The organism is Actinoplanes cyaneus (assembly GCF_016862095.1).
GTDB lineage: Bacteria > Actinomycetota > Actinomycetes > Mycobacteriales > Micromonosporaceae > Actinoplanes > Actinoplanes cyaneus.
The window spans coordinates 346029-403699 of the sequence record NZ_BOMH01000007.1 but is presented as its reverse complement, the minus strand read 5'-3'; the positions used below and the strand labels follow the sequence as shown (position 1 = coordinate 403699).

Here is a 57671-nt window from a genome sequence, read left to right as displayed (position 1 = left end):
CTCGATGGTGTCGTCGGGCAGGCCGTTGCCGCCGTACCGCCGGGAGACCTCGCCGCCCAGCATCGCGCCGACGCTGCGCTGGTCGTTGCGGGTGACCACCTCGGCGCGCACCTTCGCGCCCTTGATCAGGGCCGGCTGGGCGAGCGCGATCAGCTCGTTGTCCAGAGCCTTCTCCAGGCCGTGGTCCTGAGCGACCACGCCGCGGCGGGCCGCGCCCTCGGGCAGCTCGGGCACGTAGAGGATCGGCGCCAGGTCCAGCTTGTTGGCCTTCCAGTGGTCGATCGCGTCCGCCACGTCCAGGATCTCGGCGTGACCGATCGCCTCCTCGATGCTCCGGAAGCCCAGCTCGGCCAGGATCTCCCGGACCTCCTCGGCGAGGAACATGAAGAAGTTCTCCACGAACTCCGGCTTGCCGGTGAAGCGCTCGCGCAGCACCGGGTTCTGCGTGGCGATGCCGACCGGGCAGGTGTCCAGGTGGCAGACGCGCATCATGACGCAGCCGGAGACGATCAGTGGCGCTGTCGCGAAGCCGAACTCCTCGGCGCCGAGCAGGGCCGCGACGACCACGTCACGCCCGGTCTTGAGCTGGCCGTCGACCTGCACGGTGACCCGGTCCCGCAGCTTGTTCAGCAGCAGCGTCTGCTGCGCCTCGGCCAGGCCCAGCTCCCACGGGGTGCCGGCGTGCTTGAGCGAGTTCAGCGGGGACGCGCCGGTGCCGCCGTCGTGGCCGGAGATCAGGATGACGTCGGCCTTCAGCTTGGCGACACCCGCCGCCACCGTGCCCACGCCGATCTCGGAGACCAGTTTGACGTGCACCCGGGAGGCCGGGTTGACCATCTTCAGGTCGTGGACCAGCTGCGCCAGGTCCTCGATCGAGTAGATGTCGTGGTGCGGCGGCGGGGAGATCAGGCCGACGCCCGGGGTGGCGTGCCGGGTCTTGGCGACCCACGGCCACACCTTGTTGCCGGGCAGCTGGCCACCCTCGCCGGGCTTCGCGCCCTGCGCCATCTTGATCTGCAGGTCGTCCGCGTTGACCAGGTACTCGCTGGTCACGCCGAACCGGCCGGAGGCGATCTGCTTGATCGCGGAACGGCGCTCCGGGTCGTAGAGGCGCTCGACGTCCTCGCCGCCCTCACCGGTGTTCGACTTGGCGCCGAGCCGGTTCATGGCGATCGCGAGGGTCTCGTGCGACTCCGCGGAGATCGAGCCGTAGCTCATCGCGCCGGTGGAGAAGCGCTTGACGATCTCGGCGGCCGGCTCGACCTCGCTGATGTCGATCGCGGGCCGGTCGGAGGCGAACCGGAACAGGCCACGCAGGTGCCCGGCCTGTGCCGACAGCTCGTTGACCTTGTCGGTGTACTTCTGGAAGACGTCGTACTGCTTGCTGCGGGTGGCGTGCTGCAGCAGGAAGACGGTCTCCGGGTTGAACAGGTGGATCTCGCCCTCGCGGCGCCACTGGTACTCGCCGCCGACCTCGAGCCGGCGGTGCGCCCGCTCGGCCTTGTTCGCCGGGTACCCCTTCTCGTGGCGCGCCTTGACCTCGGCGTGGATCTCGGCGAGACCGACGCCGCCGATCCGGCCCGAGGTGCCCGCGAAGTACCGCTGGAGCAGCTTGTTGTCCAGGCCGACGGCCTCGAACACCTGCGCGCCGCAGTACGAGGAGACCGTCGAGATGCCCATCTTCGACATGATCTTCAGGACGCCCTTGCCGAGCGCCTTGACGTAGTTGCGGATCGCCGTGCGCGGGTCGATGCCGGTCAGCGCGCCGGTGGCGATCAGGTCGTCGACGGACTCGAAGGCCAGGTACGGGTTGACCGCCGCGGCGCCGAAGCCGATCAGCACCGCCGCGTGGTGCACCTCACGGCAGTCACCGGACTCGACGACCAGCGCCACCTGGGTACGGGTCTGCTCGCGCACCAGGTGCTGGTGCACTGCGGCGGTGAGCAGCAGCGACGGGATGGGCGCCAGGTCCGCGTTGGAGTCGCGGTCGGAGAGCACGAGGATGCGCACGCCGTCCTCGATCGCCTCGGACACGTGCCGGCAGATCTGGGTCAGCCGGGCCTTGATGCCGGCCGCGCCGTCACGCAGCGGGTAGAGGCCGGAGACGCGGACCGCCTTGAAGCCGGGCAGGTCGCCGTCCTCGTCGATGGAGAGCAGCTTGGCCAGCTCGTCGTTGTCGATGATCGGGTACGGCATGGCGATCTGACGGCAGCTCGCCGGCCCCGGGTTCAGCAGGTTGCCCTCCGGCCCGATCGTCATCGAGAGGCTGGTGACCAGCTCCTCCCGGATGGCGTCCAGCGGCGGGTTGGTGACCTGCGCGAAGAGCTGGTGGAAGTAGTCGAAGAGCAGCCGCGGCCGGCTCGACAGCGGGGAGATCGGCGTGTCCGTGCCCATCGAGCCAAGCGGTTCTGCCCCGGTCCTGGCCATCGGGCCGACCAGGATCTTCAGCTCCTCCTCGGAGTAGCCGAAGACCTGCTGCCGGCGCAGCACCGAGTCGTGCGTGTAGATGACGTGCTCGCGCGGGGGCAGGTCGGCCAGCTCGATCAGGCCGGCGTGCAGCCACTCCGCGTACGGCTGGGCGGCGGCCAGCTCGGCCTTGATCTCCGCGTCGTGGGCGATCCGCCCGGCCGCGGTGTCGACCAGGAACATCTTGCCGGGCTGCAGGCGACCCTTGGCGACCACGTCGGCCGGGTCGAGGTCGATCACGCCGGCCTCGGAGCCGAGCACGACCAGCCCGTCCTTGGTGTGCCACCAACGGCCCGGGCGCAGGCCGTTGCGGTCGAGGACCGCGCCGATCTGCGTGCCGTCGGTGAACGCGACAGCGGCGGGACCGTCCCACGGCTCGATCAGGCTCGCGTGGAAGCGGTAGAAGGCACGACGCGCCGGGTCCATGCCCGGGTCGTTCTCCCACGCCTCCGGGATCATCATCAGCACGGCGTGCGGCAGGCTGCGGCCGGACAGGTGCAGCAGCTCCAGCACCTCGTCGAAGCTGGCCGAGTCGGACGCCTCCGGCGAGTTGATCGGGAACAGCCGCTTGATGTTGCCGGGCAGGTTCGGCGTGGAGAGCAGCGCCTCGCGGGCGGCCATCCAGTTCTTGTTGCCCCGGATGGTGTTGATCTCGCCGTTGTGGGCGATCAGCCGGTACGGGTGAGCCAGCGGCCACGACGGGAACGTGTTCGTCGAGAAGCGGGAGTGCACCAGCGCGATCGCACTGCTCATCCGCTCGTCGCTCAGCTCCGGGAAGAACTCCGGCAGCTGCTCGGGCGTGAGCATGCCCTTGTACGTGATGGTCCGCGCGGAGAGCGAGGGGAAGTACGCCGGGACGCCCCGCTGGGACGTCTCCCGCTCCGCCTGCTTGCGGATGCAGAACGCCACCCGGTCCAGCTCGATGCCGGAGAGCGGCTCACCGGCCTTGCCGGCGGGCGAGTCGACGAGCCGGTGCGCGGCGATGAACACCTGCCGGATCGCCGGGCGCGCGTCCTCGGCGGTCGCGCCCAGACCGGCCGGGTTCACCGGGACGTCGCGCCAGCCGAGCAGGTCGCCGCCCTCGACGAGCGCGTACTTCTCGAAGACCTTGATCGCGCGGGCGGCCTCGGCGGGGTCGGTCGGCAGGAACACCAGACCGGTCGCGTATCGGCCCGCCTCGGGCAGGTCGAAATCGGTCACCGCGCGGTAGTACTCGTCCGGGATCTGGATCATGATCCCGGCGCCGTCGCCGGTGTTCTGCTCGGCGCCACGCGCGCCCCGGTGGTCCAGGCGGATGAGCGCCGACAGGCCCTTGGCCACCACGTCGTGGCTTCGACGGCCATGAATGTCAGCAACAAAGGCCACGCCGCAGGCGTCACGCTCGAACGCCGGGTCGTACAACCCCTGGAGATGCGGATATGCCACCGGGCCTCCTGTCGTCTCTGGTGTTTCGGATCAAGGTCGGGACGACGTCGGCCCTGCAAAGTCTCTTGAGTCTACGTTAAGAGACACTGATCTCCGCCAGGTGCGGATTGATCACACCTGACGCCCGGATCACGGGTTGGTGTGGACGAACTGAATAGCACAGCCGCACCGGGGACCGGTAGTCTCGCGCGATGGCACGAGCGGATTCCGACCACTTCGACCGGCTCGAACAGTTCTACGACGCTTTGCCCCGGCCCTGGGCCCGGATCGAGGAGATCGGTTCCCTGGTGCTCTTCGTCCGCGAGGGCGAGGGCTGGCCCTACTATGCACGACCACGCATAGGCTCGCCCACCCCGTCCGCGGCCGACCTGATCACGTGCCGGGCCCGGCAGCGCGAGCTGGGGGTGCCGGAAGCGTTCGAGTGGGTGCACGAGACCACGCCCGACCTGCTCGCCGTGGCCCGCTCGGCCGGCCTGGAGGTGCTGCTCGCGCCACTGCTCAGCCTCGATCCGCAAGCCCTCGTGCCGGATCTTCCGGTGCCCGGCGCGACGCTCCGGCGGCTCGACCCGAACGCGCCCGGGTTCGCCGCGGACCTGGCCGCCTCGCGGGCCGTGGCGCGGCTCGCGTTCGCCGCGCCGGCCTACCGCACCCCCCTCGAGGTCGCCGAGAACACGCTGCTCATCGAGGGTGCCGGGCCGTCCGAGCGGGACGCCGCGGCGGAGTCCTCGATCACCGCCGAGGCGGTGCGGAGCATCGGCCGGATGCTGGCCGGCGGCGACTACGAGACCGTCGTCGTCGAGTCACCGGAGGAGGGCGTGCTGGCCACCGGTACCAGCCAGCGCGCCGGCGACGTGGCCGAGATCGCCGGGGTGGCCACGCTGCCGTCGGCGCGCGGGCGTGGTTACGCCTCGCAGCTCACCGCCTCGCTCGCCCGGGGACTGCTGACCCGCGGCGCCGACCTGATCTTCCTGACCGCCGGGGACGACGACGTGGCCCGCCTCTACACGAAGGTCGGGTTCCGCCGGATCGGCACGGCCTGCATCGCCGCGCCGGTCGCCCTCTCCCTGTGACACGCGAGGTCCCCGCGACTCGCTCACACTTCCCAGGATTTGGTACGCCGTAAGCACCGTGCTGGGCTCTGCCCGTTACCGATACCGTGCCTGGCCCGTCCCGCACGAGCTTCCGGCCGCACCCGGTCCACCTGTGTCCAGCGCGTGAACCACCCGTGAAGAACGCCACCCGTCCCAAGATCCGGACCAGCCCCGCAACTTGATCCCGCACCACCTGAACCCCACGCCAGATCCGAACCGTGCTGAGCCGGCAACGCGCGTCCTAGTCCCGGCTGGTCCTCATGGGCGTTATCCGGGACGGATAACGCCCATGAGGACCAGCCGGCACCACCAGCCGCGTCGCGAGTCCGACCCGCTGCGAACCTTGCGTACGCCGGCTGGCGCTCACGGTCGTTCCGAGCCCCGAGAACCAGCCCTGAGCACCAGCCGAGTCGGCACGCCGCGCTTACCGGCCCGGCCCCAGCGGACCTCGCGCGGGCACGCAGGGGGCTTGGTCGTGTCGCCTGCGGACGGGCGGTCCATCGTCGTACGGCAAAAGGGGTTAATCCGGCGGGGACCAGTCGGAGACCGGGTCGAGGGTGCGGCCGAGCAGGCGCGGGCGCATGTGGTTCAGCGCGGCGTCGCGGGCTCGGAGGGCGAGCCGGCCGCGGGCCTGGACCACCGCTGACATCCGGCGGTTCTGCCGGACGACCGTCGCCGTGCGCGGCTGACGCAACCGCGTGTAACCCTCGATCGCCCTGGTCAGCGCATCGCCGGGGGTGGCGTCGGCGAGCAGGGAGCGCAGCGTCGCGGCGTCCTCGAAGGCGAGGCACGCGCCCTGCCCCAGGTGGTGCGGCATGGCGTGCGCGGCGTCACCGACCAGGACGACGCCGCCGGGGCCGGAGGGGAAGGTGTACGTCCGGGGCAGTGGCCGCAGCTCGCGCACGCCCTGCGGGACGAGCTCCTCCGGGCGGGTCAGCGACAGCAGCTCGCCGACCGGCTCGTGCCAGCCGGAGAACCAGCGCTGGAGCAGGGCGAGCTGGGTGGCGGCGGGTTCCGGGCGGGCGGCGCCGGCGGCGGTCGCGACCCAGTAGATGCCGCCTTTGCCGGCCGCGTGCGCGCCGAGCGGGATGGCGATGAATCGGTAGCCCGCGCCGAGCGTCTCGCCGCCGAGCGCCTGGCCGTCGGAGAGCCTGGGCACGCGGTAGCCGGGGATGACGGCCTGCCACGCGGCGAAGCCGGAGCCGACCGCGACGGCCTCGGGGGCGAGCGCCGCCCGGACCCGGCTGTCGATGCCGTCCGCGGCGACCACCAGGTCCGCCTCGATCAGGGTCCGGCCGTCACCGACCGCGGGGCGTTCCCGGCGGCCGGTGCGGACGGTGGTCACCTCGAAGCCGGTCCGGATCTCGGTGTCGCCGAGGTCCGCGACCAGCGCGTCGTAGAGGTCCTCCAGGTGCGCGACGGCCGGGGCGGGCCCGGTCGCGCCGGCCCGGGAGCGCGGCGGGACGAGCCACTGCCCGTCCGGGCGGCGCACCCCGCCGTCCGGCAGCGGGGACGTGCTGGCCGACCAGGCGCCGTCCGGGTCGAGCGACTCCAGCGCGCGCCGGCCGTTGGGCCAGAGGACGACAGCGGTGGGCGGGGCGGCGATCCGCTCGGCGCGTTCCAGGAGCGTGACCCGCCATCCGGTGCGGGCCAGCGCGCCGGCCGTGGCCAGACCGGCCATGCCCGCACCCACCACCACGGCCGTACGCACGTGTTGCCCGCCTTCCGCCGGGCTCAGCGGTCGCCGGCGGAGTTGTCGGCGGACTCGCTGGTCACGGGCTCGGGGTCGGCCTCGCGCTCCTCGGCGGCCGGGATCGCCCCGGTCTTCCGGTACTCCAGGAACTCCTCCTCGGTGACCACCCGGTACGACGCCGGCGCCTTGGTGGCGGTCGTCTCGGCGGAGACATCCACCGCGGAGACGTCCGAGCCCTCGACGGCCGGCTCGGGCGCGTCGGTGGGAATCACGTACTCCCGGGGGCCACGCTTGACGACGAAGTAGATCGCCGCGCCCAGGAACACCACGATCGACACGAACACGTTGAGCCGGATGCCGAAGAAGTGGTTGGCCTCGTCGGTGCGCAGCATCTCGATCCAGCAGCGGCCCGCCGTGTACGCCATCACGTACAGCGCGAACGCCCGGCCCCTGCCGAACTTGAACCTCCGGTCCAGCAGCCAGACCAGGCCGCCGACGCCGACGTCCCAGATCGCCTCGTAGAGGAAGGTCGGGTGGTAGAGGTCGGGAAGGGTCAGCGGCTCGCCGTCGACGGTCGACGCGTGACCCGGGTTCGCGGTGTCCATGGTGTGCACCTGCAGGCCCCAGGGCAGCGTGGTGACCTTGCCGTAGAGCTCGTTGTTGAACCAATTGCCGAACCGGCCGATGGCCTGCGCGATCGGCAGCGCCGGGGCGAGCGAGTCGGCGAAGACGCTCAGCGGGATGCCCATCTGCCGGGCCGCGATCCACGCGCCGAGCGCGCCACCGGCGACGGCGCCCCAGATGCCGAGGCCGCCCTCCCAGATGTACAGCGCCCGGACCGGGTCACCGCCGGAGCCGAAGTAGTCCTGCGGGGAGGTGGCCAGGTGGTAGAGCCGGGCGCCGACGATGCCGAACGGCACCGCCCAGACCACCATGTCCAGCGACGCCCAGGGCGCCACCCCGCGGTGACGCAGCCGCTGCTCCATCAGCAGGGTGGCGACGACCATGCCGGCGATGATGCACAGCGCGTAGGCCCGGATCGGGAGTGGGCCCAGGTGCCACACCGACGTGGTGGGACTGGGGATGAGGGCGTAGTTCACGGGTGCACACGCTACCGTCGCCGGGCCACTGCGCAATGCCCAGGGAGGCAACGGTTCAGGGCCAGAGAGCTTCCTTGACCCAGGAATCGGCGGAGCGCCGGTAGCGCAGCCGCGGATGCCGCCGGGAAGCGGGCTCACCCTGCCAGAACTCGACGCTGACCGGCGCCAGCGCGTACATGACGTGGCTCTCCGGCACGAAGTCCGGGTCCTCGGCCAGCAGCCGCTCGGCCTCGTGCATCGCCAGGGTGACATCCGACAAGTCGGCCAGCACGTCGCTCTGCACACTGCTCAGCGACGCCGTCCTCGACGTCGGGGAGCGCGACAGGAAGTCCGCGGCCGCGGCCGCAAGACCGAGATCGAACACCTTCCCGCGTACGCGGATCTGCCGCCCCTGCTCGGGCCAGTAGAAACCGAGCGCCGCCTGCGGGCCCGCGGTGAGCTGACGGCCCTTGGCGCTGCGACGGTCGGTGGCGAAGTGCCAGCCGCGCTCGTCCACCTCGCGCAGCAGCAGGACCCGCACGTCGGGCAGCCCGCCCTCGTCGACCGTCGCCAGGTTCATGGCGTGCGGCTCGCGCACCCCGGCCGCGACCGCCTCGCCGAACCAGCGCAGGAACAGCTCACGCGGCTCGGCCGGGGTCCGGTCGAGGTCGAACCGGGCCAGCTCGCCGGTCATCGCCGGGAGGGTGCGTAACAACCAGCTGATGCTCATCAGCGGCGGCGCACACCGTCCGCCAGCTCCGAGCTGAGCGAGCGCAGGCGGGTCAGGCCGGTGGCCCGGTCGGGCGCCTCCAGCACGCAGCGGATCAGGGCGCTGCCCACGATCACGCCGTCGGCGAACGCGGCCACCTCGGCGGCCTGGTCACCGGTGCCGACGCCGAGCCCGACGCCGATCGGCATGACCGGGTCGGCGCGGCGGATCCGGGCGACCAGCTCGGGTGCCTGCGAGGAGACGGACGTGCGGGCGCCGGTGACGCCCATCAGCGCGGTGGCGTAGACGAAGCCCCGGCAGTTCTCCAGGGTCATCGCGAGGCGCTCGTCGGTCGAGCTCGGCGCGACCAGGAACGTGCGGTCGATCCCGTGCCGGTCCGACGCGGCGATCCACTCGCCGGCCTCGTCCGGGATCAGGTCGGGCGTGATCAGCCCGGTCGCCCCGGCCGCGGCGAGATCGCGGGCGAACGCGTCGACGCCGTACTTCTCGATCGGGTTCCAGTAGGTCATCAGCACGACCGTGGCGCCGGCCGACGCCACGGCCTCGATGATCTTCAGGGTGTCCCTGGTCCGGACGCCGCCGGCCAGGGCGATGTCGCTGGCCTTCTGGATCACAGGGCCGTCCATCACCGGGTCCGAGTACGGCAGCTCGACCTCGATCACGTCGCAGCCGGCCTCGTGCATCGCGATCATCGACTCGATGCTGTGGTCCACCGTCGGGAAGCCGGCCGGCATGCAGCCGATCAGCACCGCGCGGTTGTCCGACTTGGCCTTCGCGAAGGTCTCCGCGATGCTCACGCGACTCACGTGTTCTCCCCGGGGACTACCGCCTCGACCGGGTCGAGGATGCCGAAGTACGCACCCGCCGTGTGCACGTCCTTGTCGCCACGGCCGGACAGGTTGATCACGATGACCGGGGTGCGGCCCAGCTCCTCGCGCAGCCGCGGGGCGATCTTCGCGGCGCCGGCCAGAGCGTGCGCGCTCTCGATCGCCGGGATGATCCCCTCGGTACGGCAGAGCAGCTGGAACGCCGCCATCGCCTCGTCGTCGGTGACCGGCTCGTAGGTGGCCCGCCCGGTGTCGTGCAGCCAGGCGTGCTCCGGGCCGACACCCGGGTAGTCCAGGCCGGCCGAGATCGAGTGCGACTCGATGGTCTGCCCGTCCTCGTCCTGCAGCAGGTACGTCCGGTTGCCGTGCAGCACGCCGATCGAACCGCCGGTGATCGACGCCGCGTGCCGGCCGGTCTCCACGCCGGCGCCACCGGCCTCGAAACCGTACAGCCGCACGCCCTCGTCGGGCACGAACGCGTGGAAGATGCCGATCGCGTTGGAGCCGCCACCGACACAGGCCGCGACCGCGTCCGGCAGCCGGCCGATCTGGTCCAGGGACTGCCGGCGGGCCTCGACGCCGATGCCGCCCACGAAGTCACGGACGATTTCCGGGAACGGGTGCGGGCCGGCCGCCGTACCGAGCAGGTAGTGGGTGGTCTCGACGGTGGAGACCCAGTCACGCAGCGCCTCGTTCAGCGCGTCCTTCAGGGTCCGCGAGCCGTTGGTGACCGGCACGACAGTGGCGCCGAGCATCCGCATCCGGGCCACGTTCAGCGCCTGGCGCTCGGTGTCGGTCTCGCCCATGTAGACCACGCACTCGAGGTCGAGCAGGGCGGCCGCGGTCGCGCTGGCCACCCCGTGCTGGCCGGCCCCGGTCTCGGCGATCACCCGGGGCTTGCCCATCCGCTTCGCGAGCAGAGCCTGGCCGAGCACGTTGCGCACCTTGTGCGCGCCGGTGTGGTTCAGGTCCTCACGCTTGAGCCAGATCTCGGCGCCGAGCTTCGCGGAGAGGCGCTTCGCCGGGTAGAGCAGCGACGGGGTGCCCGCGTAGTTCAGCAGCAGGTCCTCGAACTCGGCCTGGAACTCCGGGTCGACCTTCGCCGACCGGTACGCCGTCTCCAGCTCGTCCAGTGCCTTGATCAGTGCTTCCGGGACGAAGCGGCCACCGTAGCGACCGAAGTGCCCGGACAGGTCGGGAAGGGTCCCGGCACTCATCGCACGGGCCTCGGGGTCGCCGGGTGGTTGCCCGCGTTGACCAGCTCGGCCACCGCGTCCCGCGGCGACTTCTGGGTGACCAGGCCCTCGCCGACCAGCACCGCGTCGGCGCCCGCCGAGGCGTACCGGATCAGGTCGTGCGGGCCGCGGACGCCGGACTCGGCGATCTTCACGACGTTGTTCGGCAGGCCGGGCGCGATCCGCTCGAAGACGGACCGGTCCACCTCGAGGGTCCGCAGGTCACGGGCGTTCACCCCGATGACCTTCGCGTTCGCCTCGAGGGCGCGGTCCGCCTCCTCCTCGTTGTGCACCTCGACGAGGGCGGTCATGCCCAGCGACTCGATCCGCTCCAGGAGACCGACCAGCGCGTTCTGCTCCAGCGCCGCGACGATCAGCAGGACCAGGTCCGCGCCGTGGGCCCGGGCCTCGTGCACCTGGTAGCTGGAGATCACGAAGTCCTTGCGCAGGACCGGCACCTTGACCGCGGCACGCACCGCGACCAGGTCGTCCAGCGAGCCGCCGAACCACCGGCCCTCGGTGAGCACGCTGATGCACCGGGCACCACCGGCCGCATACTCCCCGGCCAGCTCGGCCGGGTCCGGGATGTCGGCGAGCGCACCCTTGGACGGGGACGACCGCTTCACCTCGGCGATCACCGCCACGCCCGGCTTGCGCAGGGCCGCGTAGGCGTCGATCGCCGGGGGCGCGGCGGCGGCGAGCTCCCGCACCTGCTCCAACGGCGTCTGTGCCTGACGCGCCGCTACGTCCTCGCGCACACCGGCGAGGATCTCCTCGAGTACGTTCTGCGGCCGCGCGGGTCCGCCACGATCGGATGTCACGTAATGACTCCCCTCTCCGGGTGTCTTCGGCCCGATGCTAGGCGTCGTGGCCCGTCCCCGGGCTCCCGGGGTATGGCGCGCCTCACGAGTTGGACTGGGGCATAATGCCAGGCTGCCCGCCCCGCATGTCACTTCGCTCACATGTCGCATACATCGAGCAGGTGGGTCGCGAAGCCCTGTGCAGGGGCACCTCCCCCGAACGGCCGACACCACCATGCGGTGACACGGGCGTCACGGAGCGGAAATACGGCTCCGGCATCGTGTCCCTCGGGCAAACTTGTCTGCGGCGTCGACAGCGCCGCCACCGCCACCGCCGACGATCACGATGATGATGCGGAGTCGACCAATGGCCACTGACCAGACCCCTCAGACATCCGGTTTCGCCGAGGTCTCCCGGAGCCTCGTCGCCATCGCGGCGGAGGTCGTGACCGGGGTGCAGCGGGCGGTGGTGGGGCCCGCCAACGTGCGGACCGCGCGGGACAACGCGTGGTCGGCGATCGAGGCGGACCGGGCTCGTGCCGCGGCGCGCGCCGAGACCAGCCGGGCGGTGGCCGCGATCGTCGCCACCTCCTCCCGGCGGACCGTTGCGGCGGCCCGGCACCGGGCGCGTGCGGTCGCGTCCACTGTTCACTGACGCCGCTCGTTCACTGATACAGCTCGTTCACTGATACTGCGGAAAGTCCCTCAGTCCGTCGGGTCGTCGCCGCGGTCGAGTGCGTCCCACGCGGCACGGTTGTCCGCCGGTTCCCGATCAGAGCCTTCCCGGCGTACGGCGGCGGGGGCGGGCCTGCGTTCGTACCGCGAGGACATCGCCGCCCAGAGGTGACCGTGCCGCGCGGCGAGCAAGCCGCCCATCGCGATCGCCAGGCCGCCGGCCACGCACGCGACCGGCCAGAGCGTGGCGGCCGCCCCGGCCTCACCGGCGTCCAGGGCTGCCCGCGCGAGCACCGCGCCCGCCGCGATCCCCGCGCCGGCCAGCAGCAGCACGCCGCCCAGGATCCGCCGGGCCAGGCCCTTGGTGGCGAGCAGCGCCCCGGCGCCGGCCAGCGCGACCACGGCCAGGCCGACGAGCCACGGCTGCTCGTCGGCGCCGGTGCGGATGGTGGTCAGATCCGAGAGGCCGGTGCGGTGCTCCACGGTCGACGACCACGTTCGGGTGACGGCGTAGAGGGTGAGGCCGGCCCCGGCGAGGCAGGCGAGGACCGCCGTCAGGTGCGACCGTCGCGTGCCCGGGGTGGCACCGGCCGCCGGCTCACCGCTCGACGTGGCCGCGGCCACCGGCTCGCCGCTCGGGGCGGGAGCGGTCATCGGGCCGCTCGCAGGGTCTCGGCGGCGGCGATCGCGGCCAGCACGGCCGCCGCCTTGTTCCGCGTCTCCTGCTCCTCCGCGGCCGGGTCGGAGTCGGCGACGATGCCGGCGCCCGCCCCGACGTAGGCCACCCCGTCCTTGAGCAGCGCCGTCCGGATCGCGATCGCCATGTCCATGTCACCGGCGAAGCCGAAGTAGCCGACCGTCCCGCCGTAGAGGCCGCGCCGCGTCGGTTCCAGCGACTCGATGATCTCCATGGCCCGGACCTTGGGCGCCCCGGAGAGCGTCCCGGCCGGGAACGTCGCGGCGAGCGCGTCGAACGCCGTCCGGTCCGCGCGGAGCTCGCCGACGACGGTGGACACGATGTGCATCACGTGGCTGTACCGCTCGATCCGGGCGAACTCCGGCACCTCGACGCTGCCCGGCTCGCAGACCCGGCCCAGGTCGTTGCGGCCCAGGTCGACCAGCATCACATGCTCGGAGCGCTCCTTCGGGTCGGCGAGCAGCTCGGCGGCGAGCGCGGCGTCCTGCTCCGGGGTCGCGCCGCGCCAGCGGGTGCCGGCGATCGGGTGCAGCAGCGCGGTCCGGTTAGCACTGACCTTGAGGTGCGCCTCCGGCGACGAGCCGACGATGTCGAAGTCGTCGAAGCGGAGCAGATACATGTACGGGCTCGGGTTCGTCGCCCGCAGCACCCGGTAGATGTCCAGCGCGTTCGCGTCGGTGGGCCGCTCGAACCGCTGCGCCACCACGATCTGGAAGCACTCGCCGGCCCGGATCGCCTCCTTCGCCTCCTCGACCGCCTTCTGGTAGTCGCCGGGGGCGGTGCGGCTGACCGGCTCGCCGGGCCCCGGCCGTTCCACGGTGGAGACCATCGGCGGGGTGGGCCGGGACAGCGCGGTGGTCATCGCGTCCAGCCGGCCGACCGCGTGGTGGTACGCCGCACGCCGGGCCGCGTCGTCGGCGTCCTGCGCCACCACGGCGTTCGCCACCAGCAGCGCCGAGCCGTCGTGGTGGTCGAGCACCACCAGGTCGGTGGCGAGCATCATGCCCAGCTCGGGCAGGTTCAGGTCGTCGTCGGCGGTGGACGGCAGCCGCTCGAAGCGCCGGACCAGGTCGTAGCTCAGGTAACCGACCATGCCACCGGTCAGCGGGGGCAGATCACCCTCCGACGGGCCGTCGGCCAGCGCCGCCACGGTCTGCCGCAGCGCCTCGACCGGGTCACCGCCGAGCGGCACCCCGGGCGGCGGGGTGCCCAGCCAGGCCGCCTCACCGTCACGCTCGATCAGGGTCGCCGCGCTGCGGACGCCGATGAACGAGTACCGCGACCACGCGATGCCCTGCTCGGCGGACTCCAGCAGGAATGTGCCCGGGCCGCCGGCAAGCTTCGTGTAGACGCCGACCGGGGTCTCACCGTCGGCCAGCAGCTTGCGGGTGACCGGGATGACCCGCCGACGCGTACTGACGAATTGGCTCTCGTCCGGAGAAGTCGCTCCACTGGTCACTGGGCCACCTTCAGGTCGTCGCTGAAACAGGTGTGCGTTCCGGTGTGGCAGGCCGCGCCGGTCTGCTCGACGGTCAGCAGCAGCGCGTCGCCGTCGCAGTCCAGCGCCACCTTCCGGACCCGCTGGTGGTGGCCGGACGTGGCGCCCTTCACCCAGTACTCCTGACGGCTGCGGGACCAGTAGGTGGCCTTGCCGGTCGTCAGCGTCCGATGCAGCGCCTCGGCGTCCATCCAGGCCAGCATCAGCACGTCGCCGGTGCCGTGCTCCTGCACGATCGCGGCGACCAGGCCGTCCGGAGTGCGCTTGAGCCGCGCGGCGATCGCCGCGTCCAGGGAAGTCTCTGCATCTGACACGACGACGATTCTCCCGCACGATCGCGGAATCCTTGCACCGGCTCGTGAGGGCCCACGATCCGGTCACAGGGGATGTGCCGGGCCCATCGGGGCGGTACCGTCGGCGGGGCGCCGTTACCTGCCTAGATGCCCCGGCGCTCGCCGCCGGTGTGTCTGCGCAGCTCCAAGCCCCGGTGGCGCGCCTCGCGACGGGAGTGGTTTACCGATGGAGCCGACCTCCAGCCCCGACAATCCGCGGCCCGCGCCCGGTCTTGCCCGCTTTTGGCAGGTTCGCCCGGATTCGGATGCCGAGTCGACCTACCTGCCGTCCGCCTATCTGCCCCCGGCGGAGGAGTCGTCGGTGCGGGAACCGGAGCCGGAGATGCTGTCCCTGGGCTCCCGGCGGGTGTCCGAGCCCGCCGACCGTGCACTCCCGCCGATCCCCGTGGACCTGCTGACCGGGTCGTCCGTGCCGTTCGGAGCTCACCCGGTGTCCCCGTTCGCACCGGTCGCGTCCGCCCGCGGCCCGCACGGCCCCGGCGACGCCAACGGTTTCCACGGCAATCCGGGCGACCTGCCGGGCAGCGATCCGTTCGGGCTGAACCGGGCAGCCGGTCGTGGCCCCGGCCCGGCCCGGGGTGACCGCGGCAACCCCCCACCGGCCCGTTCCCGGCACGGCGATTCTGATCACTCGATCCCTTCGGACCACGAGCCCGACCCTGGCCAGGACGTAGAGTCCCAGGGGCCCGAGGCCGATACACCGGGGCGGGAGACCTCTTTCGGGGGATTCCGGCTCGGCGGCACCGGGCGATTCCTCTTCGGCGGCCGAGGTCCCGACGACGCGCAACCGGGCGTCAACGGGCACGCCGCCGGGGCGGAGCCTTCGGCCGCGGAGGAGACCGGGGTCACCGGTCACGGCGACGTCCCGGTCACCGAGTCCGGCGACACTCAGGTCACCGAGCCCGGCGACGCTCACGTCGGCGAGCCCGGCGACGCTCACGTCGGTGAGTTCGGCGACAACCACGTCGCTGGGTTCAGCGACACCCACGTCGCTGAACCCGGCGACTCCCCCGTCGCCGAGCCGCCGGCCGACGAGAGGTCCACCGGGGTCACCCCCGCGGACGAGCCGGCCGACAAGGCGTCGCCGGAGGCCGGCCAGGACCCCGCCGAGCAGGCGGGACCACGCGACGAGAACGGACGTGACGACATGAACGGACGGGCAGGAGCCCCCGGGTACGCACAGGCCGGCGACGTGCCGGGCCACGAGGAGGCGCCCGCGGCGGACAGCCCGGCCGAGGAGACCGCTCCCGCCTCGGGCTGGGCGTCGGTCCCGGTGCAGCCGCCGACCTCGGGCGGCCCGGCCGGCCCGGTCTCCGGCGCGCCGGTGTCACCCGGTTACGCCCCGGCGCCGTACCTGGCGACCGACTTCACCCCGGACCACCCGGCCGTCTCGCTGGACCACGCCGGCGGCTCGCTGGACCACCCGGGTGCCACGCTGGACCTGCCCGAGCAGGGCGGTTCCGCGCCGGCCGACCCGGCCGCGTCCGCCGCGCCGGTCTCCCCCGCTCAGCCGCAGGCTCCGGCTCCGATCAGCGGCTCGGCCCCGGCTCCGGCCCCGATCAGCGGCTCGGCTTCGGCCCCGATCAGCGGTTCAGCGCCGGCCCCCGTCAGCGGCTCGGCTTCGGTGAGCGGCTCATCTCCGGTGAGCGGTTCGGCGCCGGCCCCGGTCAGCGGCTCGGCCTCGGTTCCCGCGCCGGATCTGGCGTACCCGATGCCGCCCATCCCGCAGATCCCGGCCACCCGGGCGCCGTCCGACCTGCCGGTCGCGCCGGACACCGGGTTCGCGTTCGGCTCGCCGGCCACCACCGGTTACAGCCTGGGCCGATCCGGCGAGGCCTTCGGCGTCGCCTCGGTCACTCCGGCCGGCCCGTCCGCGCCGCAGCCCGGCTCGGTCACGCCGCCGCCGCTGGAGTTCCAGCCGTACCCGGAGTCCGGCCTGGCCGGCGTCTCGATCAGCAACTTCCGGCGCCACCCGCTCGACGACGAGCCGCGCCCGGCCGCCCGTCGCTCGGCCAGCCTGGAGGACGCCGAGCCGGTCCGCCGCCCGAACCGCCGCGCCGCCGAGGACGACGACCTCTCCATCACCCCGGCCGCGGAGGGCTCGGTCATCCGTCCCACGGTCTGGGACGAGGACGCCGCCCGCCACTTCCGGGCCGCCTGGCACGAGGTGAAGGCGGAGTTCGTCGACGACCCGGTGAACGCGCTCACCCGCGCCCATGACCTGCTCACCGACGCCGTGAACGAGCTGACCGAGGTCCTGCTGGCCGAGCGCGACGAGCTCGACCCGCTGCGCGGCACCGGCACGACGGACACGGAGAGCATGCGCATGGCCATGCGCGGCTACCGCGAGTTCCTGGACCGCATCCTCTCCCTGTAACCGTATGGCGCAGGGGTGCTCCACCAACCGCGAAGCACCCCTGCGCCCAAGAAGCCACCGGTTCCGAGTGGCCGTCACGGGTGCTTCAACGCCGTCAAGCACCCCTGACCACCAGCCGCGACTCACGCAAGAAGGCGGGCAGCCCCCGGCACGGGGCTGCCCGCCTTTTCGCTGCCTCACTCCCCGCGGCACCGGTGAGTGAGGCTGACGGGATCCCACCACCGACGGCGGCAGAAGGTGAGTGGTGGGATCCCGGGCTATTCGAAGACTCGGGCCGGCGCTAGGCGGCGCACTTGCGGCAGAGGATGGGGTGGAGCAGGTGGGCGAGGTCGTGACGGTCGGTGACCGGCCGCGGGAAGGCGAGGCGCGCGCTGCGTGACCCCATCCGGACCAGGAAGCCGTAGCGGTCCAGCCGGACCACCCGGGGTTCGTCGCCGGGACGGGCGGCCGCGCCCAACTGCCGGCGCACGTAGTCGCTCATCTCGGCCACGTGGTGATCGGCCAGGTCCGCGATCAGGTCGAACTCGACGGCGCGCAGCGGGTCAGGCGACGCCTCGGCGTAGTCGTCCGGGTCGATCTCGACGAGCTTCTCGTGGCGTTCGAAGCGCACCTCGGCCACGTCCATCCGGTACAGCGCCTGGGACTCCCCGATGTCGAGCAGGTCCCCGCAGGCGTCGGTGTCGGCGTAGTCCAGCGCGGCGGCGCGCGCCTCGTCGCCGGTGAGCCGGGCGGCCCAGCCGGACACCCACACGCGGCCGATCGCGGGTGAGGAGGACATCGGCGGCACGTCCCGGACGTCGAGAACGAGCGCGGCGTCGTCGTTGCCCGGCTGCGGCCGCAGCGCCGTGGTGAGCGTGCTGCCGGAGGGCACGAGCAGCAGCGGACGGCCCTGCGCGTCGGTCACGTGCCGCACCGGGAGCGGCCCGGGGTGGCAGGCGATGTGGGCGACGGCGGGCAGGTGACCGGCGGCGAGAGTACGCGCGATCTCGGCGGGACTGGGTTGCATGACGAGCACCTCCGGGCACCGGTTAGGCTTACCTAAGTTAGGCAAGGCTAACCGTAACAGGAGATCCGGAGTGAACAACTCGCGACCCAAAGCCAAGCTCTCCCGGGCGCTCGGCATCCCACTGACCCGCAAGTGCGTGAAGTACTTCGAGCGGCGGCCGTTCCCGCCGGGTGTGCACGGCCGTGGCCGGCGCAAGAGCTCGGACTACCAGGTCCGTCTTCTGGAGAAGCAGCGTCTGCGGCACCAGTACAACATCAGCGAGGTCCAGATGCGGGCCGCGTACGAGGCCGCGCACCAGGCCGAGGGCAAGACCGGCGAGAACATGGTCACCCTGCTGGAGCGCCGTCTCGACGCGACCGTCTTCCGGGCCGGCTTCACGCGCACCATCTACCAGGCCCGCCAGCTCGTCGTGCACGGTCACTTCACGGTGGACGGCAAGAAGGTGGACCGGCCGGGCTACAAGCTCAAGCCGGGCCAGGTCGTCGAGGTCAGGGAGACGAGCCGGCAGAAGCCGCCGTTCCAGATCGCGGCGACCGGCGCCCACCTCGACGGGCCGACCGCGCCGTACCTGTCGACGGTCCTCGAGGAGCTGCGCACCACCGTGATCCGGGTGCCGCAGCGCACTGAGGTCCCGGTGCTCTGCGACGAGCAGCTCGTCGTCGAGTACTACGCCCGCTGACCCGCTGAACCCCGGGGGCTGCCACCCCCGGAGATCGCCGGTGAGATGGCAAGCGGCTTTTCGACGCCCGCGGGGTTTGCGGGAAGCCGCCTGCCATCTCACCGGTTACCAGGGCGACCTTCCGATGAGAAGCGGATCCGGCTAGCCCTGCGTCTGTTCCAACCAGCTGGCGTAGAGCTTGGCGTAGATGGAATCCAGCTCGGCGACGAGCTGGGCGTGCGGGCCGCGTTGCACGACGCGGCCCGCGTCCACCACGATCACCTCGTCCGCGGCCTGCGCGGTGGAGAGCCGGTGCGCGATCGCCACCGTCGTCCGGCCGCGAGTGACCAGGTCCAGCGCGTGCTGCAGGCGCACCTCGGTGGCCGGGTCGACCGCGCTGGTCGCCTCGTCGAGCACGAGCAGGTCGGGATCGGCCACATAGGCCCGGACCAGCGCCACGAGCTGGCGTTCCCCGACGCTGAGCGCCTCGCCGCGCTCGCCGACCGGGGTGTCCAGCCCCTCGGGCAGCCCGGCGAGCCAGTCCGCGAGGCCGAGCTCGGTGAACGCGGTCGTCAGCTGCTCGCCGGTGAGCGACGGCTCGGCGAAGCGGATGTTCTCCGCGACGGTGGCGTCGAACAGGAAGCCGTCCTGCGGGACCATCACCACCCGCGAGCGCAGCGACGAGAACCGCACCGACGTCAGCGGCGTCCCGGAGAGCAGCACCTCGCCCGCGGCCGGATCCATCAGCCGGGTGAGCAGCTTGGCGAACGTCGTCTTCCCGCTGCCGGTCTCTCCCACCACCGCATACTTGCGCCGGGCGGGCAGTTCGAGATCGACATCAGCCAGGACGACGGGTCCGCCCGGGTAGCGGAACGAGACGTCGGCGAAGCACACCGACAGCGGCCCCTCGGGCAGCGCCACACCCCGGTCGTCCGGGTCGGCGACATCCGGCTCGACGTCGAGCACGTCGAGGATCCGGCGCCAGCCGGCCACCGCGTTCTGCGCCTCGTTGAGCATGTCGGTGGCGATCTGCACGGGCTGGATGAAGAGCGTCACCAGGAACAGGAACGCGGTGAGCTGCCCGACGGTGAGGTCGCCGCCGGCCCCGAGCAGGACGCCGACCACGACCACACCGGCCATGGCCAGCCCGGCCCCGATCTCGCCGCTGGAGAAACTGGTCACGCTGGTGCGCAGGGCCTTCTGCTGGGCGACGCGCAGATCGTCGATGGACGTGTCGAGGCGCTGCTGGGTGCGGCCGGACACCCCGTACGCGCGAATGACCGTCGCACCGACGACACTCTCCGCGATGGCGCCGAGCATCACCCCGGTCCGTTCCCGGGAGGCCTGATAGACGGCGCGCAGCCGTTTCTGGAACAGCCGGATCACGCCGACCGCCGGGCCGAACGCGATGAGCACGACCAGCGCGAGCTGCCAGGAGTAGACGAACATCACCGCGGCCGAGACCAGCAGTTGCCCGGAGGCGAGCAGCAGCTGCACCCCGCCGAACTGCAGGAACTGCGAGATCTGGTCGACGTCGCTGGTCACCCGGGACACCATCGAGCCGCGCCGCTCGGACTGCTGGTGCAGCATCGACAGGTCGTGGATGTGCCGGAACGCCCGGGAGCGCAGCGCCGCCAGCGCGGTCTCGCTGACGGTGAAGAGCCGCCGGGTCATCAGGTATCCACAGAGTGTCGAGATCAGCAGCGCGCAGAGCGTGAACAGGACGATCTCGGTGACCACGCCCAGGTCGGGGCCGCCCGCCGCGCGGATGCCGTGGTCGATGCCCTGCTGCACGGCGATCGGCACGGCCACCCGCCCGGCCATCTGCAGCATGGCGAGCACGATCGTGCCGCCCAGCCCGGTCCGCAGTTCCGGCGACAGGGCCAGACCACGCTTGACGGTGGCCAGCGTTCCTTCGCTCATGGGAGCTCTTCCGCCTTCTCGTACGCCGTGACCAGCTCCTGATAGCCGCGATGGAACGTCATCAGCTCGGCATGCGTCCCGGTCGCCACGACCCGCCCGCGCTCCAGGTAGACCACCTGGTCGGCGAGGGCGATCGTGGCCCGCCGGTACGCCACGACCAGGATCGACGCGCCCGCGTCGCCCCCGCGCAGCGCACCGAGGATGGCCGCCTCCACCCGCGGGTCGACGGCGCTGGTCGCGTCGTCGAGCACGAGCAGTCGCGGCGTGCCGGCCAGCGCCCGGGCCAGGGTGAGCCGCTGCCGCTGACCGCCGGAGAGCGAGGTGCCGCGCTCGCCGACCGCGGTGCCCAGCCCCTCGGGCAGGTTGGCCACGAACCTCTCGGCCTGCGCCAGCGTGATCGCCGCGCGGACCGCGTCGTCGTCCACCCCGGGCCGGTCCAGCGCGATGTTGCCGCGGACGGTGTCGTCGAAGACGAACGGGATCTGCGGGACCAGTGCGGTCGCGCCGGCCAGGGCGGACAGCGACAGGTCGGGCAGTTTGACCCCGTCCAGCGCGACGCTGCCGGATTCCGGGTCGACCAGGCGCACGGCGAGCGAGGCGATCGTCGACTTGCCGGAGCCGGTCGCGCCGACGAGCGCCACCGTCTTGCCGGCCGGCACCGTGAAACTCACCTCGTGCAGGACCTCGGGGCCGTCGCCGTACCGGAAATCGACCTGCTCGAAGCGCAACTCGGCAGGGCCGGAACCGGTCAGCGAACCCTCGCCGTAGGCGAGATCGCCCTCGGCGCCGAGCACGGCCTGCACCCGATCCCAGCCGGCCACGCTGCGCGGGAGCTCGGCGACGACCCAGCCGATCGCCCGCACCGGGAACGCCAGCACGGTGAACAGGAACGAGACGCTGACCAGCTCGGTCACGCCGATCGCGCCAGTCTGCAGCCGCCAGGCGCCGAGCAGCAGGACGGCGAGCGTGCCGAGGCTGGGCAGGCTGTCCATCAGCGGGTCGAACAGGCCGCGCAGCCGGCCCACGGAGATCAGCGAGTCGCGCAGCTCGTCGACGAAGACGCCGAAGCGGCGGGACTCGTCGGCCTCCCGGCCCATCGTCTTGACGACCAGCGCGCCGTCGAAGCTCTCGTGCGCGACGGCGCTGACCTTCGCCCGGTTCTGCTGGACGAGGATCTGGCGCGGCGACATCCGGCGCGAGTAGACCAGGTTCAACCCGAACAGCGCGGGGAACAGCGTGGCGCCGACCAGGGCCAGGACCCAGTCGGTGGCGAAGAGCGAGACCAGCGCGCCGATCAGCATCACGACAGTGCCGACCGCGAACGGCAGCGGAGCGATCGGGCCCCAGGCCGCCTCGACGTCGGAGTTCGCGTTCGACAGCAGCGTGCCGGTGGCGTGCCGCTGGTGCCAGGCCGGCGGCAGCGACAGGTAACGCCGGGTCACCGCGCTGCGATAGCGCGCCTGCAGCCGGAACTGCATGTAACCGGCGCCGAGCCGGCGGCCGAAGATGCTGGCCACGCGCAGGGCGCTGATGCCCAGGAAGGCCGCGGCGACCAGGCCGAGCTCGGCGGTGCTCGCCCGGTGCGCGGCGAAGGCGGGCACGACGATGTCGCCGATCACCCAGCCCACCACGTACGAGTTGGCGATGATGAGCAGCCCGAACAGGCTGCTGCCGATGGTGCCGACGGTGAAGAGCCGTGGTTCCGTGCGGATCGCGTGGCCGAGCACCCGCAGACCCCGTCCCAGCACGTCGCGGCTGGCTCTGCTGCTCATTTCCTACCTGACTGGTAAGTGTTGACCGGCGAATCCGGCCTTACCGTTACCATCCTGCCGAACGAGCGGTCGCCCGCCACACTCTCACCACTGTGGCGACGATTACACCGTGGCATACCATCGGTCGATGAACGACTACGCCCGCCAGGAACGCCGGCTGCTCGCCGACCTGCTGCTGCGTGAGGGCCCGGACGCGCCGACGCTGTGCACCGGGTGGACCACCCGGGATCTGGCCGCTCATCTCGTCGTCCGGGAACGCCGGCCGGACGCCTCCGCCGGGATGATCATCCCGGCGCTCCACTCGTACGGTGAGCGGGTGCGCCTGGCCAAGGCCGCCATGCCGTACCCGGAACTGATCGCCGAGCTGCGGCAGCCGCCGGTGTGGAGCCCGATCAGCAGCCCGCTCACCGACGGCGTGATCAACACCATGGAGTTCTTCATCCACCACGAGGACGTGCGCCGCGTCACACCGGACTGGGAGCCGCGCCCGCTGCCGGCCGGCCACCAGGCCGCGCTCTGGCGCAGCGGCAAGCTCACCTCGCGGATGGCGCTGCGCCGGGCGGGCGTGGTCGCCGAGGTGGTCCCCGACGGCTTCCCGCCGGTGCGGACCGGCCCGGCGCCGGCCGTGCGGATCAGCGGCGACGTGGGTGAGCTGGCGATCTTCTTCTCCGGGCGGCAGCGCGCCGCCCGCGTCGAGATCGAGGGCGACCCGGCCACGGCCGAGCGGCTGCGCGGGGCCAAGCTCGGCTTCTGACGATTGGCCCCTTCACAAGACCGCAGATTGGCTCGGACGTACGGACCAATCGCCCTCTAGTTTCTTCCCATGACCGCTCGACTCTCGGTGGCTCAGGGCACGGCGCTCTCGATCGGCGCCGTGCTGGGCACCGGCCTCATCTCCATGCCGGCGCTGGCCGCCGCGGCCGCGGGACCCGCCGCACTGCTGGCGTGGCTCGCACTGATCGTTCTCTCCGCGCCCCTGGCCTGGACGTTCGCGGCGCTCGGCGCGCGGTACCCGGACGGCGGCGGGGTGTCGACGTACGCCGGAATGGCCTTCGGACGACGCGCGGCCGCCGCCGTGGGCTGGTGCTTCTACTTCGCGGTGCCGCTCGGCGCGCCGGTCGCCGCGGCGTTCACCGGCGGGTACGTCGCGGACGCGCTCGGCGGCGGCAAGGTCACCGAGTTCCTGACGTTCGTCGGGGTGGTGGCCACGGCGTACGCGATGAACTGGTTCGGTCTTCGCATCTCCGGCCGGGTCCAGCTGGTGCTGACCGGAACCCTGGCGCTGCTGCTGGTGCTGACCGTGCTGGCCGCGCTGCCGCACCTGGACACGTCGAACCTCACCCCGTTCATGCCGCACGGCTGGTCCGGGGTCGGCGCCGCCACCGCCATCCTGGTCTGGGGGTTCGCCGGGTGGGAGGCGCTGTCGTCACTGTCGGCGGAGTACCGCGACCCGCGCCGGGACGTGCCGCGGGCCACGATGCTCGCGGTCGCCGTGGTCGGCGTGCTCTACCTCGCGGTGGCCGCGGTCAGCGTGCTCGCGCTCGGGCCGGGCCTCGCGCGCAGCCGGGCGCCGCTCGCCGACCTGCTGGCGATCGGGCTGGGCGGGCCGGTCCGGGGAGTCACCGCGGTCGTCGCCGTGGTGCTGACGCTGGGCGCGGTGAACGCGTACTTCGCGGGCGCCAGCAGACTCGGAGTGGCGCTGGCCCGGGACGGCGCGCTGCCGGCCCGGGTGTTCGGGGGCCGGCGCCGCTCCCTCACCTTCATCCTGGTGACCAGCATCGGGTGCGCGTTGCTGCCGCTCTCCGTCTCGCAGTCGGCGCTGCTGGTGACGGGGTGTTTCACCCTGGTGTACGTGATCGGCACCGCCGCCGCGCTGCGACTGCTGCCACGCGGGTGGCCGCGGGTGGTGGCCGGGACCGCGTTCGCCGCCGTCTGCGGGCTGCTGTGGCTGAACGGCTGGCCGGCGCTGCTGAGTCTCGGTTTCGCGGCCGGCGCCCTGACCTATCAACTGGTGTCAGAGAAGATCGGACAGGATCGCCAGGCCCTCGTCGAGCCGCGCGGGATCGATCGCGCCGAAGCCGAGAACGAGGCCGTGCCGGTCGCCGCCGTAGTGGGAGAGATCGTCGAGGGTCAGCCCGAGCGCCGGTGACAGGTCGGGAATCGCCGACCCGGCCAGCGCGGTCACGTGCAGCCCGGCCGCCGACGGCACCACGGTGAGCCCCGGTATCGCGCTCAGCGCGGCGACGATCCGGGTGTGGCGGGCCGCGTACTCCCGGCGGGCCCGGCGCACGTGCCGGGCCAGCTCACCCTCGTCGATGAAGCGCGCGAGCGCCGCCTGGATCGCCACGTGCCCGTGCCCGTCGCCGAGCTGCCGGGCCGCCGCCAGGGCGGGACGCAGGCTCGGCGGGGTGAGGACGAAACCCGTACGGACGGTGGGCAGCATGCTCTTGGAGAACGTGCCCACGTAGAGCACCCGGTCGTACTCGTCGAGCGCCCGCAACGGCTCCAGGGGGCGGCTGCCGAAACGGAACTCGCTGTCGTAGTCGTCCTCCACGATCGCCACCTGCCGCCGTCGCGCCCAGTCGAGCAACTGCCGCCGCCGGTCGAGGCTGAGCACCGGCCCGAGCGGGAACTGGTGCGACGGCGTGACGTAGACGATCCGCGCGTGCGCCGGCAACGCGTCCACGACCAGCCCCTCGCCGTCGACCGGCACGCCGGTGACCTTCGCGCCCAGCGAGGCGAACAGGGCCCGGGCCGGTGGATATCCCGGCTCCTCCACGGCGACCGTGTCCCCGGGCCGCAGCAGCACCCGTCCGATCAGGTCGAACGCGTGCTGCGCCCCGTTGGTGACCAGCACGTCGGCGGCCGTGGCCCGGACCGACCGGGCATATCCCAGGTAGCGCGCGATCGCGGACCGCAGCGCCGGATGCCCGTACGGATCGGCGTACGTCCCCGGCCCGTTCGCCCGCAACCGCAGCTCGGCGCCGACCATCCGCCGCCACGTGTCGAACGGGAACAGCCCGGCGTCCGGGATGCCGACCCGGAAGTCGAACTTCGGTGCCGCGACGGTCCCGCTGGTCGGCTCGGGGGCGAAGGCCCAGCCGGCGCGCGGCCGCAGCGGATCCGGCGCCGGCGGTCGCTGCCGGCGCGGCACCCGGGGCTCGGCCACGAACGTCCCGGAGCCGACCCGCGCGGTCAGGTGGCCCTCGGCGACCAGACGCTCGTACGCCCCGGCCACGCTGCCCCGGGAGACGCCGAGGTCAGCGGCGAGCGTCCGGCTGGCCGGCAGCCGGTGCCCGGCCGGGAGGCGGCCGTCCGCGATGGCCGTGCGCAGCGCCCGGTACACCGCGGCGGTCGTCCCGCCGGCCCCGGGCCCGGTCTCGATCACCAGATCCACGCCTGAACGGTATAGACATTCCAGGATGCCCGGCGGATGTAACTCTGCGCATACGCTCAGGCACGAAGCATCGACTTCGATACTCAGGGGGATGACATGAGGATGCGACGTGGCGGGTTCCGGGCAGCGGTGGTGCTGCTCGTGGTGGCAGGTGCGATCGGCCTGGTGTCCGGTCCGGCGGCCGCGGCGACCGGGGGTGACGTGTCACTGCTCGGCAGCCCCGCGGTCTCCCTGCTCGTCTCCCTGCTCTGACTGGCGTTCCAGCTCGCCAGCGGTGACGAACGTGGCCGCACCGGCCGTCCGTCGATCAATCGCCGTCGCTCTTCCCCGCGGTCCACGCGACCGGGGAAGGCGGCGGCGAAGTCGTTCCCGGCCGTGTCGGCGAGCCGCGCCGGCGCGGCCGTGTCGACACCTGTCCCACCGACAACCAGGAAAACCACGTGGTCAACGTAGCGACTAGGATGGAATTCGATTTCAGGGGCGCTCTAGCCGTGTGACCGCCAATTCATTACCCTGCGGTAACAACGACGTTACGTCCCCCCGTTGCGGTTTTAAGGCGGCGCTTGATGGCTCTCGAGGTTCCCTACCGGTCGATCCCGGACATGCTGTTCCAGCGCGTGGCCAAGACACCGGACGCGCAGGCCCTCGCCGGGCCCAACGCGGACGACACCGGCATGAGCTGGCTGACCTGGCGCCAGGTCGGTGAGCGTGCCAGGGCGATCGGGGCCGGCCTGCGGGAGCTCGGCGTCGGCCTGGAGGACCGGGTCGCGATCCTGTCCAGCACCCGCCTCGAGTGGATCCTCGCGGACCTCGGCATCAACGTCGCCGGCGCGGCGGCCACCACCGTCTACCCCACCACCGAGCCGGAGGACACCGCGTTCATCATCGCGGACTCCGGCTCCAGGATCCTGATCGCGGAGAACCCGAAGCAGGCGCTGAAGATCGCCGGCACGGAGACCGCCCTGACCAAGGTCGTGCTGATCGACGGCGCGGCCGACGCCGGCGCCACCCCGCCGCAGATCACCCTGGCCGACCTGGAGGAGCTGGGCGCCGCCGCCCTCCGTCGTGAGCCGAGCCTGATCGACGACGTGGTCGCCCAGCTCGGGCCGGACAACGTGGCGACGCTGATCTACACCTCCGGCACCACCGGCCGCCCCAAGGGCGTCGAGCTGCTGCACCGCGGCTGGACGTGGGAGGGCGTCGCGCAGGACAACCTGGGCCTGTTCTCCCCCACCGACCTGCACTACCTGTGGCTGCCGATGTCGCACGCGTTCGGCAAGACGCTGCTCTGCGGCATCCTGCACGTCGGCGTGCCGACCTACGTCGACGGCCGGGTGGACAAGCTGATCGACCTGCTCGCGGTGATCCGGCCGACGCTGATGTGCGCCCCGCCGCGGATCTTCGAGAAGGTCTACAACAAGACCGTGACCAGCGGGCTCTCCGGCACCGGCCTGAAGCCGAAGATCTTCTCCTGGGCGGTCGCGACCGGTAAGCGGAAGGTCGCCTTCGAGCAGGCCGGCAAGCCGGTCCCGGCCGGCCTCAAGGCGCAGTACGCGATCGCCGAGCGGCTGGTCTTCAAGAAGCTGCAGGACAAACTCGGCGGCAACCTGCGCGTGCTGGTCAGCGGCTCGGCCGCGCTCAGCCGGGACATCGCCGAGTTCTTCGCCGCGGCCAACCTGCCGATCCTGGAGGGCTACGGCATGACCGAGGCCTCCGCCGCGAACTTCGTGAACCGCCACGGCCGCCTCAAGATCGGCACGGTCGGCGAGGCGATCGGCGACCTCGAGGTCCGCATCGACACCGACGGCGAGGTGCTGCTGCGCGGCGCGCCGGTCATGCGCGGCTACCACAACCTGCCGCAGGCGACCGCGGAAGCGTTCACCGAGGACGGGTTCCTGCGCACCGGCGACATCGGCGAGCTCGACGCGGACGGCTTCCTGAAGATCACCGACCGTAAGAAGGACCTGGTCAAGACGTCCGGTGGCAAGTTCATCGCGCCCAGCGCGATCGAGGGCGCGTTCAAGGCCGTCTGCCCGTACACGTCGCAGGCGATCGTCGTCGGCCAGTCGCGCAACTTCGTCACCATGCTCATCACGCTCGACGAGGACGCGATCTCGGGCTGGGCCGCCGCCGGGCCGCTCGCCGGCAAGAGCTACGCCGAGATCGTCGCCGCGCCGGAGACGCACGCGCTGGTCGAGGGCTACCTCGCCGAGCTGAACGGCAAGCTCAACCGCTGGGAGACGGTCAAGAAGTTCACGATCCTCCCCCGCGACCTGAGCATCGAGGCCGGCGAGATCACGCCGTCCATGAAGATCAAGCGCCGCAGCGTCGAGACGAACTTCGCCGACCAGATCGAGAAGATGTACGAGGGCTCGCTCGCCCAGATCTGACGCCTCCCGCAACGGCCGCCTTCCTGCCCCGGAGGCGGCCGTCCCGCTTCGCGGAGGATCTTCACATTCATCATTTCCTATGTCCGCTGTGGTCCTTGCCGTCGCTCCCGCGGGGACCCTCCCGTCCCGAGCAGGCCGCTGGCGCGGCCAGAACGCTCGGGCCGCGAGGGCGATCTCCGTGGATGGGCACGGTCACACCACAGATCAACAGCGGTTCTCCGGCGAGGCCGCCAACGGCGCGGGGCGCGAGCCGCACCGCGGGCCCGGGTGGCGGCGCGAGTCGCGCTGTCCGGCTGGTTCTCATGGACGTTATCCGGGCCGGATAACGCCCATGAGAGCCAGCCGGGGCCGGGAGCCGCGCCGCCTGCTCGGGCCGACCGACCTCGCGGAGGCGCCGCGCCAGACGCCAGGCGCAACGCATCCCCGCCCCACGGGGGTTGTGCCACGGCAGAGACGCCGGGAGCAACGCGTCCCGGCCGCACGGGTCTTCTGCTCTGACCGTGACCACCCGCGGAGGCCGCCCTTTCGGTGCGAGCGTTCTGGCCGCGCCAGCGGCCTGCTCGGATCGGAAGGGTCCCCGCGGGAGCGACGGTCTGGACCCCGGCGGACCGGGGCAATGAAGATCTTTATCGGTCAGGCAATGACGGCGGGCGTCCGCCACGAAGGCCGCGAGGCGCGATCGAGATCGTGCCGGACCGATGCGATCCGCCGGACCGCCTCGACGAGATCGTCGGCGGGCAGCGTGAACGGCAGGCGCAGGAAGCGCTCCAGGGTCCCGTCGAGCCCGAACCGGGGGCCCGGGGCGAGGCGCACCCCGACGTCCTCGGCGGCCCGGGACAGCGCGCTGGAGATCGGCCCGTCGAGTTCGGCCCAGAGCGTCACCCCGCCGCCGGGGATGAAGAACCGCCACTCCGGCAACTGCTCGCGCAACGCCGTGACCAGCGCATCTCGCCGGAACTGCAGCTGTGCCCGGCGCGCCGCGACGATCGACGGCGCCAGCCGCAGCAGCTGGACGGCGACGAGCTGCTCCAGCACCGGGCTGGCCATGTCGACGCCGACCCGGATCGCGGCGAGCCGCTGCACGAGCGGTGCCGAGGCACGGACCCAGCCGATCCGGAGGCCACCCCAGTAGGCCTTGCTCATCCCGCCGATCGACAGCACCCGTGAGTGCCGATCAAAGACGGCCACGGGCGGGGGCATGTCAGGGGCGTCGAGCGGCAGGTCCACGAAGGACTCGTCGACGACGAGCTCGGTGCCGCTGGCGTGCGCGGTGGCGACCATCCGCTCGCGCAGCTCGGCCGGCATCAGGTGGCCGGTCGGGTTCTGGAACTCGGTGATCATGTAGGCGAGCCGCGGCCGCGTCTGCCGCAACGCCCCGAGCAGCAGCTCCGCGTCCCAGCCGGTGGCGGTGTCCATGCCGTGCGTGCTGATCCGGGCGCGGCGGGCGGAGAGCGCGGCGAGCGCGTTGGGATAGGTCGGCGTCTCCACCAGCACCGGCGCCCCGACCGGCACGGTGAGGCGGAGCACCAGGTCGAGGGCCTGCTGGGTGCCGCTGGTCACGAGGATCTGCTCGGCGGAGGTCGGCACGCCGCGATTGGTGTAGATCTCGGCGACCGCGGCGCGCAGCTCGGGCAGGCCGGTCGGGTGGTAACCGGCGCTGCCCAGGTACCGCGGCAGCTCGTCGGCGGCGGCGCGCGCGGCCGGGACCAGCTCGACCGGCGCGGCGGACGCGGCACAGCCCAGGTCGATCATGTCGAGGTCGTCGTCCGGCGTCCACAGCCCGGAGGTGGCTACGCGGTGCCCGTTCGGCAGCGTGGTCCAGCTGCCGGCGCCACGACGGCTGGTCAGGTGACCACTCTCGCGCAGCGCACGGTACGCCGCCGACACCGTCGTCCGGCTCACGCCGAGCGACTCGGCGAGCTCCCGTTCCGCCGGCAGGCGCACGCCCAGGGCGAGCCGCCCGTCGGCGAGCAGCCCGCGCACCGCGGCGCCCAGCGCGGCGTAGTCAGGGCTGCGATGCCGCCCCGGCAGCGAATGCCACCGACCGAGCAGCCGAGCCAATTGGTCCCCTCGAACCGACGTCGTCATAGCCACCTCCCGAGAATTGGCACTTTAACACCGCTGAATTGGCATCGAGAGTGGCAGTATGAACCTGGTTCGCCGCCTCACCCAACTCCTCGCCGGTCTGGTCCTCTACGGCGCCAGCATGGGTCTGATGATCGAGTCCGGGCTCGGCCTGAACCCGTGGGACGTCTTCCACCAGGGGCTCGCTGACGTGACCGGGGTCAGCTTCGGCTGGATCGTGCTGCTGGTCGGCATCCCGGTGCTGCTGCTCTGGATCCCGCTGCGACAGAAACCGGGCGTCGGCACGGTGGCCAATCTGCTGATCGTCGGCTTCTCCGCGGACGCCGCCCTGGCCGTGCTGCCGGCCGGTCACGGGATCGCGGCTCGGGTCGGCTACCTGGTCGGCGGGATCCTGCTGAACGGCGTCGCGACCGGCCTCTACATCGGCAGCCGGATGGGCCCGGGCCCGCGCGACGGCCTGATGACCGGGATTCACGCGCGCTTCCCGCGGCTGTCGATCCGGCTGACCCGGACCGCCATCGAGCTGCTCGTTCTCGGCGCGGGGATCGCGCTGGGCGGCACGGCCGGAGTGGGCACGATCGCGTACGCGCTGGCCATCGGCCCCCTGGTGCACCTGTTCCTGCCGAAGCTGACGGTCCCCGAGCGTGGGCGGGTGACGAACACCGGTGCGGTGCCCGCACACTGAGACAGACGGACCCCGATGTGCGGCCTATGCACTTATCAAGTGTGAACATCCTGTTTTGGTCCCGGCCATGAGCCGGTGATCATCCGGACACATTCGCTTCCCGACATGACAACCACACGGCATCATTGCGGCATGGGGGCCGGCGGCTGGAACTGGAACGACGCGTGGATCTTCGTCTCCGCGGTCATCGCTGAGCGCCTGGAACGCGACCGGGCACTGCACGCCGCCCTGCCGATGTCCGGCGCGACACTCGCCGACCTGCTGGCCGCGGCCGATTTCCTGCACCACAGCGTGCCCGGCCGCGACGATCTCGAGGAGTCGGTCCGCCGTCTCGCCGGCGCCGGACTGATCACCGTCGAGGACGACATCATCGAGGTCGCCCCGGCCGGTGAGCAGCTCTGGCGGACCCGCCCGTTCAGCGGCCTCTCCTCCGCGGTGATGACCTTGCAGGCCCAGCTCAACCGCGGCGCCGAGCCCGGTTACACCGACTGGGTCCTCGACGAGGCGGCCTACACGGCAGCGGTCCGCGAGTACAGCCACCGTCTCGCCGACGGCCGATAACCCCGATTCGCCGGTACGCCGGTGGAAGTCCCGTCCAGCCACCGGTCCCGCCTCGCCCCGGACGCGACGCCCGCCGTTGGTCCCGGCCGCGACGCGCCTCCGGGCCTCGGCTGGCGCTCAGGGGTGCTTCCGCACTCTAAAACACCCCTGAGCACCAGCCGGATCCGCAAGCCGCGTCTCTAGCTCGACCCGAGCGCACGTCGCGGCCTCGGCTGGCGCTCATGGTCGTCATGAGGCACGAATGACGACCATGAGCACCAGCCGACAGAGTGGCCGCGCCGCGAGCTGGACCCCCGCGGAGCTCGCGTGCCGCCGTCGGCGAACTCGGTTCGCGGCGGGACTCCGCTCGGGGCGTACCTGCTGAAAAGCGTCAGCGAACCGGATTGCCGGCGTCCCGCAGGGTCTGCTTGACCTCGCCGATCGTCAGGTCACCGAAGTGGAACACGCTGGCGGCCAGCACCGCGTCGGCCCCCGCCTCGACCGCCGGCGGGAAGTGCTCGACCGCGCCGGCGCCCCCGCTCGCGATGACCGGGATGTCCACCACGGCACGCACCGCGCGGATCAGGTCGAGATCGAAACCGGCCTTGGTGCCGTCGGCGTCCATCGAGTTCAGCAGGATCTCGCCCGCGCCCAGTTCGGCGACCCGGGACGCCCACTCGACCGCGTCCAGCCCGGCGCTGCGACGCCCGCCGTGCGTGGTCACCTCCCAGCCGGACGGCTGATCCGCGGCGCGGCGCACGTCCAGCGACAGCACCAGCACCTGGTTGCCGAAGCGCTCGGCGATCTCGCTGATGAGCGCGGGCCGGCTGATCGCGGCGGTGTTCACGCCGACCTTGTCCGCCCCGGCCCGCAACAGCACGTCCACATTCGCCACCGAGCGGACACCGCCGCCGACGGTCAGGGGGATGAAGACCGATTCGGCAGTACGCCGGACGACGTCCAGCATCGTGCCGCGGTCGTCGGAGGAGGCGGTCACGTCGAGGAACGTCAGCTCGTCGGCGCCCGCCGCGTCGTAGGCGGCGGCCAGCTCGACCGGGTCGCCCGCGTCCCGGAGGTCGACGAAGTTGACCCCTTTCACCACCCGCCCGGCATCCACGTCCAGACAGGGGATCACCCGCACCGCGACCGTCATGCACTCACCCTAACGACCGGGACGCGCCGGAAAGAGACCAGTCCCACCAGCACTCCGGTGACGACCAGCACTCCCCCGGCGACGTCGATCGCGTGGACCGGCTCGCCGAGGATCAGCGCCGCCGACGCGATGCCGAAGAACGGGACGAGCATGGAGAACGGCGCGACGGTCGCGGCGCCGTGCCTGCGGATCAGGTAACCCCACACGCCGAACCCGGCGAGCGTGGAGAGCAGCGCGATGTAGAGCAGCGCCAGGATCGCCTCGGTGTCGATGGCGCGCAGCGCGGCGAGGTCCGCGGCCGGCCCGTCGATCAGCAGCGACAGCACGAACAGCGGGCCGGTCGCCAGCGCGCTCACCCAGACCATGAAGTTCAGTGTGTCCGGCGGGGAGGCCTTGCGGGTGGCCACGTTCGACAGGCCCCACGCCACTGCCGCGCCGATCACCAGCAGGAACGCCGGCAGCCCCGCCTCCAGCCGGGTGGCGACGAGGGCGACTCCCGCGGCGGCGAGGGCCAGCCCCGCGATCTGCACCGGACGCGGCCGCTCCCGCAGGAACAGGGTGGCGAAGAGCATCGTGAAGATCGCCTGGCTCTGCAGGACCAGGGAGCTGAGCCCGGCCGGCATCCCGGCCGCCATCCCGGCGAAGAGCAGGGAGAACTTGACCACGCCGAGGATCAGCGCGACAGCCGCCACCCAGCGCCACGGCACCCGCGGGCGGCCGGCGAACAGCACCGCCGGGAACGCGGCCAGGGCGAAGCGCAGCGCGGAGAAGAGCAGCGGCGGGAAGTGCTCCAGCCCGGTCTCGATGACGACGAAGTTGACGCCCCAGACCGCCGCGACGGCGACGGCCAGGGCGATGTCACGTGGCCTCATGGCCTCCAGCCTGGCGGGCGGGAACCGTTAAGCACCAGCGACAATTACTTCACCGTTTGTGTAGCCGGACTACTGATTCAGCACGTCCAGGGCCTCCCGGACCGTGAACGCACCGGCGTAGAGGGCCTTGCCCGCGATCACGCCCTCGACGCCGACCGGCTCCAGGGTGGCCAGCGCGCGCAGGTCGTCCAGGGTGGAGACACCACCGCTGGCGATCACCGGCTTGTCGGTGGCGGCGCACACCTCCCGCAGCAGGTCCAGGTTCGGGCCGCGCATGGTGCCGTCCTTGGTGATGTCGGTGACGACGTACCGCGTGGCGCCGGCCTTGTCGAGGCGGGCGAGCACCTCGTACAGGTCGCCGCCGTCGCGGGTCCAGCCGCGCGCGGCCAGGGTGCGGCCGCGCACGTCCAGGCCGATGGCGACGCGGTCGCCGTACTCCGCGCAGATGCGGTCGCACCACTCCGGGTCCTCCAGGGCGGCGGTGCCGATGTTGACCCGCTGCGCACCGGTCGCCAGCGCGCGGGTCAGCGACTCGTCGTCGCGGATGCCGCCGGAGAGCTCCACCTTGACGTCGAGGCGGCGGACCACGCCGGCGAGCAGTTCGGCGTTCGACCCGCGGCCGAAGGCGGCGTCCAGGTCGACCAGGTGGATCCACTCGGCGCCGTCGTTCTGCCAGGCCAGGGCGGCTTCCAGCGGGTCGCCGTAGGCGGTTTCCGAGCCGGCGGCGCCCTGCACCAGGCGGACCGCCTGGCCGTCCGCGACGTCGACGGCGGGCAGCAGTTGCAAAGTCACGATGATTCTCCTATTTACGGCGGCCGAGCACGACGACCACGAGAGCCGGGGCGGCCAGGACCAGCAGGACGGTGAGCAGGATGCGCAGCGCCGTCTCCGGGATGAACAGCCAGACCGCGACGATGGCGAGCAGCGGGACGAGCACGATGCCGATCCGCTGCCGCCGGTTGCGATGGTAGAGCCGGCCGTCGCTGCCCAGCCGGGGCATGGTCAGCTTGTTCACCAGCTCACGGCGACGCTGCCGCCGGGCGACCTTCCGAGACCGGACGGCTTTCTCTTTCTCGAGGACGACGAGCCGTTCGGCCCGTCGTCGCGCGCGCTCCTTGCTCATCGCAGCGTCTGAACCCAGTTCTTCAGCAGCGCATAGCCGGCGTCGGCCGACTTCTCCGGGTGGAACTGGGCGGTGCTGAGAGCGCCGCGTTCGACCACCGCCGCGAACGGCTCGTCGTGGGCGGCGGTCGTCACGGCGGCGTCCTTCAGAAGATCAAGATCGCGTGCCGCGTACGAGTGGACGAAGTAGAACCGCGTCTCCGAGCCGAGCCCGGCGAGCAGCGTCGAGCCGGCCGGCACGGTCACCGTGTTCCACCCCATGTGCGGGATCCGCTCGGCGTGCAGCCGCGTGACCGAGCCCGGCAGCAGCCCGAGCCCCTTGGTCTCCACACCGTGCTCGACCCCGGACTCGAACATGATCTGCATGCCCACGCAGATGCCCAGCACCGGGCGGCCCGCGGCGACCCGCCCGGCGATCATCGGACCGGCGTCCAGCTCGTTGATCCCGGCCATGCACGCCGCGTAGGCGCCGACGCCGGGCACGACCAGGCCGTCGGCCGCGGCCGCAGCCTCCAGGTCGTCGGTGACCACGACATTCACGCCGGTACGGGCGACGGCCCGCTCGGCGCTCCGCAGATTCCCCGACCCGTAGTCGAGGATGACCACGTTCTTCGTCATGTCAGAGCACGCCCTTGGTGGAGGGCAGCGCGCCGGCGTTGCGCGGGTCGATCTCGACGGCCTCGCGCAGCGCCCGGGAGAACGCCTTGAACTGCGCCTCCACCACGTGGTGCGCGTCCGGGTGGCCGCCGGGACGGCACGCCCGCAGCACGTCCACGTGCAGGGTCACCTTGGCCGCGTGGCCGAACGCCTCGAAGATGTGGCGGGTCATGCTGGTCGCGTAGACCGGCCCGATGTACGGCGTGAGCAGCGGCTCATCGTGCACCACGTACGGCCGGCCGGACAGGTCGACGGCCGCGCGGACGAGCACCTCGTCCATCGGGATGGTCGCCGACCCGTACCGCCGGATGCCCCTCTTGTCACCGAGCGCCTGCGCGAAGGCCTCGCCCAGCGCGATGGCGGTGTCCTCCATGGTGTGGTGCGAGTCGATCTCCAGGTCGCCCTCGCAGCGCACCAGCAGGTCGAACCCGCCGTGCTTGGCGAGCTGGTTGAGCATGTGGTCGTAGAAGCCGACGCCGGTGCTCAGGTCGCCCTTGCCGGTGCCGTCGAGGTCGATCTCGACGAGCACCTTGGTCTCGTTGGTGACGCGGTCGATCCGTCCGGTCCTACTCACGACAGAATCTCCTCGGCGGCGTTCAGAAATGCGGTGGTCTCGGACTCGGTGCCGGCGGTGACCCGGAGCCAGCCGGCCAGGCCGACGTCGCGGATCAGCACGCCGCGATCGAGGAAGGCCTGCCAGGCGACCTTCTGGTCGTCCCCGGTCCGGAAGAGCACGAAGTTCGCGTCGCTGTCGGCGACCCGCACCCCGCGCTCGCGGAGGGTGGTGACGATCCGGTCGCGCTGCTCCTTGATCGCCTCGACGGTCCTCAGCAGCGACTCGCGGTGCACGACGGCGGCCCGCGCGGCGGCCTGGCTGATCGCGGACAGGTGGTACGGCAGGCGGACCAGCTGGATCGCGTCGATCACGGCCGGGTCGGCGGCCAGGTAGCCCAGGCGGCCACCGGCGAAGCCGAACGCCTTGCTCATGGTCCGGCTCACCACCAGCCGCGGGTGGCCGGGCAGCAGGGTCAGCGCGCTCGGGGTGCCCGGGCGGGCGAACTCCGTGTACGCCTCGTCCACCACGACCATGCCCCGGGCACTGCCCAGAACGGCGTCGATCACGGCCGGATCCAGCGCGGTCCCGGTCGGGTTGTTCGGTGAGCAGAGGAAGACCAGGTCCGGGTCGTGCTCGCGGATCTCGGCGACCGCCCGGCCCGGATCGAGGCCGAAATCGGGATCCCGCAGGGCGCCGATCCACGCGGTGCCGGTGCCCTGCGCCAGCAGCGGGTGCATCGAATAGGACGGGCCGAAGCCCAGCGCGGAGCGTCCCGGGCCGCCGAACGCCTGGAGCAGCTGCTGCTGCACCTCGTTGGACCCGTTCGCGGCCCACACGTTCGCCGTGGTCAGACCGTGACCGAGGTAACTCGCGAGCTCGGTGCGCAACGCGATCACGTCGCGGTCCGGGTAGCGGTTGAGGTCACGCAGCTCGGCCTGGACGGCCTTGCCGATGGCGTCGACCACGTCCTCCGGCACCGGGTACGAGTTCTCGTTCGTGTTCAACCGCACCGGCACGTCCAGCTGCGGCGCGCCGTAGGGCGACTTGCCGCGCAGATCCTCCCGCACGGGCAGGTCGTCGATGGTGGTCACCGGTCGAACCTCGCCTTCACCGCGTCGCCGTGCGCCGGCAGGTCCTCCGCGTTGGCCAGCGCCACCACGTGACCGGCGACGTCGCGCAGCGCCTCCTCCCCGTACTCGATGACGTGGATGCCCCGCAGGAACGACTGCACCGACAGGCCGGACGAGTGCCGGGCGCAGCCCGCGGTCGGCAGCACGTGGTTGGAGCCGGCCGCATAGTCCCCCAGCGACACCGGCGACCAGGCGCCCACGAAGATCGCCCCGGCGTTGCGGACCCGCATGGCCAGCGCCCGCGCGTCCCGCGTCTGGATCTCCAGGTGCTCGGCCGCGTAGGCGTCCACGACCGCGAGCCCCTGCTCCAGGTCGTCGACCAGCACGATGCCGGACTGCTCCCCGGTCAGCGAGGTGCGCACCCGCTCCTCGTGCTTGGTCGCGGCGACCTGCACGGCCAGCTCGGCCTCGACCGCCTCGGCCAGCGCCGTCGAGTCGGTGACCAGCACGCTCGCCGCGAGCGGGTCGTGCTCGGCCTGGCTGATCAGGTCGGCGGCGACGTGCCGCGGGTCGGCGGTCTCGTCGGCCAGGATGGCGATCTCGGTGGGCCCGGCCTCGGCGTCGATCCCGACCCGGCCCTGGAGCAGGCGCTTGGCCGCGGTCACCCAGATGTTGCCCGGCCCGGTGATCACGTCGACCGGGTCGCACCGGTCGGTCTCGTCCGCACCGTCGGAGCCGTAGCCCAGCATCGCGATCGCCTGCGCGCCGCCGACCCCGTAGACCTCGGTCACCCCGAGCAGCGCGCACGCGGCGAGCACCCGGGAATCCGGCAACCCGTTGTTGGCGGCCTGCGGCGGCGACGCCACGACCAGGCCCTCGACGCCGGCCTCCTGCGCGGGCACCACGTTCATCACCACGGTGGACGGGTAGACGGCGAGGCCGCCGGGGACGTAGAGCCCGACGCGGCCGACCGGCACCCAGCGCTCGGTCACCGTGCCACCGTCGACGACCTGGGTGGTCACGTCGGTGCGCCGCTGGTCGGCGTGCACCTTGCGGGCCCGCCTGATCGACTCGAGCAGGGCGGCGCGGACCTCCGGCTCCAGCGTCTCCGCGGCGGCCGCGATCGCCTCGGCCGGCACCCGCAGACGCTCCAGCGTCACGCCGTCGAAGCGCTCGGTCGCCTCGCGGATCGCGCTGAACCCATGCTCATGGACCGCCTGGACAACGGGACGAATCCTCTCGACGGCCACGGAGACGTCGAGCTGGGCACGGGGCAGCAGACCGCGCGGGTCCCGGTGGGAGCCGCGCAGGTCGATCCGATTCAGCACGGGGAACAGTCTAGGCGGATCCTCCGCCGGGCCCGCGACCACGATCGCCCGGCCCAGGCGTTGAGACACGCCGGGTTGACCAAGGTCAGCGGACCGTTAGGCTGAACGCGTGAGCGATCGGCTGCCGGTCTTCCCGCTGAGCACGGTGCTCTTCCCCGGTCTGGTGCTGCCCCTGCACATCTTCGAGGAGCGTTATCGCGTCCTCGTGCGGGAGTTGCAGACCCGTCCGGCCGAGCCACCGGCCGAGTTCGGCGTGGTCACCCTCCGGCGCGGCACCGAGGTGGCTCCCGATCCGGGCGACGGCCCGGTCCCGCCGCCCGACCCGGTCGGCGCCGCCGAGCTGTTCGAGGTGGGCTGCACCGCCGAGCTGCGGCACGTCACCGAGCTGCCGGACGGGCGGTTCGACGTGATGACCGTCGGCCGCCGCCGGTTCCGGATCCTCGACGTCGCCCAGGGCGAGGAGCCCTATCTGACCGCCGGCGTCGAGTGGCTGCCCGACGAGGAGCCGCCGGACGGGATCGCCGAGCTGCTCAAGCCGCGGGTGCTGGCCGCCTTCCAGACCTACCTGCAGCTGCTCCGGCCGGGCGCGGACATCCTGGACCAGATGCCGGACGACGCGACAGTGCTCTCCCACCTGGTCGCCGCGACCGCCCAGCTCACCCTGGAGGAGCGGCACGCGCTGCTGGCCGCGGAGGACACCGTGGCCCGGCTGCGCGCCGAGCTGCGGCTGCTCAACCGCGAGGCTGGTCTGCTGGCCCGGGTGCGGGCGGTGCCGGTGCCGCTGTCGGACCTGGCGCGTCCGGCCAGTCCGAACTGAACGGCGGCGCCGACAGCGACTCGTCGTACTGCCCGTGGTTGGGCCCGTAACCGGGCTGGGCGCCCGGCTGGTCCAGATCCGGGTCGTTGGACCACCCGGCGAGCAGGGTGAGCACGATCGCCGCGACGAACGCCGGGACGAGTTCCGGGCCCAGCGAGTGCAGGGCCGGCGGCGCCAGATAGGTCGCGCCCTGGGTCGCGGACTGACGCCACTGCTCGTACGCGTCCTTGCCGATCAGCTCGCCGAGCGGGACGGCCACCCATTTCACCGCGATGCCGGCCCCGGCGACCACGCCCAGCAGCAGCGCCGGCCCCCGGTCGCGGCGCAGGATCAGCCACGAGGCCAGTGCCACGAGCAGCCCGAAACCGATGCCGAGCAGGGTCAGCCAGCCGTCGGCGGCAATGTACTGCTCGGGGGACGGGTCGTTGATCACGATCCCGCCGGCGCCCGCGTCGATCACCGGCACGGTCGGCGCGAGCTGATGCCAGAGCAGGCCGAGCGGGGCGCCGAGCACGGTGATCACCGCGGCGGTGCCGAAGCCGACGGCGAGCGTCCGCCGCCAGGGGCGGCGGCTGCCCTGCTGGAGCCGCCACCACGACGGACCGACCGCCGGCTTGTCGAAAACCACCGGTGGCGGTGTCACGGGCTCCTCAGGTTGCACCCTCTGATCCTTCCAGATCCGGCCCGCGGGTCAGGCGACAGCCGCCGGACCGAGGATCATCTTGAGGTCGGCGCGCAGCGCGGGGGTGGCCGCCACCCGCGCCGCGACCAGCCGGACGACAGTGGTCCGCTTGCCGTTCTGCAGGTGGACGTGCACCTCGGTGTCGCCCGGGTGGCCGGAGAGGATGTCCTTGAGCTCGTCGACCAGCGGCGGGGTGACCCGGGTGATCGGCATGGTCAGGACCACCGGCTTGCTGTCCGGGTTGTGCGAGACATCGGGGATGGACATGTCCATCGCCATGATCCGCGGGGTGTCGTCACGCCTGTCGACCCGGCCCTTGACCACGACGATCGCGTCCTCGGCGATGTACTGCCCGATCACCTCGTAGGTGTTCGGGAAGAACAGCGTCTCGACGCCACCGGCGAGGTCCTCGACCGTCGCCGACGCCCACGCCCGGCCCTGCTTGGTGATCCGGCGCTGGACCCCGGTGAGGATGCCGGCGATCGTGACGATCTGCCCGTCCTGGACCGAGCCCTCCTCGTTGAGCGCGGCGATGCTGATGTCCGCGTTGCTCTGCAGCACCTGCTCCAGGCCGGCCAGCGGATGGTCGGAGACGTAGAGGCCGAGCATCTCCCGCTCGAAGGTGAGCTTGTCGCGCTTGTCCCACTCGCTGTCCGGGATGGTGGGCATCGCCACCGTGGCGGAGGAGCCGCCCGCGGTGTCACCGAACGCGCCGAACAGGTCGAACTGGCCGGCCGCCTCGTTGCGCTTGACCCCCGCGTACGCGTCGATGGCCTCGGCGTGCACGGCGAGCAGCCCCTTGCGGCTGTGCCCCATCGAGTCGAACGCGCCGGCCTTGATCAGCGACTCGATGGTCCGCTTGTTGCAGGCCACCGCGTCCACCTTCGACAGGAAGTCGTAGAAGTCGGTGTACTCACCCTTCTCCTTGCGGCAGCGGGCGATCGCCTCCACCACGTTGCCGCCGACGTTGCGGACCGCGCCCAGGCCGAACCGGATGTCCTTGCCGACCGGGGTGAACGGGCCGGCCGACTGGTTCACGTCCGGCGGGAGCACCTGGATACCCATCCGGCGGCACTCGGCCAGGTAGACGGCCATCTTGTCCTTGTCGTCGCCGACACTGGTCAGCAGACCGGCCATGTACTCCGCGGGGTAGTGCGCCTTCAGGTACGCCGTCCAGTAGGACACCAGCCCGTACGCCGCGGAGTGCGCCTTGTTGAACGCATACCCCGCGAAGGGGACCAGCACGTCCCACACGGCCTGGATCGCCTCGTCGGAGTACCCGTGCTCGCGGCAGCCGTCGCGGAACGGGATGAACTCCTTGTCGAGGATCTCCTTCTTCTTCTTGCCCATCGCGCGGCGCAGCAGGTCGGCCTGGCCGAGCGAGTAACCGGCGAGGATCTGCGCGGCGCGCTGCACCTGCTCCTGGTAGACGATCAGGCCGTACGTCGGCTCGAGGATCTCCCGCAGCGGCTCCTCCAGCTCCGGGTGGATCGGCGTGATCTCCTGCAGCTTGTTCTTGCGCAGCGCGTAGTTGGTGTGCGAGTCGACGCCCATCGGGCCCGGACGGTACAGCGCCAGGACGGCCGAGATGTCCTCGAAGTTGTCCGGCTTCATCAGGCGCAGCAGCGAGCGCATCGGGCCGCCGTCGAGCTGGAAGACGCCCAGCGTGTCACCGCGGGCCAGCAGCTCGTAGGCCGGCTTGTCGTCCAGCGGCAGGGCCAGCAGGTCCAGCGGGGCGCCGTGGTTGAGCTCGATGTTCTTGTTCGCGTCGTCGATGATCGTCAGGTTCCGCAGGCCCAGGAAGTCCATCTTCAGCAGGCCGAGACCCTCACAGGTGGGGTAGTCGAACTGCGTGATGATGACGCCGTCGCTGGCTCGCCGCATCAGCGGGATGTGGTCGATGATCGGCTCGGCGGACATGATGACGCCGGCGGCGTGGACCCCGGTCTGCCGGATCAGGCCCTCGATGCCGCGGGCGGTGTCGATGACCTTCTTGACGTCCGGATCGGTCTCGTAGAGCGAGCGGATCTCGCCGGCCTCGTTGTACCGCTTGTCGTCCTTGTTGAAGATGCCACCGAGGGTGATGCCCTTGCCCATGACGTCCGGCGGCATGGCCTTGGTGATCTTGTCGCCGACCGCGAACGGGTAACCCAGCACGCGGGCCGAGTCCTTGATCGCGGCCTTCGCCTTGATCGTGCCGAACGTCGCGATCTGGGCGACCTTGTCGTCACCCCACCGCTCGGTCACGTAGCGGATGACCTCACCGCGCCGGCGCTCGTCGAAGTCGATGTCGACATCCGGCATCGAGACGCGCTCGGGGTTGAGGAACCGCTCGAAGATCAGACCGTGCTGGATGGGATCGAGGTCGGTGATGGCCATCGCATACGCGATGAGCGAACCGGCCGCTGAGCCACGCCCCGGGCCGACCGCGATGCCGTTGTCCTTCGCCCACTGGATGAAGTCCGCCACGACGAGGAAGTACGCCGGGAAGCCCATCTGGATGATCACGCCCAGCTCGTACTCTGCCTGCTGGACGTGCCTCTCCGGGATGCCGTCCGGGAAGCGCTTGCGCAGGCCCTCGAAGGCGACGTGCCGGAAGTACTCCTCCTCGGAGAAGCCGTCCGGGATGGGGAAGCGGGGCATCAGGTTCTTGAAGGTGAACATGCCGTCGATGTCCACCCGCGAGGCCACCAGCAGGGTGTTCCGGCAGCCCTCCTGCCACGCCTCGGACGAGTCGACGGCGCGCATCTGGTCGGCCGACTTCACGAAGTAGCCGTTGCCGTCGAAGCGGAACCTGTTCGGGTCGGCGATGTTGCTGCCAGTCTGCACGCACAGCAGCACGTCGTGCGCGGCGGACTGCTCCTCGTACGTGTAGTGGGAGTCGTTGGTGACCAGCGGCGGGATGTTCAGCTTCCGGCCGATCTCCAGCAGGCCATCGCGGACCCTCTTCTCGATGTCCAGACCGTGGTCCATGATCTCGAGGAAGTAGTTCTCCGGGCCGAGCGCTTCCTGATACCTCGCGGCGGACTTGAGCGCCTCGTCGAACTGGCCCAGCCGCAGCCGGGTCTGCACCGCGCCGGACGGGCAGCCGGTGGTGCCCATGATGCCCTCGGCGTGCTCCGCGATGATGTCGAAGTCCATCCGCGGGTACTTGCCGAGCTGACCCTCGATCGAGGCGCGCGAGTTCAGCCGGAACAGGTTCTTCAGGCCGACGGCGTTGCGGGCCCACATGGTCATGTGGGTGTACGCGCCGTTACCGGAGACGTCGTCGCCCTTCTGCTCCGGGCGGCCCCACTTGATCCTGGTCTTGTTCAGCCGGGAGTCGGGGGCGACATACGCCTCGACACCGATCAGCGGGGTGATGCCGGCGTCCTTGGACTGCTTGTACATCTCGTACGCGCCGTGCATGTTGCCGTGGTCGGTGATCGCGGCGGCCGGCATGCCGAGCCGTTTCGCCTCGCCGATCAACTCTTTGACCCGGGCCGCTCCGTCGAGCATCGAATACTCGGTGTGAACGTGCAGATGCACGAACGAGTCGGACACCCGGGACCCCCTCTTGTCTGGCAGCGCCCCGGAAGCCTACTACTCGGCGAAGGGCTCCAACATCGTCGACGCGGCCCGCAACCATGCCTGCCGGGTCTCCGGCTGAAGATCCCCGTACTCGATCGACGAGCCGACCTCCAGGGCCGGGTCGTAGGGCACCACGGCGACCGCGCGGGTCCGCGTCGCGAAGTGCTTCTTGAAGTCCTCGAGGAGCGGCAGCGTGCCCGGCGACGGGCAGGAGATCAACGTCACGGCGTTCGCCACCATGTCGCCCATCCCGCTCTCCTCGAGAACGTCGAGCATCCAGTCCGCGGTGAAGGCGGCGTCCTCCCGGGGGACCGTGGTGATCACCAACTGGTCGGCCGAGCGCATCACCGTCTGCCAGTTGACGCTCTCCACGTTGTTGCCGGTGTCCACGCAGATCACGTCGTGGGTGCGCCGCAGCAGGTCCGTCACGCGGCGCACGGTGGCCTGGTCCAGCCGCTGGGCGAAGCGCGGGTTCTCCTCGCCGGCCAGCACGTCGTAGGAGCCGTCGGAGGCGTGCCGCAGGTACGCGTCGAGCTCCTGCAGCAGCGCGTCGCCGTGCAGCGCTTCGATCCGCATCAGGTCGGCGAGCAGGTGCTTGATCGTCCGCGCGTGGCGGGCGCTGCCGGCCCGCAGGCCCAGCGTGCCGCGCAGCTCGTTGTCGTCCCAGGCGAGCACGCCGCGGCCGCGGACACTGCCGATGGTGGCCGCGGCCAGCACCGTCGCGGTGGTCTTGTGCACGCCGCCCTTGGGGTTGGCGAAGGCCAGGACCCGGGGCTGGCCGAGCTTGCGGCGCATCACCGCGACGGCGCGCTCGGTGCCGTCGTCGGCGCGCGACTGCCGCCACTCGATCCGGGCGCCGGAGGAGGCCGGGTCCATCCGGGGCGGGTCCAGCCGGGGCGGGTCCAGGCGGGGCGGGTCCAGCCGGGGCGCGACGCCCGGCGCGACCGGGATCGGCTGGGCCACCGGCGCGGGCGGCGACACCGGTCGCGGCGCGACCGGCGGGGCCGCCGGGGGCGCGGACGGCGCATACGCCTGCGGGTAGGCCGGCTGCTGGGGATAGCCGCTGGGCTGCGGGTAACCGTTGGGCTGCGGATAGCCGTTCGGCTGCGGGGCCGACGGCGGATAGCTGGGGGCCGGCGGGTAGGCGCCGCGCTGCGGCAGCTGCGACGGCGGCTGCGGTGGCGGCGCGGCCGGCGGCTGCGGGGAGCGCGGAGCCGGATCGAAGAAGCTGCTCGGCTGCTGCGCCTGCTCGGGGCGGGCCTGCCAGCGCGGGTCCAGCGGGTTGATCGGGCGCTGCGGCATCGCGCGCTGCGGCTCGGCGGCCGGCGGGCGGGCGTCCGGGCGCTGGGCGTCGAAGCCCCGGCTCTCCGGCGGGCCGGCCGGGCGGGCGGTCCCCCGGGTGGGCGGCGCCTGCTGGCCCCACTGCTGCGGAACCGCGGCCGGGTCCGCCTTCGGCTCCTCGGCGGGCTCCTCGGCACGGTGACCATGCCGGGCACGGTCCAGCAGAGCCCGCCAGCGCGGGGCTGGTTCCGCAGGCCGGCCCCAGCCGGTCTCGGTCCCGTCCACGGCTTGTCCCTTCTGCGCCTACCCGACGTCGTGCTCCGGCGAGGGGTTCTCGCCAAGACAGGCTACGGACGAGACCCTATGCGGGCCACCGACCGAGTGCCCATCCCCCTGTCGTTCTTGATCACATGGCGGCACGCCGGTCGTGCACGTGCATCCACCCGAACGTTTCTTCAGACGGAAAAACTAACGTTCCGGTTCAGCGGCGGATGCCGCGGAGGACGCGGCGGAGGTGGCGTGAGCTGTGCCCATCTCCGCCTCCGAGGGTACGTCAACCGGGGCCGGCGCCGGGCCGGCGGAGGAAGGCGGCGCCGAGACCCCGCCGGTCGGTGAGGCAGAAGTCACAGCGCTCCCGATCGACGACGGTAACCGTGACGGCGGGGCGGTGGCAACGCCCGGAACGGCGGTCGGCACGGGCGTCACCGACGGCTCCGCGGACACCGTGCCGCTCTCCTCCGGCAGCGGCGGGCGGAACTCGGTCCGGTCCAGGCTGCGCACCTCCGGGGCCGGGTCGACAGCCCGGACCCCGGGGCGGGACGCGATGTCGTCCAGGGTCGCCGGAGCCGCGCGGATCACGGCCGCGAAGACACAGGAGCAGCCTTCCCGGTACGCCGCGGCCTCACGCGCCGCCGTCCGGGCGGCATTCGCATACGTCAGGCGGAGTCGCTGTTCGCGCTGACCCTGGCCGGTCAGCGACCGTTCCAGCCGGGAGTAGTCGGCCTGCTCCTGATCGCGGACCAGCGCGGCGTCGAGCATCCCGGCGGTCACGTCCCCGGGCATCGAGTAGACCGGGATGAGCGACACCTGGGTGCGCGCATCCGGCAGCGGCACCCGGGCGTAGACCTGAGCCACCGCCGCGTCCTCGAGGATCACCGGCAGCTGTGCCGGCGCCGTGTACCGCTCGAGGCTGACCAGCGCCCAGGTGTCCCCGGCCACCGGGCCGGACGGGTCGCTGAGCATGTCCAGCTCGCGGCGCGCCGAGTCCACGTAACCACCGACGGTCTGGCCCTCGACGACACCGACCCGCACGACGTCGCCCGGGTCGGTGTCGTCGGAGCCGCCCGGGCTGCCGGCGAGCACGACGGCGACCACCAGCGTCGCGGTGGCCGCCAGCGCCACCGCGGTCATCAACTGCAAGCGGAGCGAGCCGTCCCCGAACCTGACGAGGACCGCTCGCAGACGATGCGCGCGTGTCACACGCCATCTCCCCGTCAGCAGGTCAGCCGGCGTCCTGAAGGACGTCCAGCGCGAATGTCAGGTCAGCAGGGTAGTCGCTGACGAACCGGACCTCATCGTGCGTCCGGGGGTGAAGAAATGCCAGTTCGCGGGCGTGCAGCCACTGACGGTCCAGTTTCAGCCGGGCCGCGAGGGTCGGATCCGCGCCATAGGTGAGATCGCCCACGCACGGGTGCCGCAGCGCCGAGAAGTGCACCCGGATCTGGTGGGTGCGCCCGGTCTCCAGCCGCACGTCGATCAGGCTGGCGGAGCGGAACGCCTCCAGCGTGTCGTAGTGCGTGACGCTCGGCTTGCCGTCGGACATCACCGCGAACTTGTAGTCGGCCGTCGGGTGCCGGTCGATCGGGGCGTCGATCGTGCCCCGCAGCGGGTCCAGGTGGCCCTGCACCACCGCGTGGTAGCGCTTCTCCACCTCGCGCTCCTTGAAAGCACGCTTCAGCACGCTGTACGCCATCTCGGACTTGGCGACCACCATCAGCCCGGTGGTGCCGACGTCGAGGCGGTGCACGATGCCCTGCCGCTCGGCGGCGCCGCTGGTCGCCACGTTCTGGCCCATCGCGGCCAGGCCGCTGACCACGGTCGGGCCGGTCCAGCCCGGGCTCGGGTGCGCGGCCACGCCGACCGGCTTGTCGACCACCACGATGTCGTCGTCGCTGTAGATCACGGACATGCCGTGCACCGGCTCGGCGACGAGCACCGGCGCGGTCACCGGCGGCGGCAGGGTCACCTCGAGCCACGAGCCCGCGGCGACCTTGTCCGATTTCGGTCGGGGAATCCCGTCGACCAGCGCGTTGCCGTCCTCGACGAGGGTGGCCGCAGCCGTCCGGGAGAGCCCGAAGAGCCGGGAGACGGCCTGGTCGAGCCGCATCCCGTCAAGACCGTCGGGAACCGGAAGGGATCTGGTGCCGCTCATGCCGTCTCCTCCTTACCTGTCGTCGTGTCCGATTCCGCCGTCGCCTGGCTCTTACCCTTCAGGCGGCTGCCGTCACGCTGCCGCCCGGTCAGCTCCAGCAACACGGCCAGGCACACGCCGACCGTCAGGCAACTGTCCGCGATGTTGAAGACCGGAAACCTCTCCGCGTTCGGCGCGAAGACGCTGATCATGTCGACCACGTGCCCCTGGAACGGGCCGGGGGCGCGGAACAACCGGTCGATCAGGTTCCCCAGCGCCCCGCCGAGCACGAGCCCGAGCGCGACCGCCCACGGCACCGAGCGCAGCCTCGTCGCCATCCAGCCGATCCAGCCGACCACCACCAGCGTGATCAGCGGGAAGACCCAGGTGTACGCCTCGCCGAAGCTGAACGCCGCTCCACCGTTGCGCAGCAGCGAGAGATAGATCAGGCCACCGAGGATCCTCTTCGGCTCGTTCGGGTCGAGATTCTCGGTGGAGAGGTGCTTCACCCACTGGTCGACCACCAGTGCGACGAGCGCCGTGGCGCCCAGCACCGCCACGGCGCGCGGGGCGAACCGCGAGGCCTTTTCGGCGTTCAGCGTCTTTCCTCCAACTGCTTGCAAGAGACACAGAGAGTCGCGGACGGGAACGCGGCCAGTCGCTCCACCGGGATCTGGTTACCGCACCGCTCGCACCAACCGTAGTTGCCCGCCCCGAGCCGATCGATGGCGCGTTCCACCTGTGTGATCCGCTCGAGCAGGTTGTTGGCCAACGTGATCTCCTGCTCGCGCTCGAACGTCTTGGTCCCGGTGTCGGCCTGGTCGTCCCCGGCCGAGTCGGCGAGCCGCTCGCGCGAGAGCTCGGTGATCTCACTGAGCGCATGATCGTACTCGGCCTGCAGCTCGGTCAGCCGGGTCACCAGCGCCACCCGGATCTCCTCGGTCTCCGCCGCGCTGCGGGCCTGCCCGGCGGTCGATGCGGACCGCGTGTCGGTTGCCTTGGCCATCGTCGCTCCCTCACCCGCGCCCGGCGCGGCGATCAGCGGTCCTCGGGACCGGACGGCCGGCCCCTCGCGGACCGCCTGTGCCGGTTCCCCTGTCTTCCCCCGTGCCCTGCCCGGGACGATCCTGCGTTCCCCTGCCCGGACGATTCTGCGTGCCTCTGCCGGGGCGATCCTGCGTGCTCTGCCCGGGCGGCCGCTCCGGTGCGCCCGGCGCGGCCCGGCCGACGCCGTAGATCTTGCCCCACCCGCACCAGCGACGCGGCGCGAAACTGACCGCGCACTCGGCGAGGTTGGCAAGGATACGGAACGTGAGATGCGCCGACAACCGCTTCGGGTTCGCGGCTCCCGGCAAACCGGCACGAACCTGCCGTCGCCCGTCGGATACCCGACGATACACCCCGAGTCACTCCGGCATCACGAGTTGTCACCCCAGCAGGTCGGTCCCTCACCAGGCGCTTGCCTGCCCCGCCGCTCTCCGGCCGCCGAGCGTCTCACCAGGCCTTTCCCTGCCGCCGCCCCGAGGGCCGCGAGCAGCCGGGCGCCTCACCGGTCCCGCCGTCACGGCCGGTCTCAGCCGGTGAGCAGCCGGGCGAGCCGGGACTCGACCTCGCCGGCCGGGGCGTCCACGGTGAAGACCTTGTCCCGGCTGGTGGCGCCGATCCGCAGCGCGACGTCGGCGGCCCGCACCCCCAGCGCGTCCGCCAGCGCCCGCCGGACCGCCTCGGTGGCCCGGCCGTCCACCGCGGGCGCCCCCACCGCGACGATCAGCGCCGCTCCGTGCGGGCCGGGATAACTGCCGCCGACCCGGGTCCGCCCGGCCCCGGGCCGGACGCGCACCGCCACGGAGACCCCGGAACTCCGGCTTCGATCACCCACGCCCGGTCAGCGGTGGGCGTCGACGCCGAGGAGGCGGTCCACCGGGCGGCACAGACCGCACGGGCTGAAGCCCAGCTCCACGGCCTCCGCCGCCGGCAGCGACTCGGTGAGCCGGCCGACAAGGTGCGGGCAGTCCGCCATGTGGAAGCGCGGGCGCCCGTCCACCACCAGGACCTCGATGCCCAGCCGCGCGACCCGGACCGCGTCCGTCGGCCGCACCGACTGCGGCAGCGGCTCGTCGTCGGGATCGTCCGCGTCCGGCTCGCCGAACTCGTCGCCGAGCACGGGATCCGGCTCCACCGGATCGGCCCCGGAGCCCTGCGCCGGGAAGGCGGCCGCCCGATCCCCGGCGGCCGGCGGGGTGGAGCCGGTGTCAGGGGACCCCGGCCCGGAAGCGCCCGGCCGGGCGGAGCCGGCGGCAGAGGACCCCGGCCCGGAAGCAGCGGAGCCGCCCGGCGAGCCGGCCGCGAACGAGTCGGCGGGGCCGGTGGCGGCGGGCTCGTGCGGGGCGGCCGGGCGGCGCCAGGCCTGCTCGTCCGCCTCGTTGCGGCGGGCCGCCCCGATCGTCGACGACGCGGCTCGGTAGTCCGCCTCGGCGGCCGGCGAAACGACGGATTCGCCCGGGAGATGTGTTCCCGCGGCACGCGCGCCTTCACCCGTACGCGGAAGATCGTGGTCCGGTTCTTGATCGATGACCGTGCCCGGCCCGTATACCTCTTCGGCGGCGGGGAAGCCGATCGGGTCGGCCCCACCCGCCGCGGCGGAACGGCCGGGCGCGGAGGAGTCGGAGGCATGAGGCTCGGAGACGTGAGGCTCGGAGGCGGGGATCCCGGCGTGCGCGGAGTCGCCGGCGAACCCGGAATCGGCTGCGAACGCGGCGCCGGCCGGGGCAGAATCGTGGGCGTCGGACGCCCCAGCGGTGCGGCGCGGAGCGGGACCGGGCGGGACGGAGTCGTCCAGCGGGTCAGCCGGCTCGGGCGCGTCAGCGTGGCGGGCCGCGGCGCGCTGCCGCAGGCCGACGACAAGAACGACCGCGACCAGCAGGTTGGCCACGATCGACGCTATGAGAAGGCTGCTCGACCCGCGGATCAGGCCGATCGCGAGGCACACCACCGCGACGAGGATGAGCGGGAAACTAGCAGGAATCATGGCTCATCCTCGTCGAGGTGCGGGGCTGTGGTCAGCGACCCGATTCGATGGCGTTGGAGCGGCCGCCGTAGGAACCGGCCAGGCCGGCCGCGGCGAGACCACCGGAGCCACCGACCGAACGGCTGGCGTCGGCCCGGGCCATCTCGGCCTCCAGGCCCTGGCCACGGCCGTCGAGGTCGCGCAGCTGGCTCTCCAGGTAGGCCTTCAGCCGCGTGCGGTACTCCCGCTCGAACTGCTTGAGCTCCTCGATGTGCTTCTGCAGCGCGGTCCGCTTGGCGTCCAGGCCGCCCATGGCCTCCTGGTGCCGCTGACGCGCGTCGCGCTCGAGGGCGTCGGCCTTGGCCCGGGCCTCGCGGGTGACCTCCTCCGCCTTGGAACGGGCGTCGGAGAGCAGCTTGTCGGCCTCGCGGCGGGCGTCGGACACGTGGTCGTCGGCGGTGCGCTGGGCCATCATCAGCACGCGGAGAGCCTGCTGCTCACCGTCGGCGCCGGTCGGGCCGGCACCGGGGCCGGGGCCCTGGGTGCGCACCTGCTCCAGCTCGGCCTGCATCTGCCGGGCCGCCTGCTCGGCGGACGACTTGTCCCGCTGCACACGGTCCAGCTGGGCCTTCAGGTCGTTGAGCTCGGCCGCGAGGCGAGGGTCGGCGCCCGGGCCGGCTGGCGCGCCACCCCGGCCGCCGCGCTCCACCTGGGCGCGCAGCTCGTTGTTCTCCTCGATCAGACGGGCGAGCTCGCGCTCGACCTCGTCAAGGAAGGCGTCGACCTCCTCCTCGTCATACCCCCGCTTGCCGATCGGGGGCTTCTTGAAGGCGACGTTATGCACGTCGGCCGGGGTCAGCGGCATCGAAACTCCTCGGGTCAGTCGCGGCCGCGGTTGGGGCTGCTGTCTAGCTGTAGTTCAGGATGAGATTACGTAGCACTAACTCCATGAGCACGAACAGGATAACCAGCAGCACGATGGAAGCCAGGTCCAAACTCACGTTACCAATGCGCAGCGGTGGGATCACACGCCTCAACGCCTTGAGGGGCGGATCCGTGACGCTCCACACCAATTCGAGTGTGGCGGACGCACCTCGGCCGGGTTGCCAGCGGCGTCCGTACTGAAGCACCGCTCCCAGCACGAACCTGCCCAGCAGCAGCAGGAAGAAGAAGTACACCAACAGGTAGAGGATTTGGAACACGATCGACAGCACGTCCGGCGGATCCCTCGTTCGGGTCAACTCTGAGTGAAGAAGCCACCCTCAGCGATCTTGGCCTTGTCCTCTGCGGTGACCTGGACATTCGCCGGTGAGAGCAGGAAAACCCGGTTGGTCACGCGCTCGATCGTACCCCGCAGGCCGAACGCCAGCCCGGCGGCGAAGTCGACCAGACGGCGGGCGTCCGACTCGTCCATCTCGGTGAGGTTGATGATGACCGGCACACCGTCGCGGAAGTGCTCGCCGATCGTGCGTGCCTCGCGGTACGTCGTGGGGTGCAGCGTGGTGATCTGGTACCGCTGCTCCTCCTCGATCGGCCGGTGCTGGACCTGCGGCTGGTGCGCCGGCTGCGGAGCGAGCGCCAGGTTCTCCCGGGTGGAGTAGGTCATCGCCGAGGACTGCTCGGGCGCGGGCGAGGGGCGGGTGATGGAGCGGACACTGCTGCCCCGCTCGATCCGGTCGTCGTCCTCCCGGTCCAGGTCGGCGCGCACCGAGGAGACGCGCTCACTGAGCCGGCCGGAACGCTCGGACCGGTCCCGCTCCGGACGATCACGGTCCGGGCGCGAGCGGGGCACCGGCCGCTCCTCCTCGACCTCGTCGTCGTCGAAGCCGTCGGAGTAACCGTCGCGCGACGAGTAACGGTGCTCACGGTCGTGATCGCGGCCACCGCGGGACGACCGGTAGGGGCGCTCCTGCTGGTATCCGCGCTCCTCGTAGTCGTCGCGCTCGTCCTCCTCCTCGGCCAGGCCCAGCCAGACGGCCGCCTTCCGGAAAGTACTCATGTGCCCCCACCTCCGTCCGCTCCTGCGGCCCGCGCCCCCTCATGGCGTGCCGCGCCCCCCTTGGCGAGCCGGACATCAGGTCCGATCAGGACCCGTGACCCGCTGCGACGCTGCGTCGTCGGACGCAACGGCCGCCGGGCGGTGGCGCGTCGCGCAAAACAACACCTGTGTAGTTTGCTGCCCGCCGCAAGGCTACCGCAGCGAGTTTCGCATCCCGAGTAAAGATGTACCGATCCGTACGTGTGTCGCCCCATGCCGGATCGCCGCCTCCAGGTCCCCGCTCATGCCCGCCGAGACCGTCGTCGCACCGGGGTGCGCAACGGCCAGCTGACCAGCCACATCGGCCAGTCTCGCGAAGGCACGGCCCGGGTCCTCGCCGAGCGGGGCCACGGCCATCAGCCCGCCCAGCCGCAGACCCTCCGATGAGGCCACCGCGTCGGATACCCGCCAGAGATCGTCACCAATCACGCCGCCGCGCGCCGGGTCGCCGTCCAGGCTCACCTGGACCAGCACCTCGAGCGGCTCGTCACGGGCGGCCGCGACGGCGGCGCGGTCCAGCGCCGTGACGAGGCGGAGCGAGTCCACGGACTCGACCACATCGGCGTACGCGCAAACCGACTTTGCCTTGTTCCTCTGCAGCTGGCCGACGAAATGCCAGCGCAGGCGCACGCCGGCGGCCCGGACCTGCGCCGCCTTGCCGGAGGCGTCCTGGTCCCGGTTCTCCCCGACGTCGGTGACGCCGAGACCGGCGAGCAACAGCACGTCGCTCGCCGGGTAGGTCTTCGTCACCGCGGTCAGCGTGACCTCGTCCGGCGGCCGGCCGGCCGCCGCGCACGCACGCACGATCCGCTCGCGCACCTGCTGGAGATTGGCGGCGAGCTCGGCCCGCCGCCCCTCGTCAAACACCTGTGTCATGGGCCACGAACGCGGTCAGGACCCGTTCTTCAGGAAATCCGGCACGTCCACGTCGTCGAAGAGCACGTTGTGCTTGCGCGGCGCCGGGGTCGGCGGGGTGACCGGCGGCGTGATCGCCGGCAGCGGGGCCGAGGTGGACACGGCCGGCGGGGTGTTCTGCTTGCGCACCGCATCGGCCGGCTTGTAGGACGGTGTCCCCCCGTCGAACCCCGCGGCGATCACTGTCACCCGCACCTCGTCGCCGAGCGCGTCGTCGATGACCGCGCCGAAGATGATGTTCGCGTCCGGGTGGGCCGCGTCGGTGACCAGTTGCGCCGCGTCGTTGATCTCGAACAAGCCCAGGTCGGAGCCGCCCGCGATGGAGAGCAGAACGCCACGCGCGCCGTCCATGCTCTGCTCGAGCAGCGGGCTGGAGATCGCCCGCTCGGCCGCCTCGACCGCCCGGTTGTCGCCGCGCGCGCTGCCGATGCCCATGAGCGCGCTGCCCGCGTTGCTCATGACGCTCTTGACGTCGGCGAAGTCCAGGTTGATCAGACCCGGCGTGGTGATCAGGTCGGTGATGCCCTGCACGCCGGAGAGCAGCACCTGGTCGGCCTGACGGAACGCGTCCATCATGCTGATGCCGCGGTCGCCGAGCGCGAGCAGCCGGTCGTTCGGGATCACGATCAGCGTGTCGCACTGGTTGCGCAGCTCGTCGATGCCGGCCTCGGCCTGGACCTGACGCCGCTTGCCCTCGAACGAGAACGGGCGGGTCACCACGCCGATGGTCAGCGCGCCGAGCTTCCGGGCGATGTTGGCCACCACCGGGGCGCCACCGGTGCCGGTGCCGCCGCCCTCGCCGCACGTGACGAAGACCATGTCGGCCCCCTTGAGGACCTCCTCGATCTCGTCACGGTGGTCCTCGGCGGCGTTCTTGCCGACGTCGGGCTGGGCACCGGCTCCCAGGCCACGCGTCAATTCCCGGCCGACGTCCAGCTTGACGTCGGCGTCACTCATCAGCAGGGCCTGCGCATCGGTGTTGATCGCGATGAACTCGACGCCTTTGAGCCCAACCTCGATCATGCGGTTCACGGCGTTCACGCCGCCGCCGCCGATGCCTACGACCTTGATAACCGCAAGGTAGTTGTGCGGAGGTGTCATCGGGCTCAGCCTTCCCTTCGGGGTTGGCGGACGTCGAGGGCCCCTGCGGTTCCGAGGGGGATCCGCACTTCGACGTCCACTGCCGTACAAGGGAGGGCGAGGAAACCCTCACCCTCTACTAGAGGTTTAGAGTTATGTCAACCACTCAAACCTCTCGACGCAACGTATGCGGACATCGCGCCGGGACCAAAGAACCGGCGCGGCGTGTCGCGTCCGCTTACGTGGCGACTATGCGACTCACCCGTAACCTCGGACCAAATGATCCGTTCGTACGTTTTTGTCGGTTTAGTAATTACTTACCGGATCGTGACTATCTGAGGCGCGCTCACGTCGATCTCGGTGGCCTTGCGGGACAGCAGCGCGGTGGCCACCTCGCTCTTCAGCGGGCTCTCGGTGTCGTCACCCCAGATCACCACTCGCTTGTCACGCAACTCCAGCCGGATCGCCACCGGTGACGTCACCGAGACCGCCGCCAGTTGTTCCCGCAGATCGTCGCTGAGCGCCGCGAGAACCTTCAGCGCCGACCCGGTGTTCGCGTCGGCCGGCCCCGGCGACGACAACCGCGCCAGCGGCACCCCTGACGGCGCCGCCGCGACCTGCCGGAAGGGCACCCCGTCGTCGTCGATCAGGGTGAACCGGCCGTCGACCGGCACCGCGGCCACCGCCACCCGCTCGACCACCTCGATGCGCACGGTGGACGGCCAGCTCCGGGTGACGGTCACCTTGTCCACGGGGGCCAGCCCGCGCACCCGCGCGCCGACCTCCCCCAGATCGACCCGGGCCAGCGGTCGCCGCTCCGGCACCGCCGCCGCGGCGCGCACCTGCGCCGGATCGATCGTCTGCGTGCCGGCCACCTCGACCGTCCTCACTCCGAACACCGCAGTGCCGTAGACCAGCCACACCACGGCGCCGGCGACCAGCAGCACCCCGGCGCCGACGAGCCAGGGCAGAGCGGCCCGCAGCCGGCGCTGCCGGGCACGGGCCATGAACCGGCGCGCGGACGGCGGCACCGCGTCGGTGTCCGCCCGCACCAGGCGCCAGTTGCGCGTGCCCGTGCCCCCGCCCGCCACGGATCAGCCCGCGAGGTCCGGCTGGAGGTCCGCCTCGGCGAGCGCGGCCAGCAACTCGTCGCCCATCAGCGAGATCGGCGGCGCGCCCATGGTCACCACCACGTCGCCGGGACGGCTGCGGCGGACCACCTCGGCCGGCACGTCCTCCCAGTCCGGCACGAAGACCTTGCGATCGGCGGGCAGGTCGATCGCGGCGGTCAGGGCGAGACCACCCTCGCCCGGCCCGCGGGTCTCCCCCGGGCCGAAGACCTCCATGATGATCGCCTGGTCGGCCAGGGCCAGCCCCTCGGCCAGCTCGGCCTGCAGGTCCCGGGTGCGGTACACCCGGTACGGCTGGAAGACCACGATCAGGCGGCCGTCGCCGGCCACCTCCCGCAACGTGCGCAGCGCCGCCAGGACAGAGGTCGGGTGGTACGCATACTCGTCGTAGACCCGGACGCCGGCCGCGATGCCCTTGCGCTCGAAGCGGCGCCGCACCCCCGGGAACGACTCCAGCGCCTCGACGATCTTCTCCAGCGGCAGGCCCAGCTTCAGCGCGGTCAGCACGGTCGCGGCGCTGTTCAGGCCCATGTGCTTGCCGGGCAGCGCCAGCTTGAACTCACCCAGCGGCTCGCCGTGCAGGGTCGCGCGGTACCGCACGCCGCTCACGGTCGAGACCACGTCACTGATGCGCAGGTCGGCGTCGGGCGACTCGCCGTACGTGAAGACGGTCTTGCCCTGTGCCCTGAGCCCCGCGATCAGCTCCTCGGTGCCCGGCCCGTCCGCACAGGTCACCACGAAGCCGTCGGCCAGGCCGCCGAACTCCAGGAAGCCCGCCTTGAGCGTCTCCAGGTCACCCCAGTTGTTGAGGTGGTCGCCCTCGATGTTCGTGATGATCGCGACATGCGGGCGGTAGATCAGGAACGAGCGGTCGTGCTCGTCGGCCTCGGCCACAAAGTGCGGGCCGCTGCCGTGGTGGCCGTTGGAGCCGGCCGCGGAGAGCTCGCCACCGATCACGAACGACGGATCCTGCCCGGCGTGCTGCAGGATCACCGTCATGATCGACGTGGTGGTGGTCTTGCCGTGGGTGCCCGCCACCGCGATCGCCTGCCGGCCGGTCATCGCCGCGGCCAGCGCCTCGGAACGGTGCAGCACCCGCAGCCCGCGCCGGCGCGCCTCGACCATCTCCACGTGATCCTTCGGGATCGCCGTGGAGTAGACGACAGTGTCGACACCGTCCAGGTTCGAGGCCTCGTGCGCCATGTGCACCGTGCCGCCGAGCGCGCGCATCCCCGCCAGGGCCGGCCACTCGCGCAGCTCACTGCCGGAGACCGGGATGCCCCGGGTCAGCAGCAGCCGGGCCAGGCCGGCCATGCCGACGCCGCCGATCCCGATCAGGTGCACACTGCCCAGATCCTCGGCGGTCATCTCACCGGCCGGCGTCAACTCCGCCGTGTTCACCACAAAGCTCCCTCAGTCACTGGCTGGAAGAAATTCACCGGTCCACCGCCTCCAGAACGAAACGGAGCAGCTGCTCGTCGCCGTCGCGCCGGCCGTAGCCCGCGGCGGCGTGACCCATCGTGGCCAGCCGCTGCCGGTCGCGGGCCAGCGGGATGATGTTCCGCTCGATCCACTCCGGGGTCAGCTCGCTGTTGTCGACCAGCATGCCGCCGCCCGCCTCGACCACCGGGATCGCGTTGCGGCGCTGCTCCTGGTTGCTGAACGGGTACGGCACGTAGATCGCGGGCATGCCGAGCGCCGTCGTCTCGGCCACCGTGATCGCCCCGCCGCGGCACAGCATCAGGTCGGCGGCAGCGTAACCGAGCTGCATGTCCGACAGGTAGGGCACGACGACATAGGGCACCGGCAGGTCGTTCGGCACCTCGAACGGGTCGTTGCGCCCGCCCTGCACGTGCAGCACCTGGATGCCGGCGTGCGCCAGCCGCTTGGCCGCCGCGGCCACCGCCAGGTTGATCGTGCGCGCGCCCGACGAGCCGCCGGAGACGAACAGCACCGGCAGGTCCGGCCGCAGCCCGAAGTGGTAGAGCGCCTGCGGGCGCAGCGCCGGCCGGTCCATCTGCGTGATCCCGGTGCGCAGCGGGACACCGACCAGGCGCGCGTTGCGCAGCGACTCGGCCTGCTCCAGCTGGTGCGGGAAACCGACGGCGACCCGCTTGGTGAACTTCATGCCCATCCGGTTCGCCACGCCCGGCGGCACGTTCACCTCGTGCACGACGATCGGCATCTCGCGGCGCCAGGCCGCCAGGTAGGCCGGGACCGACACGTAACCGCCGAACCCCACCACCACCTCGGCGCCGACCTCGTCGATGACCTCGCCGGCCGCGTGGGTGGACTTGTACATCCGGTCCGGGGTGCGCAGCAGATCCAGGTTCAGCGAGCGGGGCAGCTGGAACGCCGGGATCACCCGCAAGTCGTAGCCGGCCGCCGGGATCAGCTGGTTCTCCATGCCCTTCGGGCTGCCCAGCGTGGTGATCCGAATCTGCGGGAAGTGCCGGCGTAAGGCATCGGCGAAAGCCAGCAGCGGATAGATGTGTCCACCGGTGCCTCCCCCGGCGAGCACGACCGACCGCAGCTGCACCATCACCTTCTCCTCTCCCATCCGACCGCCCCGCCCGCCACT

49 protein-coding genes and 2 pseudogenes (1 of these 51 only partly in view) are annotated in these 57671 nt (G+C 71.8%); 11 read left to right on the top strand and 40 right to left on the bottom strand.

Annotated elements, in window-relative coordinates; genetic code table 11:
* Positions 1 to 3891, bottom strand: partial view of a glutamate synthase large subunit gene (gene gltB / locus Acy02nite_RS06140; protein ID WP_203738797.1) — the 5' portion only. 663 nt of this gene lie to the left of the window's left edge; 3891 of the gene's 4554 nt are visible here — the first part of the coding sequence; the start codon lies at positions 3889 to 3891; its stop codon lies beyond the left edge, outside the window.
* Between the two features lie 191 nt (positions 3892 to 4082).
* Here gltB and Acy02nite_RS06135 point away from each other — a divergent pair, with 191 nt between their 5' ends.
* A complete protein-coding gene (locus Acy02nite_RS06135; RefSeq protein ID WP_203738796.1) occupies positions 4083 to 4961 on the top strand; it encodes a GNAT family N-acetyltransferase in 879 nt (292 codons plus the stop codon).
* Between the two features lie 541 nt (positions 4962 to 5502).
* On the opposite strand, the gene Acy02nite_RS06130 is transcribed toward Acy02nite_RS06135, so the two are convergent.
* The 6 genes and pseudogenes from Acy02nite_RS06130 to trpC all read right to left on the bottom strand — a co-directional run bounded on the left by Acy02nite_RS06130 (position 5503) and on the right by trpC (position 11367).
* Positions 5503 to 6693 (bottom strand): FAD-dependent oxidoreductase, encoded by a 1191-nt coding sequence (locus Acy02nite_RS06130; RefSeq protein ID WP_203738795.1) that lies wholly within the window; start codon positions 6691 to 6693, stop codon positions 5503 to 5505.
* Positions 6581 to 7775 (bottom strand): annotated as a pseudogene (lgt, locus tag Acy02nite_RS06125) (prolipoprotein diacylglyceryl transferase); the annotation flags it as partial. The pseudogene lgt and the gene Acy02nite_RS06130, both read right to left, overlap by 113 nt.
* Positions 7776 to 7830: 55 nt before the next feature.
* Entirely contained in the window at positions 7831 to 8484 is a 654-nt protein-coding gene (locus Acy02nite_RS06120; protein ID WP_239174270.1) for a pyridoxine/pyridoxamine 5'-phosphate oxidase, read from the bottom strand.
* On the bottom strand, positions 8484 to 9281 hold the full coding sequence (gene trpA, locus Acy02nite_RS06115; RefSeq protein ID WP_425548250.1) for a tryptophan synthase subunit alpha: 798 nt from the start codon (positions 9279 to 9281) through the stop codon (positions 8484 to 8486). The genes Acy02nite_RS06120 and trpA overlap by 1 nt, the downstream gene beginning before the upstream one ends.
* Positions 9282 to 9286: 5 nt before the next feature.
* A complete protein-coding gene (gene trpB / locus Acy02nite_RS06110; protein ID WP_203738792.1) occupies positions 9287 to 10528 on the bottom strand; it encodes a tryptophan synthase subunit beta in 1242 nt (413 codons plus the stop codon).
* Complete coding sequence (gene trpC / locus Acy02nite_RS06105; protein WP_203738791.1) at positions 10525 to 11367, bottom strand: indole-3-glycerol phosphate synthase TrpC; 843 nt, start codon at positions 11365 to 11367, stop codon at positions 10525 to 10527. Before trpC ends, trpB begins: the two co-directional genes overlap by 4 nt.
* Positions 11368 to 11713: 346 nt before the next feature.
* Between trpC and Acy02nite_RS06100 the strand changes: the two genes are divergently transcribed.
* Positions 11714 to 12001, top strand: a complete 288-nt coding sequence (locus tag Acy02nite_RS06100) for a hypothetical protein (RefSeq protein ID WP_203738790.1) — start codon at positions 11714 to 11716, stop codon at positions 11999 to 12001.
* 50 nt (positions 12002 to 12051) lie between these two features.
* Here Acy02nite_RS06100 and Acy02nite_RS06095 read toward each other — a convergent pair whose 3' ends face one another.
* From Acy02nite_RS06095 to hisI, 3 genes are read right to left on the bottom strand one after another with little or no spacing between them, the layout of a single operon-like run.
* Positions 12052 to 12675, bottom strand: coding sequence for a Trp biosynthesis-associated membrane protein (locus Acy02nite_RS06095; RefSeq protein WP_203738789.1), 624 nt, complete (start codon positions 12673 to 12675; stop codon positions 12052 to 12054).
* Positions 12672 to 14177 (bottom strand): anthranilate synthase component I, encoded by a 1506-nt coding sequence (locus Acy02nite_RS06090; protein WP_203738788.1) that lies wholly within the window; start codon positions 14175 to 14177, stop codon positions 12672 to 12674. Before Acy02nite_RS06090 ends, Acy02nite_RS06095 begins: the two co-directional genes overlap by 4 nt.
* Complete coding sequence (gene hisI, locus Acy02nite_RS06085; protein WP_203738787.1) at positions 14174 to 14530, bottom strand: phosphoribosyl-AMP cyclohydrolase; 357 nt, start codon at positions 14528 to 14530, stop codon at positions 14174 to 14176. The genes Acy02nite_RS06090 and hisI overlap by 4 nt, the downstream gene beginning before the upstream one ends.
* A gap of 205 nt (positions 14531 to 14735) precedes the next feature.
* On the opposite strand from hisI, the gene Acy02nite_RS06080 reads away from it, so the two are divergent.
* Positions 14736 to 16946, top strand: a complete 2211-nt coding sequence (locus Acy02nite_RS06080) for a hypothetical protein (RefSeq protein WP_203738786.1) — start codon at positions 14736 to 14738, stop codon at positions 16944 to 16946.
* Positions 16947 to 17226: 280 nt separating this feature from the next.
* Here Acy02nite_RS06080 and Acy02nite_RS06075 read toward each other — a convergent pair whose 3' ends face one another.
* On the bottom strand, positions 17227 to 17952 hold the full coding sequence (locus Acy02nite_RS06075; protein ID WP_203738785.1) for a DUF2470 domain-containing protein: 726 nt from the start codon (positions 17950 to 17952) through the stop codon (positions 17227 to 17229).
* A gap of 70 nt (positions 17953 to 18022) precedes the next feature.
* Between Acy02nite_RS06075 and rpsD the strand changes: the two genes are divergently transcribed.
* Positions 18023 to 18631 carry a 30S ribosomal protein S4 gene (gene rpsD / locus Acy02nite_RS06070; RefSeq protein WP_203738784.1) on the top strand — a complete coding sequence of 203 codons (609 nt, stop codon included), beginning with the start codon at positions 18023 to 18025 and terminating at the stop codon, positions 18629 to 18631.
* Positions 18632 to 18772: 141 nt separating this feature from the next.
* On the opposite strand, the gene Acy02nite_RS06065 is transcribed toward rpsD, so the two are convergent.
* Entirely contained in the window at positions 18773 to 20533 is a 1761-nt protein-coding gene (locus tag Acy02nite_RS06065; protein WP_203738783.1) for an ABC transporter ATP-binding protein, read from the bottom strand.
* Positions 20530 to 22305: an ABC transporter ATP-binding protein gene (locus Acy02nite_RS06060; protein WP_203738782.1), complete on the bottom strand. Its 1776-nt coding sequence runs from the start codon at positions 22303 to 22305 to the stop codon at positions 20530 to 20532. Before Acy02nite_RS06060 ends, Acy02nite_RS06065 begins: the two co-directional genes overlap by 4 nt.
* Positions 22306 to 22432: 127 nt before the next feature.
* Here Acy02nite_RS06060 and Acy02nite_RS06055 point away from each other — a divergent pair, with 127 nt between their 5' ends.
* Together Acy02nite_RS06055 and Acy02nite_RS46345 are read left to right on the top strand one after the other, a co-directional pair.
* Positions 22433 to 23059, top strand: coding sequence for a TIGR03085 family metal-binding protein (locus Acy02nite_RS06055; protein WP_203738781.1), 627 nt, complete (start codon positions 22433 to 22435; stop codon positions 23057 to 23059).
* A gap of 69 nt (positions 23060 to 23128) precedes the next feature.
* A pseudogene (locus Acy02nite_RS46345) lies at positions 23129 to 24121 on the top strand (APC family permease); the annotation flags it as partial.
* 198 nt (positions 24122 to 24319) lie between these two features.
* Here Acy02nite_RS46345 and pdxR read toward each other — a convergent pair.
* A complete protein-coding gene (gene pdxR, locus Acy02nite_RS06050; protein WP_203738780.1) occupies positions 24320 to 25702 on the bottom strand; it encodes a MocR-like pyridoxine biosynthesis transcription factor PdxR in 1383 nt (460 codons plus the stop codon).
* Positions 25703 to 25798: 96 nt separating this feature from the next.
* On the opposite strand from pdxR, the gene Acy02nite_RS06045 reads away from it, so the two are divergent.
* Both Acy02nite_RS06045 and Acy02nite_RS06040 read left to right on the top strand, forming a co-directional pair.
* Positions 25799 to 25954, top strand: coding sequence for a hypothetical protein (locus tag Acy02nite_RS06045; protein ID WP_203738779.1), 156 nt, complete (start codon positions 25799 to 25801; stop codon positions 25952 to 25954).
* Positions 25955 to 26268: 314 nt separating this feature from the next.
* Positions 26269 to 28092 (top strand): AMP-dependent synthetase/ligase, encoded by a 1824-nt coding sequence (locus Acy02nite_RS06040; protein WP_203738778.1) that lies wholly within the window; start codon positions 26269 to 26271, stop codon positions 28090 to 28092.
* Positions 28093 to 28725: 633 nt separating this feature from the next.
* Here Acy02nite_RS06040 and yczR read toward each other — a convergent pair.
* A complete protein-coding gene (gene yczR / locus Acy02nite_RS06035) occupies positions 28726 to 30180 on the bottom strand; it encodes a MocR-like transcription factor YczR (RefSeq protein ID WP_203738777.1) in 1455 nt (484 codons plus the stop codon).
* A 58-nt stretch (positions 30181 to 30238) separates the two neighbouring features.
* On the opposite strand from yczR, the gene yczE reads away from it, so the two are divergent.
* Positions 30239 to 30862, top strand: coding sequence for a membrane protein YczE (gene yczE / locus Acy02nite_RS06030; protein ID WP_203738776.1), 624 nt, complete (start codon positions 30239 to 30241; stop codon positions 30860 to 30862).
* A 132-nt stretch (positions 30863 to 30994) separates the two neighbouring features.
* Positions 30995 to 31423: a hypothetical protein gene (locus tag Acy02nite_RS06025; RefSeq protein WP_203738775.1), complete on the top strand. Its 429-nt coding sequence runs from the start codon at positions 30995 to 30997 to the stop codon at positions 31421 to 31423.
* A gap of 370 nt (positions 31424 to 31793) precedes the next feature.
* On the opposite strand, the gene hisF is transcribed toward Acy02nite_RS06025, so the two are convergent.
* From hisF to hisD, 8 genes are all read right to left on the bottom strand, one after another.
* On the bottom strand, positions 31794 to 32555 hold the full coding sequence (hisF, locus tag Acy02nite_RS06020) for an imidazole glycerol phosphate synthase subunit HisF (protein WP_203738774.1): 762 nt from the start codon (positions 32553 to 32555) through the stop codon (positions 31794 to 31796).
* Positions 32552 to 33427: an EamA family transporter gene (locus Acy02nite_RS06015; protein WP_203738773.1), complete on the bottom strand. Its 876-nt coding sequence runs from the start codon at positions 33425 to 33427 to the stop codon at positions 32552 to 32554. The genes hisF and Acy02nite_RS06015 overlap by 4 nt, the downstream gene beginning before the upstream one ends.
* Positions 33428 to 33496: 69 nt before the next feature.
* Positions 33497 to 34219, bottom strand: a complete 723-nt coding sequence (priA, locus tag Acy02nite_RS06010) for a bifunctional 1-(5-phosphoribosyl)-5-((5-phosphoribosylamino)methylideneamino)imidazole-4-carboxamide isomerase/phosphoribosylanthranilate isomerase PriA (protein WP_203738772.1) — start codon at positions 34217 to 34219, stop codon at positions 33497 to 33499.
* Between the two features lie 10 nt (positions 34220 to 34229).
* The gene (locus tag Acy02nite_RS06005) at positions 34230 to 34550 is read right to left on the bottom strand and encodes a hypothetical protein (protein WP_203738771.1); all 321 of its coding nucleotides are present in this window, start codon (positions 34548 to 34550) and stop codon (positions 34230 to 34232) included.
* Positions 34547 to 35167, bottom strand: a complete 621-nt coding sequence (gene hisH / locus Acy02nite_RS06000; protein WP_203738770.1) for an imidazole glycerol phosphate synthase subunit HisH — start codon at positions 35165 to 35167, stop codon at positions 34547 to 34549. Before hisH ends, Acy02nite_RS06005 begins: the two co-directional genes overlap by 4 nt.
* Position 35168: 1 nt before the next feature.
* Complete coding sequence (gene hisB, locus Acy02nite_RS05995) at positions 35169 to 35780, bottom strand: imidazoleglycerol-phosphate dehydratase HisB (protein WP_203738769.1); 612 nt, start codon at positions 35778 to 35780, stop codon at positions 35169 to 35171.
* A complete protein-coding gene (locus Acy02nite_RS05990) occupies positions 35777 to 36853 on the bottom strand; it encodes a histidinol-phosphate transaminase (protein ID WP_203738768.1) in 1077 nt (358 codons plus the stop codon). Before Acy02nite_RS05990 ends, hisB begins: the two co-directional genes overlap by 4 nt.
* Entirely contained in the window at positions 36850 to 38160 is a 1311-nt protein-coding gene (gene hisD, locus Acy02nite_RS05985) for a histidinol dehydrogenase (RefSeq protein ID WP_203738767.1), read from the bottom strand. The genes Acy02nite_RS05990 and hisD overlap by 4 nt, the downstream gene beginning before the upstream one ends.
* Before the next feature lie 109 nt (positions 38161 to 38269).
* On the opposite strand from hisD, the gene Acy02nite_RS05980 reads away from it, so the two are divergent.
* Complete coding sequence (locus Acy02nite_RS05980) at positions 38270 to 38977, top strand: LON peptidase substrate-binding domain-containing protein (protein ID WP_203738766.1); 708 nt, start codon at positions 38270 to 38272, stop codon at positions 38975 to 38977.
* Here Acy02nite_RS05980 and Acy02nite_RS05975 read toward each other — a convergent pair.
* The 17 genes from Acy02nite_RS05975 to murG form a co-directional block, all read right to left on the bottom strand.
* Positions 38892 to 39638, bottom strand: a complete 747-nt coding sequence (locus Acy02nite_RS05975) for a hypothetical protein (RefSeq protein WP_239174266.1) — start codon at positions 39636 to 39638, stop codon at positions 38892 to 38894. The genes Acy02nite_RS05980 and Acy02nite_RS05975 overlap by 86 nt on opposite strands.
* A gap of 30 nt (positions 39639 to 39668) precedes the next feature.
* Positions 39669 to 43202: a DNA polymerase III subunit alpha gene (gene dnaE, locus Acy02nite_RS05970; RefSeq protein WP_203738765.1), complete on the bottom strand. Its 3534-nt coding sequence runs from the start codon at positions 43200 to 43202 to the stop codon at positions 39669 to 39671.
* Positions 43203 to 43241: 39 nt separating this feature from the next.
* On the bottom strand, positions 43242 to 44795 hold the full coding sequence (locus tag Acy02nite_RS05965; protein ID WP_203738764.1) for an AAA family ATPase: 1554 nt from the start codon (positions 44793 to 44795) through the stop codon (positions 43242 to 43244).
* A 183-nt stretch (positions 44796 to 44978) separates the two neighbouring features.
* Positions 44979 to 45989: a hypothetical protein gene (locus Acy02nite_RS05960; protein ID WP_203738763.1), complete on the bottom strand. Its 1011-nt coding sequence runs from the start codon at positions 45987 to 45989 to the stop codon at positions 44979 to 44981.
* A 22-nt stretch (positions 45990 to 46011) separates the two neighbouring features.
* Entirely contained in the window at positions 46012 to 46941 is a 930-nt protein-coding gene (locus Acy02nite_RS05955) for an RluA family pseudouridine synthase (protein WP_203738762.1), read from the bottom strand.
* Positions 46938 to 47543 (bottom strand): signal peptidase II, encoded by a 606-nt coding sequence (gene lspA, locus Acy02nite_RS05950; RefSeq protein WP_203738761.1) that lies wholly within the window; start codon positions 47541 to 47543, stop codon positions 46938 to 46940. Before lspA ends, Acy02nite_RS05955 begins: the two co-directional genes overlap by 4 nt.
* Positions 47516 to 47926 carry a TraR/DksA family transcriptional regulator gene (locus tag Acy02nite_RS05945; protein WP_203738760.1) on the bottom strand — a complete coding sequence of 137 codons (411 nt, stop codon included), beginning with the start codon at positions 47924 to 47926 and terminating at the stop codon, positions 47516 to 47518. The genes lspA and Acy02nite_RS05945 overlap by 28 nt, the downstream gene beginning before the upstream one ends.
* A 567-nt stretch (positions 47927 to 48493) precedes the next feature.
* Positions 48494 to 48766, bottom strand: coding sequence for a DUF167 domain-containing protein (locus Acy02nite_RS05940; protein WP_239174264.1), 273 nt, complete (start codon positions 48764 to 48766; stop codon positions 48494 to 48496).
* Positions 48767 to 48805: 39 nt separating this feature from the next.
* A complete protein-coding gene (locus tag Acy02nite_RS05935) occupies positions 48806 to 49948 on the bottom strand; it encodes a hypothetical protein (RefSeq protein ID WP_203738758.1) in 1143 nt (380 codons plus the stop codon).
* 31 nt (positions 49949 to 49979) lie between these two features.
* Positions 49980 to 50792 carry a DivIVA domain-containing protein gene (locus Acy02nite_RS05930; RefSeq protein WP_203738757.1) on the bottom strand — a complete coding sequence of 271 codons (813 nt, stop codon included), beginning with the start codon at positions 50790 to 50792 and terminating at the stop codon, positions 49980 to 49982.
* 43 nt (positions 50793 to 50835) lie between these two features.
* Positions 50836 to 51141 carry a YggT family protein gene (locus tag Acy02nite_RS05925; RefSeq protein WP_203738756.1) on the bottom strand — a complete coding sequence of 102 codons (306 nt, stop codon included), beginning with the start codon at positions 51139 to 51141 and terminating at the stop codon, positions 50836 to 50838.
* Between the two features lie 23 nt (positions 51142 to 51164).
* Positions 51165 to 51926 carry a cell division protein SepF gene (locus Acy02nite_RS05920; protein WP_203738755.1) on the bottom strand — a complete coding sequence of 254 codons (762 nt, stop codon included), beginning with the start codon at positions 51924 to 51926 and terminating at the stop codon, positions 51165 to 51167.
* A gap of 192 nt (positions 51927 to 52118) precedes the next feature.
* Complete coding sequence (locus Acy02nite_RS05915; protein WP_203738754.1) at positions 52119 to 52841, bottom strand: YggS family pyridoxal phosphate-dependent enzyme; 723 nt, start codon at positions 52839 to 52841, stop codon at positions 52119 to 52121.
* A 15-nt stretch (positions 52842 to 52856) separates the two neighbouring features.
* A complete protein-coding gene (gene ftsZ, locus Acy02nite_RS05910) occupies positions 52857 to 53981 on the bottom strand; it encodes a cell division protein FtsZ (RefSeq protein WP_203738753.1) in 1125 nt (374 codons plus the stop codon).
* A 296-nt stretch (positions 53982 to 54277) separates the two neighbouring features.
* Positions 54278 to 55051, bottom strand: a complete 774-nt coding sequence (locus Acy02nite_RS05905; protein WP_239174262.1) for a cell division protein FtsQ/DivIB — start codon at positions 55049 to 55051, stop codon at positions 54278 to 54280.
* 3 nt (positions 55052 to 55054) lie between these two features.
* Complete coding sequence (gene murC / locus Acy02nite_RS05900) at positions 55055 to 56491, bottom strand: UDP-N-acetylmuramate--L-alanine ligase (protein ID WP_203738752.1); 1437 nt, start codon at positions 56489 to 56491, stop codon at positions 55055 to 55057.
* Positions 56492 to 56525: 34 nt separating this feature from the next.
* Complete coding sequence (gene murG / locus Acy02nite_RS05895; RefSeq protein WP_203738751.1) at positions 56526 to 57632, bottom strand: undecaprenyldiphospho-muramoylpentapeptide beta-N-acetylglucosaminyltransferase; 1107 nt, start codon at positions 57630 to 57632, stop codon at positions 56526 to 56528.
* Between the last annotated feature and the right edge of the window lie 39 nt (positions 57633 to 57671).

Coding starts and splice junctions, on each gene's coding strand:
- Acy02nite_RS06100 (WP_203738790.1), top strand. CDS start 11,714: ATGGCCACTGACCAGACCCCTCAGACATCCGGTTTCGCCGAGGTCTCC.
- Acy02nite_RS06055 (WP_203738781.1), top strand. CDS start 22,433: ATGAACGACTACGCCCGCCAGGAACGCCGGCTGCTCGCCGACCTGCTG.
- Acy02nite_RS05935 (WP_203738758.1), bottom strand. CDS start 49,948: ATGATTCCTGCTAGTTTCCCGCTCATCCTCGTCGCGGTGGTGTGCCTC.
- Acy02nite_RS05955 (WP_203738762.1), bottom strand. CDS start 46,941: ATGAGCGGCACCAGATCCCTTCCGGTTCCCGACGGTCTTGACGGGATG.
- Acy02nite_RS05915 (WP_203738754.1), bottom strand. CDS start 52,841: ATGACACAGGTGTTTGACGAGGGGCGGCGGGCCGAGCTCGCCGCCAAT.
- yczE (WP_203738776.1), top strand. CDS start 30,239: ATGAACCTGGTTCGCCGCCTCACCCAACTCCTCGCCGGTCTGGTCCTC.
- Acy02nite_RS06075 (WP_203738785.1), bottom strand. CDS start 17,952: ATGCAACCCAGTCCCGCCGAGATCGCGCGTACTCTCGCCGCCGGTCAC.
- Acy02nite_RS05920 (WP_203738755.1), bottom strand. CDS start 51,926: ATGAGTACTTTCCGGAAGGCGGCCGTCTGGCTGGGCCTGGCCGAGGAG.
- Acy02nite_RS06120 (WP_239174270.1), bottom strand. CDS start 8,484: ATGAGCATCAGCTGGTTGTTACGCACCCTCCCGGCGATGACCGGCGAG.
- Acy02nite_RS06015 (WP_203738773.1), bottom strand. CDS start 33,427: ATGAGGCCACGTGACATCGCCCTGGCCGTCGCCGTCGCGGCGGTCTGG.
- Acy02nite_RS06040 (WP_203738778.1), top strand. CDS start 26,269: ATGGCTCTCGAGGTTCCCTACCGGTCGATCCCGGACATGCTGTTCCAG.
- Acy02nite_RS05945 (WP_203738760.1), bottom strand. CDS start 47,926: ATGGCCAAGGCAACCGACACGCGGTCCGCATCGACCGCCGGGCAGGCC.
- Acy02nite_RS06095 (WP_203738789.1), bottom strand. CDS start 12,675: ATGACCGCTCCCGCCCCGAGCGGCGAGCCGGTGGCCGCGGCCACGTCG.
- Acy02nite_RS05930 (WP_203738757.1), bottom strand. CDS start 50,792: ATGCCGCTGACCCCGGCCGACGTGCATAACGTCGCCTTCAAGAAGCCC.
- Acy02nite_RS06025 (WP_203738775.1), top strand. CDS start 30,995: ATGGGGGCCGGCGGCTGGAACTGGAACGACGCGTGGATCTTCGTCTCC.
- Acy02nite_RS06135 (WP_203738796.1), top strand. CDS start 4,083: ATGGCACGAGCGGATTCCGACCACTTCGACCGGCTCGAACAGTTCTAC.
- hisF (WP_203738774.1), bottom strand. CDS start 32,555: ATGACGGTCGCGGTGCGGGTGATCCCCTGTCTGGACGTGGATGCCGGG.
- hisH (WP_203738770.1), bottom strand. CDS start 35,167: ATGACGAAGAACGTGGTCATCCTCGACTACGGGTCGGGGAATCTGCGG.
- murG (WP_203738751.1), bottom strand. CDS start 57,632: ATGGTGCAGCTGCGGTCGGTCGTGCTCGCCGGGGGAGGCACCGGTGGA.
- Acy02nite_RS06065 (WP_203738783.1), bottom strand. CDS start 20,533: ATGAGCGAAGGAACGCTGGCCACCGTCAAGCGTGGTCTGGCCCTGTCG.
- Acy02nite_RS06060 (WP_203738782.1), bottom strand. CDS start 22,305: ATGAGCAGCAGAGCCAGCCGCGACGTGCTGGGACGGGGTCTGCGGGTG.
- trpB (WP_203738792.1), bottom strand. CDS start 10,528: ATGAGTGCCGGGACCCTTCCCGACCTGTCCGGGCACTTCGGTCGCTAC.
- Acy02nite_RS06080 (WP_203738786.1), top strand. CDS start 14,736: ATGGAGCCGACCTCCAGCCCCGACAATCCGCGGCCCGCGCCCGGTCTT.
- Acy02nite_RS06005 (WP_203738771.1), bottom strand. CDS start 34,550: ATGAGCAAGGAGCGCGCGCGACGACGGGCCGAACGGCTCGTCGTCCTC.
- yczR (WP_203738777.1), bottom strand. CDS start 30,180: ATGACGACGTCGGTTCGAGGGGACCAATTGGCTCGGCTGCTCGGTCGG.
- Acy02nite_RS06045 (WP_203738779.1), top strand. CDS start 25,799: ATGAGGATGCGACGTGGCGGGTTCCGGGCAGCGGTGGTGCTGCTCGTG.
- ftsZ (WP_203738753.1), bottom strand. CDS start 53,981: ATGACACCTCCGCACAACTACCTTGCGGTTATCAAGGTCGTAGGCATC.